A 57,671-nucleotide genomic window follows, 5' to 3' on the forward strand; every position below is an offset into this window, starting at 1 on the left:
TTACCTTTCATAAAGTATGCTAAAGCCCTATTTCTATCCCCTGTATCCTTTTCGCTCAAATAAACATTATGATTTACTTCAATGCTATCATTACTAGTTATCTTCCTGGTAAATTTAAGCACCCTATTAAACTTTTCTTCAGCAGATTCCCCATTGATTAAAGATACTGTTGCGATTGCCCCTGCATTTATCATTGGATTTAATGGTTTCTTTTGCTTATTACTTTCTAAGTTAATAATAGAGTTGAAAGCAGACTCAGTTGGTTCCATACCAATTTTAGAAAATACATATTCTGTTCCATTATCAAGTACAGCTAGCATTAAAATAATAACCTTTGAAATACTTTGTATTGTGAACTTGGTATCATAATCACCAGCGTAGTACTCTTCCCCATCCAAAGTAGTTACACAAATTCCCAGAGCATTCGGATTTGCTTTTGCAAGCTCTGGAATATATGAAGCAACTTCCCCTCGCTTTGACCATTCCCTATTTTTTTCAATGATATTTTCAAGAATTTTTTTCATTATGATACTCTCCAATCTACTATATACATTATAATTACAAAAATATTATATACATATAATATTGATATTTCAACTTTATTAAGTCCTAACCAAATAGTTTTTTCTAAAATTTTCATATAACTATTGAAAGTAGTTTAAATATATGTTATTATATATTTGCTTGCTGATGTGGCGGAATGGCAGACGCAGTGGACTCAAAATCCACCGACCTTAAAATCGTGAGGGTTCGAATCCCTCCATCAGCACCAATAAAAAACACACTTTCATTTGAAAGTGTGTTTTTTATTGAATTAGTTTCTATACTACAATAAACTTGGATACTACATAAGTTCATCTTTTTTATGTTTTTAGGGCAGATTTCAAATATACTAAGTTATCTTCAAAATTCCTTTTTTCTTCAAGAAATAATGAATCAATCTTATAAAATTCCACTTAAAAATATTATAAATTGCTTTCTCAATGATTTACCATATTATATTAAATTAAATTCTTAAAAACTAGTAATAAAACCTCCTTATTTTTCATAGGTTAGTATGGGAAAAGGGGATGATATTTTGAATAAAAAATTTCTAATTGTATTTATTTTAATAATATTTACACTTAATTTTACTGGGTGTAGCTTAGTTAATAAGGCTTTACATAGTGAAAAACCTACTAATTACTTTTATACCAATGGACTTTTAGATTCTTATAACACTGAAAGACCAAAGCTAATTACTTTTTTCTACTCTGATTTATATAAAGAAAAAACTTTAGATAAGAACAACTATGTTGATGTTGATAATTTTTTAAAATCATTGAAAAGCGAATATTTCATAAGTAAACCTTCAACTTTACCTGAAATACCCTTATATAAAATATATATTGAATTCGAAAAAATTAAATATGTATTAAATGTATATAATGAAACCTACGTTTCAATCTATCCTTGGGATGGAAAGTATGATATGGATTTTATAGATATGAGTAAGATTCCAATTAATTATAATATATATGGAGTTTGTAAATATTATCTTCCAGATTAGTGAAATTTAATTTGATTTATTGCTTAGTAAAACCCTTATTAACAATAGAAATGATATCTTTAATTAAAATTTATACAGGAATTTTAATACTAAAGTAATATAAATATGAATTTTTTTAACTACAATAAAATTTGTAGATGTTAATACTTCATTCTTATCACTAAAATTAAAAGGATAGACTAAATGTCTATCCTTTTAACTTGAAAATATATTAATGTTAAACAACCTATTTATTTTATAATTGGTTTTATTTAAAAGCTTTTTAATTTATAACATTAAATATTAAATTTCTAATAAGAAAGCTTCATATGCTCTGCATGCTTCATATATATCTGCTTTACTTGCTATTTCCCATGGTGCATGCATGTTGTGAAGAGCAACTCCTGAGTCAATAACTTCCATTCCATATTCTGCTAAGATGTAAGCTATAGTTCCGCCGCCGCCTTGGTCAACTTTTCCAAGCTCTGATGTTTGCCAAGAAACATTATGCTTCTCCATAATTCTTCTTAACTCAGCTATAAATTCTGGATTTGCATCGTTACATCCGCCTTTTCCTCTAGCTCCAGTGTACTTATTGAATACAACACCCTTACCAAAGAAAGCATTGTTTTGTTTTTCACTTACAGATGGATAATTTGGATCAAAAGCTGCACTTACGTCAGAAGATAACATTTTTGAATTAGCTAATGCTCTTCTAACTTTTAAGTCGCTATAATCTCCCATTAAATTAACAATTTCTGCAACAGTATTTTCAAAGAATCTTGATTGCATACCTGTTGCACCAATACTACCTACTTCTTCTTTATCAACTAAAAGTGTAATACAAGTCTTGTCTGTTTCTTTAAGCTTCATCATAGCTTCAAAAGAAGTATATGCGCAAATTCTATCATCATGTCCATAAGCCATAACCATTGAACTATCTAATCCATAACTTCTTGCTCTTCCTGCTGGAACAACCTCTAATTCAGCTGAGACGAAATCTTCTTCATCTATACCATATTTTTCATTTAATAATCTTAAAACATTTAGTTTTACTCTATTTTTTGCTTCTTTATCTTCTATTGGCATACTTCCAATGCAAACATTTAAGCTTTCGCCTTCTATTCCTTTTGCTAATGTTTTTTGCATTTGGTCAGCTGCAAGATGAATTAGTAAATCGGAAATACCAACTACTGGCTCTTTATCATCTTCACCTATAACCACATTTACAGCAGTTCCATCTTTTCTTATAACTACTCCATGAATTGCTAGTGGAATGGTAACCCATTGATATTTTTTTACTCCGCCATAGTAGTGAGTTTTTAACAGAGCAAAATCAGAATCCTCATATAGTGGGTTTTGTTTAAGGTCTAATCTTGGAGAGTCAACATGAGCTCCTAATATTTTAAATCCTTTTTCTATTGGCTGAGAGCCTATTAAGAATAATGCAAGAGTTTTTCCCATACAATTAGCATATACTTTATCGCCTTGTTGAAGTTTTTTCCCTTCATTGATATAGGAGTTTATATCTTTATAACCTTCTTTTTCAGCAAGAATGATGAATTCGTTTACACATTCTCTCTCAGTTTTACATTTAGACATAAAATCTATATATCTGTCTGATAAGTTAAATACTTTTTCTAAATCTTCTTTATTATACTTGTCCCAAGCTAACTCATATTTTTTTACAAGCTTATTTAAATCTTCCATTTTGAATCCTCCTAAATTGAACTTTATATATTCAATTTTACTAAATAATAGGTTTAATTACAATTAAATTTTCGTGAATTGACAAAGTTTATTATATGTTCTAAAAATTCATTTCATTTATTCTTTTTTCAATTGTATCTACAGGAGTTATATGTGAAGTAGCATGATATCGATAATTTGCTGCTGCGGCTTCAATAATAACTGCAATATTTCTACCAGGTCTAATCGGTAAAAGCATCTTTTCTATATTTAAACCTAATATATCTTCGTATTTTTTATCTATGCCAAGTCTATCAAAATCCTGCTCATCATCCCAATTAACTAAAGATATAACTAAACTTATTTTTTTATTAATTATAATTGAACTACTTCCATAGATTGCTGAAACATCAATAATACCCATTCCTCTAACTTCTAACATTCCTCTAGTTATGTATGGACAAGTTCCGTATATAAACCCATCAATTTCTTTAATATCTACTGCATCATCTGCAATTAATCTATGCCCTCGTTTAATGAGCTCCAAAGCAGCCTCACTTTTACCAATACCACTTTCACCAGTAATAAGTATACCAATGCCATAAACATCAACAAGAACTCCATGCATCCTAATTTCAGGTGCTAATTCACTATCTAAATAATTAGTTATTCTGCTTACAAATCGTGTTGATTTTATATTGCTTCTTAAAATATTGGCATTATATTTTTTCGCAGCTTCAATAAACTCAAGTGGTGGTATTAAATCACGTGTAATAATCACACATGGATTTTCGTAAGAAAAAAACTTATCTAACCGCTGAACTTTAGTGTCAACAGCCAATGATTGAAGATAGCTCCATTCTGTTTTTCCAACAATTTGAACTCTCTTATTATCATAATAATCATAAAATCCTGCAAATTGTAATCCTGGTCTATTTATATCACTTACGGAAATATCTACATTCAAATTTCCTTCAACTAAAACTTCTAAATCAAAATATTTTATTAAATCCTTAACATACACTGTCAATTAGCTCACCTTCATTAATGTATTTTTTTTGGTGGGACTCTTTTTATTCCTTTTAACTGTTCCCTAAAATTTCTCTTTACATTATCTATATATCTTCTTCTAAGCTCTTCCTGCTCACTTTTTTCTTCTTCTGTAAGGCCTTCAGCTTGACTTTTTTTATATAGAAAATTAATTCTTTCAATCATTTCATCTAAATTCATGTTATCACCTTTCTTAATTCAGTTATTTTAATACTTCAATTTATTATTATTAATAAAATTTGTAAACATATATAACTATATACAATAATTTGTGGAAAAAATCAACTGTACGACATCTTTCCCCATTACCATATTATTCCATATGTTGAAACATCAGTTATTCACCGTAAAATTAATTGGTAATTATTGTAAATGCATTAAAGATTTCTTCGAATTTATATATAATTTGTAAAATAATACAATATTTTGACTAAAGAAAATATTTAACTTTTATTTTGTTATTTGTTAAACTTATATTATAAATATAAGTTTAGTGAGGAAAAATTATGATCTTAAAAATTCGTATATTAAAACATAAGATTAATTCCTTTAAAACACTACTTCATTTTTTATTATCTTTTAAAAAGCCTACTGATAGGATAGTTGTACTTTGTTCACAACATTTGGACCAATACATTGTTCAGTATCAAAAGCTACATAAAAAAGATAAAATAGGGGCATAATTAAAAATTTGTAACCAGAAGCTTAAATACTTTTATTATTTATGGAACTCTCTAAGAGAGTTCCATAGGAGTTATAGTTATCTCAGTTCTAATTATCTAAAATTATATCATTTAAATTAAAATTCATTTCACCTTTATAAAATGCTGCAATAAATTGAGTGAACTCATAATTTTCTTTTCTTAATTTATAAGAATCAAACTTATGCTGTAAATTTCGTTCTTCAGAAATTTCTTCCATAATATCCTCTACCTCATCACTGGCCATATCCTTTAAATAAGGTAAATAATATTTTTCATACCAAGTATCATCTTTTTTTTCCCCTTCATACTCTTCATTAGCATAACTTTCTGCACCCTCTAACTCTAAATCCTCGAAGTCATATTTAAATTTTACTATTAGAAGATCCTTATTTTGTTTTACTTCTTCTAAATCATACATTCCATTATTCTCTAATTCATTAAATATTTCTGATTTATTCAACTTTATTCCTCCAATGCTAAATTATAATTTTTATTATACTACATAGAAACTATTATTTCCTCGTATCATAATATTAACACAATCGTTATCATTTTTTGAATATTTTTAATTTACTGTATATTCAAAAACTACTTATAAAATTTACAATTATGTTATATAATTGCTTATCACATAATTACAAAGGAGGATTGCTAAATGAAAATAAACTTTATAGGAGTGCCACTTTTCTATGGTTGTGACAAAAAAGGGGCAAATTTAGGCCCTAACGATTTGCGACACAAAGGTGTAATAGAACTCCTTGAAAAAAATAATCATACCGTTTATGATTTAGGAAACTTACATGTTCCTGAAATTTTAGAATCTGATAAATTTGCTCACCATAATAAAATGAAGTATTTAAATTCTATAACTAAAGTTAATACTAATCTTGCTCATCAAGTTTATAGCAGCTTAGAATCAAAATCTTTCCCTTTAATAATTGGAGGAGATCATTCTTTAGGATTAGGTTCTATCTCTGGTGCTAGTAAATATCATGATAATCTAGCAGTGGTTTGGATAGATGCTCATGGAGATATAAATACCCATGATACTTCACCTAGTGGTAACGTGCATGGTATGCCTCTAGCCGCAGCTATGGGTGTTGGTCATAACTCATTAACTGATATTTATTTTCACGGACAAAAAGTAAAACCTGAAAATGTTTTTATATTGGGTGCTAGAGATTTAGATGAAGGCGAATTAAAATTAATTGATGATTTGAAATTAAATTTATTTACCACAGAAGATATCCGTAACTTAGGTTTGGAAGAAGTAATGAATAGGGTTCAAAAGACCTTAGCAAAAAATAAAATTGAAGCTATACACTTAAGTTATGATATTGATTCTCTTGATTCTGAATTAGTCCCAGGTACAGGTACCCCTGTAGCAGATGGATTAACAGTTGAAGAATGCAAATATATGTTTAAAATCCTATTTGGAACTAGATTAGTTAAATCCATGGATTTTGTTGAGTTAAATACTGAACTTGAAGAAGGTACAAGTACTATAAATGTTTGTATGGAATTAATCGATTATATTGCAAAGTATCTTTAAATTATTAAAACTGCATTTCAATGCATAAATATACTTATCAGTAATTTGTTATTATAAACTATGATGAGATATTATTATCATCTCTAGTGATTAAACTTAACCAATTTATCTATTATTTCATAAAAAAATTCTATTATAAAGTATATTATAATAGAATTTTTCTTTTTTGTCTAATTTTTTTGAATTAACTAAATTATGATATTATTTATAAATACATATTAACAGTGGTTATTTATGCATCTGAAGTAAGTTTTCTACAAAGGATTCAGCTGCTGTGAAGTCATTATCACTTGGAACAAAGTTAAACTTTAACCCATCATCCAACACTTTAAATTTTAGGTCTTTTAATCTAGAATTTAACATAGTAGGACCTTCCCCACTCCATCCATAAGATCCAAATGAACCTGCTATTTTTCCTCTATTTGTAATTGGGCTAACATGAGCTAATAAATTCCATGCTGGTTCTACTGCATCTTGGTTTATCGTTGGTGAACCAATTAATATCCCAGTTGATTTTTCAATAAGATTAATCATAGTTTCCATAGACATTGAAGTTATTTCATGTGCTTCAGCTCTAATTCCCTTTTCCTTGATTGTATTTGCTAAATACTTAGCCATGGCTTCTGTGTTTCCATAAGCTGAAATATAAAATATTTGAATATTTTTATCACTTGGTAACTCTTCTTTAGCCCATTGTCTATAAAGATTAAAATAGTACTCTAAATCATTTACATGAATCGGACCATGGCTTGGCGCTATAATATCTTTTTGTAAGTTTTCAATTTTGTTTAACCCAGCGTTAACAAATTTTTTGAATGGTCCCATAATTACTTCAAAGTAGTATTTCATCTCAGCTTCATAATCACCAGAACAAGAATCTGTTATGCAATTAGTTGGACAATAGTGACATCCCATAACATCACAAGTAAATAAAACATTGTCTTGTTTTACATAAGTAAACATTGTGTCTGGCCAATGAAGATTTGGAGCTGATATAAATTCTAAACTTTTGCTTCCTAAGTTTATTTCACCTTCAGCTAGTATATTATGAAAACTCATGTTTAAAATTGCCCCTAGGTATTTAATCGCTGCCCTAGAACCAATGACCTTTGCCTCAGGATAAACTTCCAATAGCTTACTTAGAGATCCACTATGATCAAGTTCTGTATGTTGAACTACAATGTAATCTACTTTCCTATCACCAATAATACCTTTAATATTCTCTAGATATGTATCAAAAAAACCATCTTTTACTGTATCAATAATAGCTACTTTTTCGTCATCAATTAAATATGAATTATATGTTGTACCTCTTTTTGTTTCCATTATTATATCGAAAACTCTTAACTCAGGATCCTCTACTCCAATCCAATAAATATTATTTTTTAATTCTACTGATTTCATTTATATAACCTCCAATTGAGAAATATTTTTCCAAGTTTCTTAACATTTACATTAATATTATATAATATATTTTACAACAAAGGAATAATAATTATTAATTACTTACTATTCTAATAATTTGCTTATAGAATTTTTGTAAGTTACATACTGAAGATGCAAGGCTCTTGTTAAAGATACATATAATAGCTTTTTATCTAAATCATTATCCTTATAATTTTCTTCGTTGCAGTCATAAATAATTGTAGCATCAAATTCAAGTCCTTTTGTCATATAACTTGGAATAATAAGCTTTTCCATACTTATATTATTTTCATTTTCACTAATTAAAACCCAATTAAATGAAGAACTCTTTCTTAATTGCTTGTGTAATTCCTGGCACTTCGAGTAAGTTTTGCAGATTATAGCCACAGAATGTTTATTGTGCATATGAACTTCATCTACTATTTTATCAATAATTTCTGCATCGCTGCTTTTTGAAGTAATATTTATTACTTCTGGAACCTTACCATGTCTCAATACAGGCACTGCAGGAATTAAATTTAAATTTTGTTTATCTAAAACTTTATTTGCAAACTCTATAATTTCCACTGTAGACCTATAGCTTTGTGAAAGTGCAATGTATGTAGCATCCTCATTAAAAACTTTTTTGATTAGCTTATCCCAAGATTCAATGCCTTTATAATTATATATACCTTGACCTAAATCACCAACTATAGTCATAGATTTATTCTTAGAAATTTCACCCAATAAATAAAGTTGAAAATAACTATAATCTTGAGCTTCATCGATTACGATATGCATATAATTTTCAACATTCATTCCTTCAAATCTAAGTTTTAAATAAGCTAGTGCAGTTAAATCATCGCTATCTATTATCTTTCTTTGTAAATTATTATTCAAATCTTCCTTAATATAATTGGCAAGATTCTCAGGTATCATACCATTTGTAATAACTCTAAAAGTTTCTTTATTGTTAAATAACTCAATATAGCAGGTATATAAATCTATTGTTTCCCACTTATCAAAAAATTCCTTTAATACTTTATTACTTGTGCTTTTTAATGACTTTTTCTTTTCGTCTCTTTCATCATAGGTTTTAATAATTTGTGCTCTTTTCTCTTGTTCATCTATATCCTTCTGAACTTTAATGTCCATTATTTTAAAATTATAATCTCTATCAATTAATCCTTCTATCTCTAATAACTTATCCTTTAGTTTTTGCTTAAAATATTTTTTTATTTCTTCTTTTCTCTTTTTTATAGGAAGATGTGCTAAATCTCTTATATAAAGTCTTTTTATTTCCCTTGCTGTAAAAAGAGAATAATTTTCAATCATTATATCTGTTAATTCAGTATCTTTTGCTTCTATATACTTAATATATCTGTCTAATATCGATTTAAAAAGCAATGAACCTTTTATCTTACTTGTAGCAGTAATATACTTCGTTTTTTCATGTGCTGAATGCTCCATTATTGTGCCTAGTTTTTCATCCTTTGTGATAACCTTATTTTTCATTTTTAGGATTTCTAGACAAAGTTCTTCATAGGTATTTTGCTTCACACTGTAAACCCCTAAGTTGGGTAATACATCAGAAATATAATCTAAAAATAATTTATTTGGTGCAACTACCAATATGTTCTGATTTTCAGCTTCATTGCCATAGGTATAAATGAGATATGCTAATCTATGTAGCGCTACAGTTGTTTTCCCTGAACCGGCGGAACCTTGTATTATTATTGGTTTGTTTTTGTATGCTCTTATTATTTCATTTTGCTCTTTCTGAATAGTAGCAACTACATCTTTAAGTTTTTTACTTATATTTTCCTCTAATGTTACTTTTAAAAACTCATCAACAAGTTCATTTCCTTCTGCAGAGGTTTTAACTATTAATTCATTAACACCCTCATCAAATATATCTACAAGGGTACCATCTTTAATTAGAAATTTTCTCTTAAGTGCGAGCTCTCCTTCTATAATTCCTATAGGTGAGGTATAATAAGCTTGTCCGAAAGTCCCTCCATAATATAAGTTAGCAATGGGTGCTCTCCAATCAATGACTACTTCTTCATTTTTCTCTTCATCATTTAAACCAAACTTTCCTATATAAAAACTATCCAAATCCCTACGTCTTTCTCTGAAATCAATTCTTGCAAAATAAGGTTGATTTTTAGCTTCTTCATATTTATGAAGACTTTTACTTGCAAAATCAAAAATTTTCTCAGTTAAAATCAAATCCTGATTGTAAGTGCCTCCTGAAGCTTTTTTAAAATCCGCTACTTTTTTTTCGTAATCTAAAACTTTGCTTTCAGTTTTATTTAATTCTTTCTTTATCCAGTCTTTAGTCTCAGAAAACTTAGTATGCTCTTTAATTGTATCACTCTGTTCAATAGACATATAAATTCACCTCATTCCAATTTTAGTAATTGTGTTTTATTGCAAGAATATTATAATAATATATTATAACAATAAAGTCTATAAAAAATAAACAATTTAATATTTATTGCCATTTCAAAAGAAAAAAAATGTAACTTTATTGCTATAATACGTATTTTAATTTGGTATAATATTTCTAACTACACATTTTGGTGTAGAATAAGTACTAAGTGAATATTTAGTTAAAGTTAGTATATTAGTAATTTTAAGGAGTTAATATGATAAATATTGAAAGTGACGCACTGAATTATCTACGAAAAAATAACTATGTAGTAGTCTTAAACGTGGTAAATACAAATTTGTGTTGAGGAATTAATCCGAGTAAAACCCCATGGATTGAGGTAAAATCAGCCTTTACTAATGATGGAAATTATCATTTATATGAATATGAAAATATAGTTATTTATGTAAATAAGGCTTTAAGGATTGACAACAATGCAGTAATTAGATTAAATAATAAAAGCTCTATTTTGGGAAACAAGCTCTGTTTTCATGGAATTTATCTAAATAAAAATCTATGATTATCTACAATCAGACCTTATTTCTTTTTGACATCATCATATGCTCTATTTAGTTCTAGATTTAATATCAACTAAATCTAGAACTAAACGAAAAAAATATAATTTTCACTGAATAAAAAAAGAGTAAGGCTACTACAGTAACTGTCCTTACTCTAAAATTATATAAACCTAAGAAAACTTGTTATTTCTAATCCTCATCATCCTCTTCAAGAACTTCATACATAGTTTCAGCTTTAGACATATATAGAACTCCATCTAAATGGTCAATTTCATGACAAAAAGCTCTTGCTAATAGTCCCTTAGCATTATAGGTCACCATTTTACCTTCTTCATTTAGACCTTCAACTACAACTCTTGTAGGTCTAACTACTTCACCTTCATAACCTATGTAACTTAAACATCCCTCGTAATCGCACTCACTACCACTAGTCTCAACAATCTCAGGATTTATAAGTATTATTGCATCTCCACCTACTCTTAAGTCAATTAATATTACCCTCTTTAATATTCCAATTTGTGGTGCTGCTAGACCTATTCCTGTTCCATCATATAATGTATCCTTTAAGTCTTTTATTATATCAAAAACCTCTTGGTTAATTTCTTTTATAGATTCACAGACTGCATTTAATTTGCTATCACCATATTGTAGTATTTCTTTTACTGCCATTGTAACTCCCCCTATTATATTTAATATAGTCTATTAATTTTGTAAAAGTATGATTCAACAAAATTAAACCTTATAAAATAAATTATATTATATTTTTTGTAGAAATAAAACTAATTTATTGTGTTATTGATAAGTTCATTTTATTCAAACTCTTCTAAAAACTTGTAGATTGTTTAAATATAGTATTCTAGAAGTCAAAAAAAGAACTGAGTATATTTACTCAGCTCTCACATTTTGTTTTTCCATCATATCTTTTACTTTCATTAGTCTTGTTAACGCACTTCTTTCATTTTCGTCAAGCTTCATTCTAATATATTTAATAGTTTCGTTTAGCTGTGGAATTGTCATATATTCAAGTGCATTAACTCTTCTTCTTGTCTTCTCAATCTCATCAGCCATTAATTGGCAAGACTTTTCAACTTCTGCAAGTTCTAGAAGCTTAGGTAGTATAGAGTACAGATAATTAATAGAATCATCTAACTCAGAAGAGGTGGTAGCAAAACCATAAGGGTAAATGCTACCTGGATCACTCTCTAATTTTCTTATAAACTTCATTACTGGAACATTAACACTCATGACGTTCTTTGTATCAACCTTAACAAAAATACTTTCTTTAGGATAAGCAATTGCTTCTTCAAGAAATTCAGGTGACATGGCAGCAGAAGCCATAACAAATTCCTTAAATGCTAATTGAAGTTTATCTTCTACATCATTTCTAAGTTTATTGTTATGTTTGATAAGATCTATAAATCTTCTCATAAGCTCATCTTGTTTATCTTTTAATAGTTTATGGCCTCTTGCTGCAGTTACCAACCTCTTTTTGAGCTTTGTAAGCTCCATTCTAGTAGGATTAACATTAAGCCTAGCCATTACTATTCATCCCCTCTTTGAGGTAGATATTTATCTAAATACTCATCTCTAATTCTCTTAAGCTCTGACTTAGGCAGTATAGTTAATAGCTCCCATCCTAGATTTAAAGTCTCTTCAATAGATCTATTTGCATTAAAACCTTGAGCTACATATTTTTTCTCAAATGCTTCTGCAAATTTTGCATATTGTTTATCTGCATCTGAAAGTGCTGATTCACCTAATATTACTGCTAACTCCTTAGCCTGCTTACCTTGTGCATAACCAGCGAATAATTGATTCATTGTATCTGCATGGTCTTCTCTTGTTTTGTTCTTTCCAATACCTTTGTCTTTTAATCTGGAAAGAGAAGGTAATACATCTATTGGAGGCATTATACCTTTTTTATACAATTCTCTGCTTAAGATGATTTGTCCTTCTGTAATATATCCAGTTAAGTCTGGAATTGGGTGAGTTTTATCATCCTCAGGCATAGTTAAAATTGGAATTTGTGTAATAGAGCCTTCAATGTCTTTAATTCTACCAGCTCTTTCATATAAGTTAGCTAGGTCAGTATATAAGTATCCTGGATAACCTCTTCTTCCTGGCACTTCTTTTCTCGCAGCAGAAACCTCACGAAGAGCTTCACAATAATTTGTTATATCTGTCATGATAACAAGTACATGCATACCTTTTTCATAAGCTAGATACTCTGCAGTGGTTAGTGCCATCCTTGGAGTTGCAATTCTTTCAATAGCTGGATCGTTAGCTAAGTTCATAAATAGAACGGTTCTGTCTATAGCTCCAGTTTTAGTAAAGTCATCAACGAAGAATTGTGCTTCTTCAAAAGTAATACCAATAGCAGCAAAAACAACAGCAAATTTTGAATCAGAGTTTAATACTCTCGATTGTCTTGCTATTTGAGCAGCTAGTTCAGCGTGTGGAAGTCCTGCACCTGAAAACACAGGAAGCTTTTGACCTCTAACTAGAGTATTTAGACCATCTATAGCTGAGATTCCTGTTTGAATAAACTCAGATGGATAGTTTCTAGCAACAGGATTTATTGGTTCCCCATTAATATCCATTCTTTTTTCTGGTATTATCTTAGGGCCTCCATCCTTTGGCCTTCCAAGTCCATCAAAAACTCTTCCTAACATATCTTCAGAAACGCCCAATTCAAGAGGTCTTCCAAGGAATGTAGCTTTTGTTCCCTTTAAGTTTATTCCAGATGAACCTTCAAAGAGCTGAACCATAGCCTTGTCTTCAGTTATTTCAAGAACTCTGCCTCTTCTTTTTTCTCCTGTTTGAAGTTCTATTTCAACAAGTTCATCATATTTTACATCCTTTACTTTTTCAACCACCATTAATGGTCCTACAACCTCAGAAACAGTTCTGTACTCTTTAAACATTTGCTACACCTCCCTCTAGAATTAATTTTTGAATTTCATTTTCTAATTCTTTATTTATTTCATCTATTTTATTGATTTCATCTTCTGAAATATATTTTGTTCTAGCAATTTTATCTCTTAGAGGAAGTTTTAATAGTTTATCAAAATAAACACCACTATCTAATGCCTTTGCACCTAACTTGTAGAAATTCACTACTACCTTAAGCATTTTATATTGCTTTTGAAGAGATGCATAAGTATCTATTTCGTGGAAAGCATTCTGCTGAAGGTAATCTTCTCTAATAGATTTTGCGGCTTCCAATTTAAGTCTATCTCCTTCTGAAAGTGCATCAATACCAACTAGACGAACTATTTCTTCAAGGCTTGATTCTTCTTGCAACAGTGTCATCGCTTCAATTCTTAAGTCATTCCAATCCTCAGCAACATTTTCATTCATCCACGAACCTATCTTATCTAAATATAATGAATATGAATTTAACCAATTAATTGCTGGAAAGTGTCTTCTATATGCTAAATTTGCATCCAATCCCCAAAACACCTTGGTTACTTTTTGTGTAGCTTGAGTAACTGGCTCAGAAAGGTCTCCTCCTGGTGGAGAAACTGCTCCAATAACTGTAAGTGCACCCTCTCTTTCATCTTCTCCTAAACATACTACTTTTCCGGCTCTTTCATAGAAGTCCGCAGCTCTTGATCCTAGGTATGCAGGATATCCTTCATCACCAGGCATTTCTTCAAGTCTTCCTGACATTTCTCTTAAAGCTTCCGCCCATCTTGAGGTTGAGTCAGCCATTATTGCTATAGAGTATCCCATATCTCTAAAAAACTCAGCTATGGTTATCCCAGTATAAATAGACGCCTCTCTTGCTGCAACAGGCATATTGGATGTATTAGCAATAAGTACAGTTCTCTTCATAAGAGACTCTCCAGTTTTAGGGTCTTTCAGTTCTGGAAACTCATTAAGTACATCTGTCATTTCATTGCCACGTTCGCCACAGCCAACATAAACAACTATTTCAGCATCTCCCCATTTAGCTAGCTGGTGCTGAACTACTGTCTTACCACTTCCAAATGGACCAGGTACACATGCTGTTCCACCCTTTGTTACAGGGAAAAATGTATCAATTACTCTTTGCCCAGTAGTAAGTGGTTCTGCTGGATTTAACTTTTGTTTATAAGGTCTTCCTTTTCTAACTGGCCATTTCTGCATTAAGGTTAACTCTTTTACTCCGTTAGACGTTTCAATTTCACAAACTACAGAATCAACTGTAAAGTCTCCAGATTTAATTTCTTTTACTGTTCCTTCTACACCAAAAGGAACCATTATCTTCTGGGTGATAATTGAAGTTTCCTTAACAGTTCCTATTGTGTAACCAGTTGATACCTTATCTCCAATAGCTACTGTAGGTACAAAACTCCATATTTTTTCTCTATCTAAAGGAAATACACTTACACCTTTAGTTAAGAAGTTGCCTGCCTTATCTTTAATGGCATTCAATGGTCTCTGAATCCCATCAAACATAGCTTCCATTAATCCTGGTCCAAGTTCAACACTTAATGGTTCTCCAGTAGTTACTACTGGATCTCCAGGTCCCAGTCCTGTGGTTTCTTCATAAACTTGAATTGAGGCTCTATCTCCCCTCATTTCAATTATTTCACCAATAAGACCTTTATCTCCAACTTTAACTACGTCATATATATTAGCTTCATCCATGTCCTTAGCTACAACTAAAGGACCCGAAACTTTTACTATTTTACCAATCTTCAAGCTTCTTACCTGCCTTTCTATAAGATATTAACTCCTACAGCCTTTTCAACATTATCACTAATTCTTTGTTTTCCAATATTTAAGCTTCCTTGATTGCTTGGTATTAAAATAATGGCTGGAATCATCTTTGTATTATATCTTTGTATTGTTTCTTCTAAATGCTGAGCTAGTTGTTCTGTTACAAATATAACTGCATAATTTTCAAAGGCCATTTTATCTATTGTTTTTCTTGATTCCTCAACATCAACCACAGGATAAACATCTATGCCTAGCGCTTTAAAGGCCAAAATGGAGTCCTTGTCGCCAACTACACCTATTTTATGCATATATTTCACGCAACCTTCCTTTAATTATTTCTGTTGGAACTTTATTTATTTTTCCAACTAAAATAATTCTAACGATTTTAATTTCATTTTCTTTTGCAATTATAAATGCAATAAGTGGCTCCGGTCCAAAATTTACTCTTTTAGCACTCTTTGCCTTATCTATAATATAATTGTCAAAAATAACTTCTATAGGGGAAAAGTTTCCCGTTCTGTTATAGTCTTCTAATATAGATGTCAATGCTTTAGTATACGATGATTTAGATACACTATTTATAAAGCTTTCTAAAGATTCATTAAGTCCATAAATAAATGTATTATTATTTATAGTTCCGCCTTCTATTAAGATATCTTCAAGGAATCTAGCATCTTTATTTTGCTTCTTAACTCTTAACATAGTTTTAATATTTGTAATATCAATAGATATCTTCACATACTCAATAATAAATTCTATTTCTGTGGCTAAAGCCCTCTGAAGCATATCTTTATACATATATTTATCTAATATGATATCAATATTTTGAGGATCTCTATCCATCGAAAAAATCGATTCAACTTTAGTCACAGCTTCTCTCATAAGGGGATTCAAAGCTTTGAATTCCCCTGAAAGTATAATTGTTTTTAAAGTATCTTCAGGAATAGTGCCAATAGGTATAAGAAGATTAGATAAGTCTTTGTCCCCACTCTTCCCCTTTTCAAGCACTTTGATATTATGGTAATCATATTTTAAACTCATAATATCAATTACTGATTTTTCAGGGGTAAGTTTATACATGGTTTCATACAAGTCTTTTAATTCTTGTCTTAGCATATTCTCATAGATATGAATATCTTTTACATTACTAATTTTTTCCCCATATTGAGTTTCTTGTAAAACTTTAAGAACTTCCTCTGGGGTTTCGCATTCTAATAGTCTTTCAATCTTAACTTTATCAAGGAGTCTTTTTTCAATAACTCTTAATCGAGCTACAGCATGGGTAAAATCCATTCTGTCCATTCGCGTTAACCTCCTTAGTTCTCATTAAATAATACGTTATTAACCCCATACTCAAGTTCATCTTTTAGTGAGGAAATCATAGATTTAAAGGAGTTATTTATTTCAATTCCACCTTTGGTTAAAATATACCCACCATTGATATTTCTAAGTTCGTTACTAAAACTTATGTTTCCTTTCTTTCCTAAAGTGATAAGTTGGTTATTTAAGTCAGTAAGAAAATCCTTTGGTAATTTAGCTTTGTCATCAATAGACATTATAATTTCTTCATCACCTTCAATATCAAGATTTAAAATAGAGTTTCTAACAAATTTTTGGAAAGTATCTAAATTCATTTTTGAAAGTTTTTCTTGGGCCTTATCAAAAACTTTTTCTATTATTTCTTGCTTTGCTGAAAGTTTTTCATTTCTAACTTCTAATTCAGCCTTAGAGAGCATACGATCTATAATGACCTTTGTTTCAACTATGGCGTTTTCAACCATATTTGAAGCCATTTTATTAGCAACTTCAATCTTTTTATTTATTATTTCAGTTTCTTTGATTTTGGCTTCATTTATTATATTTTCAGCTTTTACTTCTGCATCTTTTATAATTTTAGAAGTTAAGTTTTCTATGTTAGACATGTATCTCACATCCTTAATTAAAAGTTAGCACCTGTTACTAGTAGTAGGGACATAACGAACCCTAAAAGTGCATAAGTTTCTACCATTACTGTTAATATAATACCTTTTGTATTATGCTCTGGTCTTTTTGCAAGGATTTGTACTGCTGATGATGCGGTTCTAGCCTGAGAAATAGCTGATCTCCAGCATGCAATTGTTACAGGTAAGCAAGCTGCTAATAAATATAAACCATTAGCAAGTGATATGTCAGCAGTTAACTGAAGTGAAATTAATAATGCAATAACGAAACCGTAAAGACCTTGAGTACCAGGTAGTAATTGAAGAATTAACGCTTTTCCAAACTTTTCTGGTTCCTCAGTCAATAATCCTGATGCCGCTTCTCCTACCATACCAACACCTTTTGCCGATCCAATACCTGGTAAGGCTGCAGCTAGAGCTGCCCCTAGTGCTCCAAAAATAATACCACCATTTTGATTTAAAAATTCCATCATAATTTATTCCTCCCTATTTCCTGTTTTTAATATTTTATAGTATTGTGAATTAAATTTAAGTGGATTGAAAGCTTTTCCTCCACCTTCATAAAACTTTCCAAAGTATTCAAGGTATTGTAATCTGCATGTATGAACATAAGCACCTAAGGCATTAATAAGTAAATTAAATATATGTCCAAAAGCAAATACTACACCAGCAAAAACTATAGTAAACACTGATTTTCCTAACATTTCTACCATTATATTAAAAGCTGCCCCAATAAACCCAGTTGCAAGCCCTAAAGCAGCAAGCCTTGTATAGGATACTAAATCACCTACATAGCCAGTTATTCCATATAATGAGTAGATTCCAGTACCAAGTTTTGCACCAATTGTCTTTTCACCTCTGCCATGAGTAAGCACAATGAACACCATACCAATGATAGTTGCTATTCCTGCTACTTTAACGATTACAGGGCTAAGTCCAATAGCTTCTCCAGCTCCAAGAGCATCTACAGCCCAAAGAATTGAGCCAGTTAAAGTAATATACCAAAGTCCTACATCCCATAATGCTGAAAGTGGTTCCCCATCTCTTATTAAAATATAACCCTTTATTCCTAGGCCCACGAAGATTTGTATTAAGCCCATTGCAATAGACACTAACATAAGCAAACTTACATCACTATCAGGGGTCATCCAAAGTGGTGGTATTAGTACCATACCAAAGTAACTTCCAAAGAGTACTCCCCATATTACTGTGGATATGCTCAAGTAAAAGAACATTCTTACAGTTTTTCTCATTTCATCATCTAAATTGAAAGCTTTTAATGCAATGCCTGTAGCTAATAAAATAAGTAGTCCATACCCTGCATCTGATAACATCATTCCGAAGAACACAAGATAAAATGGTACAAATAATGGAGTTGGATCAATCTCTTTGTATCTAGGTGTGCTATACATTGCTGTTATAGGCTCAAAGGAAGATACAAATGTATTATTTTTAAGTAATGTTGGAACACCGTCTCCATCAGCTTCTGAGAACTCAATATAATATTCATTACCTAAGCTTTCTTTTAAAACTTCCATTAGTCCTTCATGATTTTCTGAAGGATAGAACCCACTCATTGCAACAACATTTTCACTTTTCAGAAAATTTTGTATAGTACTTATCCGATTTAGTTTATTTACATAATGTTCATAGGTAATTTTGAATTGATCTAGGTAAACAACATAACTCTTCATTTCATTAAGAATACTCTCAATGGTTCCTTTTAATCTAGATATCTCATCAGTATATTCACTTATAACTTTTCTTGGAATTTCCTCATAATTTAGATTTATTTTACTAAAGGAATACTTTTTTAATAGTTGGTTAGCCTCGTCTTCATCATCTTTATGAAAAACCATGAAAACATTTGCTTCTCTCGATGTATCACTAATAACCTCAAAATAGTAACCTTTAAAATTATTTTGTAATTCTACTTTTAAGGAATCCATAAATACCTGTGGTAAAACCCCTAAAAGATTTACAGTGCTTTTTAAGTTGTTAGCCTCAGAAATTGAAATATCTAAATTACTCCAAGGAGTTAATTCTTCAATATTACTGGAAAGTTTTGATATTGCATTTTTCAATTTTGCAATTTCATTATCCTTATCTTTCAGTCTCCCATAAATTTCTTTCCAATTCCACTGCTCATTAATACCTTCGATGGTTTCGTAATTCAATGATTTTTTTCCTTGTTTTAAACTCTTTAACATGCCTATTTTGTCACTATAGTTACTTAAAAGCTCTATTGCAAATTTAACTTTTGTAATTTCACCTTCGATTTCTGTTATTTCATTGCTTTCATTGTCCCTTTTAAGTTCATTGAATTCTTTTTCATTATCTTCTGAAAGGTCTGAAAATTCAACGTTTGCAAAGGCTTGTAATTTTTTAAGCAAAGAATGTTTTTGAGATTCAAAGGCTAAAAGTGTAAACTTATTCATTTTAACTATTGCCATTGAAGTTCACTATCCTCTCAATTACTAAATTTACAGCCAAATCTATTTTTTCTTCAGGTATATTGATTATTTTTTCAACAACTTCCTTGCCCATATTCAAAATAGGTTCAGCTTTAGTCTTCCCTTCAATTAAAGCTCTTTCTTTAATTTCCTTAATTTTTACTGTGGTCTGTTGTAAAATTTCCTTATACTGATCTTCTGCCTGAATTTCAGCTTGTTTAATAATTTCTTTGCTATTTGTAATAGCTTTTTCAATAATCTCATTAGCTTTTTTTTCTGTTTCTTTGATTTTATTGATTGCTTCTGATGCCAAAGTATCACCACCTTCATTTTGTGTTTGTAATATACTTACATTAAGTGGTGTATAGTACCACTTAATGTAAAATAATTAACTCCTTAAATTGTTGTATTACATCTATTATATCAAAGTTTTAAATTAATGCAATACTGTTAATTTTTCCACCTTGCGTTAATAATCCGTTTTCATTGTTAACACTATGTTCATCTATGTTGAATTTCATAATGTAGATACGTAAAAATTTAACTATTTTAATTTTTACATTTCTTTTTTCGTTTATTGAAAATGTCTATGTAATTCATAGTTTTTCAGACGTGTTCAACTTTCTGTAGGATATTCTACATAAATAATTACATCACATAAAGAAACAGAACTTTATCTGTTTAAAATCTCATTAAAAGCATAAACTCACTTATAGATAAATTTCACTATAGAGTAAGAATCTTTTAAAATAAACATTATTTCATTACGGTAACCTATGTTACCAAAGGAACATAATAGATCTTTTACTAATTCTATACAAATATATATTTATCCTCTTTATTAAAGAAACCAATGTAATTATTTTCCTCTCGAATCATCCCTTCACAGATTAATTCTTTAATTTTAAAATTAAATTTATGAATTGTTATATCACTTGTATTTCCAATTAAATTCTTTCCTAACATCTCTTCTTTAATCATTCTTTCTTCCTTTTTATCTATTTCATTATGAAGAAATAAAGGAAGTCCTTTTTTCTTATTAAATCTCAAATAGTCAAATTTAATAATATCTTTTAATAGTAATAAATCATCAAAGTTATTTTTCTCTGCAAACTCTATAAAAATCTCATAATAATCTACAAAAGAAATATTTCTTTTAAAATATCCCTTTTCTTCATACAGCTTTGATAATTGAAGATAAAAGTCAAATGGTGTCTCAAAACAATCTTTAGTTAGAAAATACTCAAGTATATTATTAAACTTTCCACTATTTAAATATTTATCTACCATATGTTCAATTTTTCTCAAAATAGTCAGTTCATCATAAGATATATCCTTAGTCTTTATAATTTCATATGGTGGATAGGGTGAACAAATCATTCCCCACAACGCTGCTTCTTCCTTCATAGTAGTTCCCTTTATAATCTTTAAAAACCCTAATTGAAGTTCATCTGGGTTTATTTCATAGACTTCATTGAAAGAACGTTTAAAAGACTCAAAGTTTTCACCTGGAAGCCCTGCAATTAAATCTAGGTGTTGTTTCACAGTTTTAATTCTATTTAATTCCTCTACATTCTTCTTAATGTCTGAAAATCCTATTACTCTATTAATGCTTTTAAGTACTTCTTTATTTGTGCTTTGCACTCCAATTTCGAACTGTATGCTATTCGGTTTAGCCTTTGACAGGATATCAAAAGCTTCTCTAGTAAGTAAATCTGCTGAAATTTCGAAGTGAAAGCTACTATCCCCACCTTGTTCAACTAAATAACTCCATATATCATTAGCAAAATCTCTATTACAATTAAAGGTTCTATCTACGAATTTTACAAGATTTACACCTTTTTTCACTAGGAATGAAATTTCTTCTTTAACTCTGGTTGGATTCAAAAATCTTACCCCATTAGTTGTTGAAGACAAGCAATATTTACAGTTAAAAGGGCACCCCCTAGATGCCTCATAATACACAATTTTATTATTCAAATCATCATCATCAGTATAAGGAAATACAATATCATTCATATTCATTAATGGTCTTTTTCCACCATAAATTATATGATTCTCATCTTTTGAGTACAGTCCTTTTATTAATCCATAACTTACATCCTCGTTATGTACAGTTTCTTTTATTTTTCCTTGGATAAATTCCCTATAGGTTTCCTCTCCTTCACCTTCTATAACGTATTCACCTAAATTATTTTTTAGAAATTCTGGTGCGTCAAAGCTAGATTCTGGTCCTCCATATAATATTTCAATATCTGGATCAATTAATTTAATCAAGGTACTAACTCTTTTAATAAATTCAATATTCCATATATAACATGAAAAACCTAGTATACTAGGTTTTTCAGCTATAATATCATCAACCACTCTTTCTGGCCTATCATTAATTGAGAATTCCATAAGGTGACATAGGTAATCTAAATCTTTCGTAAAAGCCTTCAAATATCTTATAGGCAAATTACTATGAACAAATTTAGAATTTATCCCTACTAAAACTACTTTCATATTTTAACTTCCTCTCTTTTTGCAAACTATACTAAAAATATCATCTGAATGCTTCGCATCTAAAACTTCAAAGGAATCTTTTAATATATTCATTATTTTTTCTTTTGAATTATTTGTAAATGGATTACTACAATTTATTTTTAAATTCTTTAGAGACTTATCTGGTAATGATACTTTTACGTTTGTTTTCAGGGATTTTAAAGGTTTCTTATCAACATCCCATATATACATGTACCCATTTTCTCTTAAACACTGATTAATATTCTTTAGTAACTTTTTCTTTTTGTTTAAATTAAAAATATTATGCAGTGAAAAAAACAATACACAAGCATCGTAGTACTCACTCTTCAAGATTTCATTATCTTCTTTTCCTTCTAAATAGTCAACATCTAAATCTTCGTCATAATATTTATAAACATTATAAATTATCCCACTATTATCCAATCCTACATCTAACACATTTCCTCTGAAAATTTCTTTCTCTAAACTTATAAAAACATTATTCATCTTCTCACCTCTTGGAATATATTACCAATTATTTCTACAAAGAGATGGAAATTCCTTCCTAATTATATAAATTTTGAATTTTTTTATAAAACATTAGAAGATACCCGGCCGTGGTTTGGTTAGCTCTTAAAAGTATTTTTTCAGTTATTCTAGCAAACCGTTCTTCTTTATTTTTTAAGTTTTGAAATTTTTTTTCAGTAGTAACCGCATACTTTGTATTTTCTAGAATAAAATCCTCTGGTTTATCAAACTCTATTATCCCATGCTTTATCTTATGTTTATAACCAGATGTAACTTCACTAATAACATAACTTTCAAATCCTTTATGATTTCTCAGCTTTCTTTTTGCGTGAGCTGGTACAGTGGCATCTTGAATAAGATGGCAGGATGCTCCTAAAAAAAATAGAGACTTTTCATATTCTTGATTTTTTGCGTAGCATATAGCTGTTTTATAATATTTTACACATTCTGCAGAAGCATTAGAAAATCCGTAAAGGCCATCTCCTTCTTCATGATGATAAAAATGATTTGTGCTTTTAAAATCAGAATCTGCCCATACTACACCTTTATTTAATGATTCAGCGTATTTTTTAAAAAATTCATATTCTTTATAATAACCATCATTTTTGAGTATATCTAACGCTTCTAAGTTAATAAATTTATGAACTAAACAATCCGTTCTTTTAACTTTCTTCTTGATAGGGTTAACCATGTACAAAAATACCTTCATTGTATTACTATAAGTATGCTCTATTCTATTTCTCATAATTTCACCTTCGTTTTTTTATTTTATTTTTGTTACGTTATATTCTTCAGTATATTTCTACAATTTTAAGCTACTTATTTTTTGAATATATTGTAGGCTGCAATTAATATTTATCATTAATTTAACTTCCATTCAAGATTATTGAACAATTTGTAGAAATAACTACTAACTATTCAATTATTTACTCTGTTTCTTTAAAAGTAGCAATATTATAGAAATTATAAACGTGATTGTCAAAACCAACAAACTAATATATAGATTGTTTCTCATATAGCTTGAAGTATCTCCATCTTTGAAACTTGCACTATATAATATACCTTCATTATTCTCTAATATAATTAATTGATCATTTACCATTTTCATGGATGCAATATTACTTTTCTCTCCTAAGTCGATAAAATCCTTTGAGGTTTCTTTTATTGTATAACTTAAAATCTTATTATTATTTTTATCATAAAAATATATCTTATCCTTATTTCCTAATATTCCTTTAGAATCTATACATAACGGTCCCAATGTTGAAACATCATCATGTTGATAAACTGGTGCTGGCGGATTATTCGTAGGATGTTTCTCTAGCAAAAAAGAATTAGTATCGTTTTTTGCATCAGCAAACCGTGGCGAAGTTACTGGGTCCCCACCAGAAAAGTCTGGAAATCCATGCCAAACTTCTTTTTTTATATCGTATATATAGTCACTATCATTTAATACTGGTCTAAATCCTCTATTTTCTATTCCACCAACTGTAGCATAAAGTTTTCCCTCGCTAGAAAAATCTAGTCCATTAATGTTCCTAATTCCCCATGCGAAGGTTTCATAAGCCTTTGTGTTTAGATTATATATAATAACACTTGAGGTTCCTATTTTATTTCCTTCAATTGTTTGACCTTTAATATTTGAAGTATTGTTAGGTACAAAAGCTCCAGTATTGCTTGGACCGAAATTTATACCCTGTAAGGTAATCTTCTTAGGTGTAACATCATGGTGGTTAGGATAATCTTTTAACCAAGTATTATCTTCTCCAACTATGCCTGAATTTGTAGCTGCCCCCACGGTAATAAAGAGATATTCCCCTCTAGCCCTAATAAGAGTTTTGGTGTAATCCCCATAATTTGGAATACCACTCATACATTCTATTTGTTCTTTACTATTTATATTATAAGCAATTATCTTATCCTTAGTTGCAATATATAAATTATTATTAAAGTACTCTAAACTTCCAATATTAAAATCATTATCTTGAAGCAATACATAACTTTTTCCATTCTCTTCAATAACAACTATTTTGTCCTTAAAGGCAATATAATAATTGTTTTTTTCATCTTTTATAAAATCAACAGCACTTTCTAAACCTTTATACTTTAATTCAACTTTTACATCTTTATCATTGCAAGTGATACTGTATTGTTTATTATTTTTATTTGTAAAAAAAATTATAGATATTGAAAAAAATATTAATATTATCCATCCAATCGCTCTTTTCATAACTTCCTCCATTTATATTTTTCTTATTTTATATATATTTAAAACAAATAAAATATAGAATTACTACTTTAATTTATTCTCTTTAAAACAAAACTTCTAGGGATGTTATTCTATATAAGAAAGTTATTATTAGTTAAAATAATAGTTAAATAAAGTAAAATATTGTTAAAATAATTAAAAATTTCTAAACTTATTTTAATATTATTTACCAAAATGAAATAACCTGATATTATATTCTCAAGGATACATATACTAATAGTAGTTTCATAACTTATAATAACTTCTATGCAGATTTCATAATCTGCAAGAGTATTGTAAAAGTTTAGTTTACTGCTATAGAGCTTAACATGTTCTATATAGCTTTGTAAATTTTACATGTTACATATATTATTTAAAATTAACATTAATATTGAAGGAGGAATTATTTTGAAAGATCCAAGAATCATAACATTAGCAAAAAATTTAATTAATTATTCCTGCAGCTTAAAGAAAGGTGAAAAGGTTCTCATTGAAGCGATAGGTCTTGAAACCCCTTTAGTTACTGAACTGGTGAAACAAGCTTATGAAGTAGGTGCAATTCCTTTTGTTACTATTAAGGACAAAGAAGTTGATAGAGCGCTTCTTATGGGCTGTACTCAAGAACAAATGGAAATGATGGCAAAATATGAAGCAGCAAGAATGTCTGATATGGATGCTTATATTGGTATCAGAGCTGGTAACAACATAACTGAACATGCAGATGTTCCTTCAGAAAACATGTCTACATATTCTAAATATCTTTGGGCTCCAGTACACGGTGGTATTAGAGTACCAAAAACAAGATGGGTTGTTTTAAGATATCCTAACTACGCTATGGCTCAGTCTGCAAATATGAGTACTGAAGGTTTTGAAGATTTTTATTTTAATGTATGTAATTTAGACTATAGCAAAATGTCAAAAGCTATGGATAGCTTAGTTAATCTAATGGAAAGAACAGATAAGGTACAGATTAAGGGAGAAGGTACAGACTTAACTTTTTCTATTAAAGGTATAAATGCTATAAAATGTGCAGGTGAGCTAAATATTCCTGATGGTGAAGTATATACTGCTCCTGTTAAAGATTCTGTAAATGGTCATATTAGTTATAATGCACCAGCTGTATACCAAGGTTATACTTATGAAAACATAAGACTTGAATTTGAATCAGGTAAAATCATCAATGCAACAGCAAATAATACAGAAAAGATTAATAGCATATTTAACACCGATGACGGTGCAAGATATGTTGGTGAATTTGCAATCGGAGTAAACCCATATATCTTAACTCCAATGAAAGACACATTATTTGATGAAAAAATCGCAGGCTCTATTCACTTTACTCCAGGTAGTTCTTATGATGATGCTTTTAATGGCAACAAATCTGCTGTACACTGGGACTTAGTATACATTCAAAGACCTGAATACGGTGGCGGAGAAATTTACTTCGATGATGTATTAATAAGAAAAGATGGATTATTCGTTATTGACGAGCTAAAATGCCTAAACCCTGAAAACTTAAAATAGTAGAATAATAGTTAAAACCCTCACATAAGTATTAATATATTACTTTTGTGGGGGTTTTTATGGGTAAAGATACTTTTTATAGAGATACCTTAGTGCTGACCATATCTAATTTAGCAATGGGTATTTTACGTTTTATGTTTTCTATTATTTTATCTAGGCAACTTGGACCTGAAGGTGTGGGGTTATATGGCTTAATCATGCCTATTTTTGATTTATTCACTTGTCTCGTTTGCGGCGGACTTGTAGCAGCTTTATCAAAGGAAACTTCATCTTATTATGGGACAAACCACTATGGAAACTTGAATAAAAGTGTTCATGCAACATTTATGTTTACCCTTATATGGTCTGTATTAATTACTATTATTATATTTTTAATTTCACCATTAGTTAGTAATTATATAATTAGAGATAATCGCTCACTTTATTCTCTATGGATAATATGTCCTGCACTAATATTTATTGCACTTTCTTCTGTTTATAAGGGATATTTTTATGGAGTTTCAGAGGTGATCACACCATCTGTAATTGACATCGTAGAAAAAGCTGTAAGGATGTTTATAATGGTTGGAGTAATTAATTATTTTGCATTTAAGGATATTAAATCTACTGTGGCTGCTACATACTTCTCTTTTACTATAGGAGAAATTATTAGTTTTACGTTTCTATATATTTTTTACAAAAGAAGCAAAAGGAAGTTTAAACCCTCTGGAGAAAAGTGCGAGAATAACCCTCAATTACTATTTAATGTACTTATTATGGCATTGCCTTTGGCGGTTAATGGATTGCTTTCTACTGCAATTTATAGTGTGTCAACCTTATTAGTTCCAGTGAGATTAGTAGCAGCTGGTTTTGATCATGCTACCGCCTTAGAACTTATAGGGAAGTTTAATGGGATGGCCTTAGCGATTATTTTCTTTCCAATTGTTGTAGTAGCTTCAATGTCCACTGTGTTAATACCTGATATATCAAAAAGTATAACTCAAAAGGATTATAAAAATGTTGAAATTAGAGTAAGTGAAGTAATAAAGATGTGTTTTCTATTAGGTGTTTCTACATTGCTTATTTGTTATATTATTCCGAATTCTCTAGGAGAATTATTCTTTAATCGTACAGATTTAGGAGAATATATCAAAATTGCTGCTATATGTGCACCTTTTTTATATGCTACCTCATGTACCTATGGAATATTAAATGGGCTTGGAAAACAAAAGGTTATACTTATAAATTCAATAGTTATATCTCTTATCCAGCTAGCATTGATATTTGTTTTGATTGGTATCCCTAGTATCAACATAATGGGTTATGGTATATCTATGGCCGTATCTGGCCTTATTGGACTCGTTATGAACTTATATGAAATCTCCAAAGTGGTTTCTTTAAGATTTCCCTTAGGAGAATTTTTAATAATGTCTCTTCTCACAGCATTAATTGGAATATCAATAAGTGTATTAAATGTATTCATTCCTAATAACATCTTCCTTCTAAAGAACATTATAATAATTTCAGTAGGTTTCTCTTTATTTATAATATCCACTTTTTTAGTAAGAAAGTCTTCATAATCAGTTAGTTAGTATATCACCTTTAAAATTCTATAAAAAAATAAATCACCGCACACCAATTGAATTTAGGTGTGCGGTCTAGCAAATAACAGCGCTCTTTAAAATGTATAGTTATTGGGCTCAGTTCATATTTAAAAAGTCATTTACTTTAATTTTAATATTAAATTTCCCGGAATAAATCTAACGATTTTCCTTGGAAGAGAATCTAAATCAGCTTTTCTTATGCCCCCAATAGTTATTAGTGTTACAATATAAATAACTACTGCTACAGGTATTGCGAAAAGTGTGGAAAGAGCGTTTAAAATATATCCGCTTAGAACTATAGAAAACAGAAAACTAGATATAGTATAGGTTAACATTGTAACCATAGCCATTATAATACTTGCAAATACTGGCTTAATACACGGTCTAACTAACCTAATTTTAAGTTTTAGTGTTTTATTTATTAGTGTTTGACTTAAAAGCGTCATTATTAAGAATGCAACTCCATTTCCTAAAACTGCTCCAAGTATGTTTATAGTAGGAATAGCTACAAAAATATAATTTACCAGTATCTTACCTAGTAATCCTAATAATGAGTAAACGGTAACCATATTTACCTTGCCTAATCCTTGTAAAATTGAGGTTTGAACCAGGGAAATTGCAGTGAGGATAAGTACAAAAGCTCCATAAACTAATAGTCTTGCAGCTTCTACATCATACCCAATAAGAGTTAGTATTTGGCTACTGAGAGCTGCTAAGCCAAAAGCGCATGGTGCTGCTATAATATAAGTAACTCTATAGGTAGAATTCACACTTACCTTTAACGATTTCTTATCTGCCACTGCGTTATGTCTAGATATTATAGGTAAAATGGAAATTGATAAAGATCCAATAAGAGCCATTGGTACAGATACCAAGGTATTATATTGGCTCAATATTCCCCATAGTGTATCTACTGCATTAGTATCTAATCCGGAAAATAGTAATCTCTCCTTTACTATTTTTAAATCCACAATCATTCCTGCATTTTGAAGAGCAACTCCTATTGTCATTGGTATTGCATAGGCAAGAATCATATTTGCAATTACCTTTGTTGGTACTCTTTTTACTACTGTCTCATTGCTAGTCTTAGGAAAATCGATAGTTTTGCCTTTTTTATATATAAATATTAAATATACTGCAGCAACCAAGGCACCTAATGATGTACCTATAGTTCCACCAGCAGCTCCATATCTATCACCAAAAGATATTAGCAGCAATGCAAATAATAAACTAAATATTATATTAAATATTTGCTCCAACACTTGAGAAACCGCTGTTGGAGTCATATTACTTCTGCCTTGAAAATATCCTTTATACGCACATAGAATTGTAGTTATAAATATTGTTGGAGATAAAGCCTTAATAGCTAATACTGATTCAGTACTTTCTAACATTTTAGATAAAGGAGTGGCAAACACATACATAAAGATAGAAATAACTGCTCCGAACCCAATTAGCATGGTTCTTGCAATTTTAAAAGTTTTAACTGCATCCTTATAGTTTTCTACGGCCACAAACTCAGCTACCATTTTAGAAATAGCAACGGGTATTCCAGCATTTGCGAGAATATAAACATAGGCGAAGATTGAATAGGCAGAGTAATATACACCTAATCCAACCTCCCCCAAGATTTTCCTTAATACTGGTACATATAAAAGTGATAAAACCTTCACCAAAACCATAGAAACTGTAAGTACAGCGAACCCCTTCACAACAGATTGCTGTTTTAATTTTGAATCATCGCCCATAAAAATCCTCCATTAATAATTAACAATTAACAAATTGATTAATATCAACCACTTTTAAAAAGAAGTTTATCTTCTATGTAAACATAATGGGGTAATTAACATATTAATACGTGGTTAAAACTTAAAAACATCATTCTTAATCTTCTTCAATACTGGAGGTAATGATTCAGCTATAGTTTTATTTTCCATATAAGCTAACTCTTCTGGAGTATCTTTAAACACAAGTTTAAAGGCATATAGATACTGATAGTCTAAACTATATTTATTTATAAAGAAGTTATTAATACTCTTATCCCCATATTTAGGATCTCCTACAATGGGATTTCCTAAGTGAGCTAGATGAGCTCTTAACTGATGACTTCTTCCAGTTATTAAGTCTATTTGAATTAATGAAAATGTGCCGCAACTTTGGATTGTGCTTACTTCCATAGCTATTTTTTTCGTTCCACTAACTTCATGGTCATAAACTTTAGATATATTACTATCTTCATTTTTCAAAATGTAACCTTCATAAATTCCATCTTTTATACGTCCTTTTACAAGGGACATATAGTATTTTTTAATTCTTCGTTCTCTTATCATTTCATTTAACAATCTTAGAGAAGAGAAATTTTTTCCATATATCACTACACCTGAAGTATTTCTATCTAGTCTATTACAAGGAGCTGGAGTAAATGTAGTTTCTTTTTCTGGCTCATAATCTCCCTTATCATACAAATATGATAGCACATAATCTGTTAGGGTGCTTTCACCGTCTTTTGTGTCACTATGTACTAATACGCCTGGCCATTTTTCTACCATTAATATATTTTCATCTTCAAAAGTAATCTTCAGCTTATTTTCGATTCTTTCGAAAGTTTTCTTCTTAGTGCTACTCTCGATTTGTCTAATTTCCACTACATCTCCCTCTACAAGGGAATACTTTTCTTTAACTTTCTTTCCATTTACCTTTACATCACCTTTTCTGAAAGTCTTATAAATAGCACTTAACGGCACATCTTTTAAAAGCTTTCTAACAAATTTGTCACATCTTTGACCTGCTTCGTTTATTCCTATATCTATTCTCATCTTTTCCTCCAATTTGTTATATCTATTTAGTCTTTATTTAAAAAATCAAAAGCTGTAGCGCAATGTAGAGCTACTCCAATTGGAATACAATCTTCATCAATATCAAACATACTACTGTGAGCTGGATGAACAATTCCTTTTTCCTTATTCCCACAACCTAGCCAATAAAACATAGATGGCTTCTTCAAAGAAAAATACGCAAAACTTTCAACCCCCATTGTGGGTTCCTTAACTAAAGTTACTTTTTCTTGTCCTAATGTAGAAATTGCCACTTTCTCAAAAAACTTATACATTTCATCATCGTTATAAAGACAAGGATAACTTTCATCAATTTGTATCTCACAACTTCCTCTAAAGGTTGTAACTATACCTTGCACTATTTCCCTCAATCTATTTTTAAAGTATTCTCTATCCTCTAATTTCATTGTACGAATAATTCCACTTATAGAAACCTCTTCTGGAATTATGTTTTGAGCAGTACCTCCATTAAAGGTACCAATTGTGATTACCGCTGGAGAAGTAGGGTTTACCTCTCTACTTACTAATGTTTGTAATGCCATTATCACATTACTCCCAATTACTATTGGATCTATAGCTTTGTGCGGACTAGCCCCGTGAGCTCCCTTACCATATATTTTTATTGTAAAGGGATTAGAAGCTGCATAGGCCACACCAGGCTTTATGCCAATGGTACCTACGGGTAATCCTTCATCTACATGGCATCCAATTATTGCATCAACTGTCGGTTCTTCAAGCACTCCCTGTTCTATCATTAGTCTTGCTCCACCCACAGTCTCCTCTGCAGGTTCAAAGAAAAGTTTTACATTTCCTTTAAGCTGACTTTTAGCAGCGTTAAGTATTTTAGCAGCCCCTAAAATCATGGTAGTATGGGCATCATGACCACAAGCATGCATTTTTCCAATACTTTTTGAACTGTATAATGTGTTTTTTTTGTCAAGAAGTGGCAAAGCGTCCATATCTCCTCTTATAGCTATGGTTTTTGTATTAGAAGAAAACATTTCACCTCTTATAATTGCCACAATTCCAGTTTCAGCAACAATCCTATATTCAATTCCTTCTCTTTCCAAGAATTCCTTAACCTTTTGAGAAGTTCTAGTGAGTTCAAACCCTAATTCTGGATTTCTATGAAAATCTCTTCTTAATCCAATAAGTTCACCTTTTATTTCTTGTGCTTTCACTAAAAAATTCATATTATACCCCCATAAAAAAATAATAGACATCTATATGTCTATTATAGTCTTATTTCGATGTTCTTATTATTATGAACACAAAAATATTATTCTAATTATATACCATATTTAAGCATTGTTCAACAAAGTTATTTCTAGATTAGAATTTCCTAATCAATTTTTTCCATGAGATTATTATCTACGAGAACTTTAAAATCAAATCTTCTTTCTAATCCATTTTTAAAAGTAATAGCAATAGTACCCTCTTCAATGTCCTTCACGATCCCTGTTCCATAGCTTTTATGTATTATGTTAGAACCTTTTACTATATCAGTATTATTTATATTCTCTTGCAGAAAATTACACTCATTTAAAAACCGAGATGGTTTTCTTGTCTTTCCTTGAACCACACTGGGAAGCATAAGATTAAGATTATTTATAGCTCTTGTTACCGCTACATAAAAAAGTCTTCTTTCTTCTTCTAGGTTTATATCTAAATTGTGTTCATGGGGAATAATTCCCTCCACTAGATTTATTATATAAACATCACTAAACTCCATGCCTTTTACTCCATGAATAGTGCTTAATAAAACTACATCTTCATCCTTAGACTTATTTTTACTTTTTATAAGCTCTTCATTAACTACTTCAACATGAGCTAAAAAATTAATAATTGTTTTATACTCTTGAAGAGAATCTTTAAATTCTTCAATAATATTTTCTAAGTCAGAAATGTGAATCTTGTATTTATTGCAGTATTCAACTAAATAATCATGATACCCTAAATCTTGTATTATAAAACTTATGGCACCATGCAAAGACATCTTATTTAGATTCTGTATATCCTTTTTTAGTTTATCTAAAACTTTCAGTTGAAATATTGGAATTGAATCAATTGCTTTTAGCTTCTCAAAACAATCTATACATTCTAAATTCTTCTTAATTGCTTCCAAGTTTATTTTACTTATATACCTATAAGGTTTATTTATAATTCTTGTAAAACTATCTATATCCCAATTATCTATGCTTAATTTTAAGTAAGCTAAAAGATCTTTGCAAATAAAATGATCGTAGAAATTAAATTCTTTATCTAAAAGTTTAAATGGAATCTTTTTTCTAATTAGTCCATCAATTATACTTCTACTTTCTATATTCGTTCTATATAAAATAGCAAAGGCCTTATAGTTCTTATCCGTGCTTCCAACCATCTTATCAATATCATTAGCAATAAAATCGCCTTGCAAATTTTCTGTTTGACACTTAGATAGTGCAATATTACCTTGAGATTTTTTGTTTGCAACTATAATTTTTTCACTTCTTAATTTATTATTCTTTATGGAACTCATTGAAAGGTCTACTATATTTACTACGGATCTATAATTAGTTGTGAGATACAACTTTTTTCCATTATTAAAAATATTATTAAAGTTTACCATAAAATCAGGTCTAGAACCTCTAAAACTGTAAATACATTGATCCTCATCCCCTACAGCAAAAACATTATTATCTCCTTTTAAAAGCTTTAAAATATCAAGTTGCAAAGCATCACAGTCCTGAAATTCATCTACTAATATATGCCTAAATAGATTTCTGTAAGATTCTAATAATCTAGTATTTTTAATAAAGAGATTTTTGCACATTATTTGGAGATCTTCAAAGTCTACAAGATTTCTTTCTTTTTTATATCTTTCATAAATTTCGTAACAGTTTTTAAAGATATCCTTATCTAAATCTGTTTTAAACTCTTCCAGAGATAAACTCGAGGATTTAAAAACAGAAATTCCATTAATAAATTCTTTTATTCTGTCTTCACTTACTTCCTCCATATATGTTATTAAGAAACTTTTTACTAATTTAAAGGTTTCATTACTTTCTATAATTTGTATTTTGCCATAGTATGAAGTTAGTATTTTATAAAAAAGACCATGAAAGGTACCAAAAAAAGGAACCAATGTGTTATTACTCATTGCTATATATCTAACCTTCATGTTATTAGCTGCAGCTTTAGTAAAAGTAATAACAATAATATTTTTAGGATTAATTCTTTTATTATTTATAAGATGATAAACTCGATTAATAATTACCACAGTTTTACCACTGCCTGGCCCTGCAGTAACTAAAATATTATCATCATCACAAAGCACCGCATTTTTTTGTTCTTCACTTAAATTCTTAAAATCTTTATATATCATTTATATCCCTTTTCTTAAATTAAGGTATCTTAAAAAAATTAATTTGTTAAGCTGTTCTACGTATTTACGTATGTTAACAACGTCTATTTATAGGACCAATTATTTTATTGTGTGTCTCAAAATATTCATTATATCCTTAACTTACTAAATTATTTCTGATTCCTAAATTTTGATTCTAATCAAATAATATTACCATAATAATTATTATTATACTATAGTAAACAAAGTACCAATATGATAATATATAGTGGATAAAACGGTAAAATTTATCAACAATTATTTGAAAGTAAGGGGACGAACTATGGGTAAAATTACTGAATTTGATCTGAAGAACCAAAGAAATCTAACCATGCTAGTAGACTTTTATGAGCTAACGATGGCTAACGGCTATTTAAATAAAAATGTACAAGATACTATTGCATATTTTGATATGTTTTTCAGAAGGATACCAGATGGTGGAGGATATTGTATAATGGCTGGAGTTGAACAGCTAATTGAGTATCTTTCAAATCTAAAGTTCACAGAAAAAGATATAGAATATCTAAGAGGAAAAAACTTATTTAGAGAAGAATTCTTACAATATTTACTTAATTTCAAATTCACTTGTGATGTTTGGGCTATTCCAGAAGGGTCACCTGTGTTTCCAAATGAGCCTTTAGTAACTGTTAGGGGTCCGATTATGGAGGCGCAATTTATTGAAACAATGATTTTATTAACAATAAATCACCAAACCTTAATTGCAACAAAAGCTGCTAGAATTTGTGAAGCAGCAAATGGCCGCGCAGTTATGGAGTTTGGTTCAAGAAGAGCTCAAGGTTATGACGGTGCTATTTATGGTGCAAGAGCTTCAGTTATTGGTGGTTGTAACTCTACCGCATGTACTATTGCAGACGAGATGTTTAACATTCCTGCTATAGGTACAATGGCTCATTCTTGGGTTCAACTATTTGATAACGAATATGAGGCCTTTAAGTCTTGGGCTGAAACCTATCCAGATAATACAGTATTATTAGTTGATACTTACAATGTACTTAAATCAGGAATACCAAATGCCATTAAAGCTTTTGATGAAGTTTTAAAACCATTAGGTAAAAGACCTAAAGCTATAAGGATCGATAGCGGCGACATTACTTATTTATCTAAAGAAGTAAGAGTTATGCTTGACAAAGCTGGTTATGAAGATGTAAAAATAACAGTATCAAACTCCCTTGATGAATTCATAATAAAAGGAGTACTCGAAAATGGTGCAAAAATAGATAGCTTTGGAGTAGGCGAAAGATTGATAACTGCGAGAAGCGAACCTGTTTTTGGCGGTGTATATAAATTAGTAGCTATTGAAAAGAATGATAAGATTATCCCCAAAATAAAAATTAGTGAAAATGTAGAAAAAATAACTAATCCTGCATTTAAAAAACTTTATAGAATCTATGATAGAAACTCAAATAAAGCAATTGCAGATTTAATAGCTTTACATGATGAAGTCATTGATGAAAACATGCCTTTAGAGCTTTTCCATCCAGATTACACTTGGAAAAGAAAGAAAATAAAAGATTATTATTTGAAGGAACTCATGGTGAAATTATTTGATAAAGGTAATGTGGTGTACACGAGTCCATCAGTTATGGAAATAAGGGCCTATAGCTTAAATGAAAGAAGTAAATTATGGCCAGAGGTTTTGAGACTACAAAATCCACACAACTATTATGTAGACCTATCCCATAAACTTTGGGAATTAAAAGAAGTTCTTCTTCATGAGTACTCTTCAGTATTTGAAGAAAATTAAATAAAAATGAAAGTAGATAATTATGCATAAAATTAAAATTAAAATCTCAAATAACGCATATACCGATCTAATAAATTTATTAAAGTTCCATGATGAATATAATTGTGTAAAACTAAAATATGATGATGGGTGTTGCAAATCCTCAAAAGTTCAACTAATTTTAGACAAATTAAATCCAAAGGATAACCAAGAAAAGATTGAAGATTTAGTAATATCCTATGATGATGAAATCCTGGATAAGATTGAAGAAGTCATAGTTATTTTAGAAAATGGCTCTTATTTAATCAAATCTAAGGTTAATGATAATGGTAGCAGTAGTAATTGTAAAAATTGTTCTAAATCATGTAGTGGCCATTGTAACCACAATAAAAGCACAACCTAAGGTTGTGCTTTTATTGTGGTTTTATTTTAAGCTAATTACCATTCATAATAAAAATAAGAATTATGATTTTAAGATTATTAAAAGTCAAATAACTTTAAACATAATTTTCACTATATAAAATACTTATTGGCGATGATTTATCATCTCTAAACAAATCGTAATCGTAAATATTCTTTTTCACTACAGACTTGAAATTTTTAAGTTCTACAAATGGACATTTATTTTCGTTTTCGTTCCACTTATATAGTGAACACTCTTTAAAGCACTCTATTTCCTCTTCATATGTAGTCAAAAAAGGACACTTTGCCATTGTAACACCCCAATCCCACTCATAAACTATTACTACAATTATAGAATATAACTCCAATAAAATGAAGGACTTTTTTGAAAATTCTATATGTTTTCTATAGTTTATTGTAATTAATTTCACAAACTTAAATTACATTATAAATTGGAATGATATTTTGGAAAAAGAAAGTAAAATTCATGAAATTTTGATAAATAACGACATATCAATTATTCAATATTCTATAAATCTAACTAAAAACCCAAGTCCTCTCCTACAATAACAATACTTATGTCACTTCTCATAGGTTTTTGTTTAATTATTGAGTATATCCTACAAATTCTTTTATCACCTTTACAATCCATACAGGTTCCAGTTTTAGTACATGGATTTTTTAAATTTAATCTTTTATTATTTTCAGGTGAAGCAATAAATTTCAATCGTTCAAGAGCTGCACTCTCATCTTTAACAATTTTATTTACCCCAGCGATAATTATTATCTTTTTAGGCCCAAAGGTCATAGCTGCAATTCTATTACCTGCGCCATCAACATTTATAAGATGGCCTTCCAAGGTAATAGCATTAGTACTACACAGATAAACATCACTTGATAGTGCTTTTCTCATAATTTCATATTGTTCTTCCTCATTTTTCACTTCGCTATGATCTAAAATAGTGGCACCTTTTTCAACAATATTATGATGTATATTCAAATCTTTTATTGTTACAGATCCTCCAATACCAACTTGAGTCCCAGTGTTCACATGATACATTACAAAATTAACCGCTTCTTCTCTGGATTCTACATAAATAGAATGAAATCCATTATTTCCAAGTGCCTTAACAACCCTCTGAGCTAATACTTCCCTATGCCACTTTCCTGTATTCTCCACAAAACCACCCCGCATATTAAATAAAATACTTAATAAATTATATGAAAAAATATGTAAACCTATTTCCCTTTTATAAAATTTAAATTCTTAATGAAGTAAAGAACATAGTCTTAATTATTTTCCTTGTTAAGAATGTCCACAAAGGATTTAATAACTTGTGCTGTAAATCCCCAAATAACATATTCCCCGTATTCATAAAAATATTCTCTTAATATTCCTCTTCTAAATTTATAGTTTTTCCCACCGTTAACTAAGTGAAATGGAAACCCTTCTTGGTTAGTTGGTCCAATTTCCATTTTAAATAATAGTGGGTCATGATTTACAAAGAATTCTAAAGGCACAGTAAAAATATGATCAACTTCATATTCACTGGGGTTTATCACTTCTTTTTTTGTTTTGGCAATAAATGGGTACATAAACATTCCATAGGGACTTATAAAGTAATCCATCTCTCCAATATATTGAATCTCATCCTCTTGTAAATTTAATTCTTCCATTGCCTCTCTTACAGCAGTTTCCTTTGGGGTTTCACCTTCTTCAATCATTCCACCTGGTAAACAAACATCTCCAGGTTGATGAGTTAATTTGTTGGATCTCACCTCAAAAACTACATGATATTCATCATTTATCTCCTGCAATAATATAATTACTGCACTATTTCTATAATCACCAATTGGTTTGGCTGTTCTAGATGTAAAAATTTTTTCTATTTTATTAATCATGTTATTCATCCTTTCCAAACTAGTACGTAATCATAGTATACCAAAGTTTTTGCAAGTTTTATAACACTATATGCTATAATTATACCAAATATTGTTAGATTTGTCCTCTTGTTCTAAATTATTCATAATGGTATACTATTTTTATGTCTAAACAATAAAGCAAATGGAGAGATGTGAAGTGATTAAGAAAAAAGTAGTATCTTTAGCTTTGGCTTTTAGCCTATTGTTCTCTTCTACTGCATTAGCTGCACCAGCTCCTGATTTATTAGGAACTTCTGCCATTGCCGTGGATTTGAAGACTAAAGAAATTATCTATGCTAAAAATATTGATGAAAAAAGACAGCCAGCAAGCATAACTAAGCTTATGACTGCATTAATTTTTGCAGAAAACAAAAAACCTGATGATAATATAGTTTATCCACAGGGCGCTAAAACGCAACCTGATTATTCTTATGGTTTAAATGTTCATCCAGTGCAAGTTGGAGAAACTTTCACCGGCTCAGATGCTATGGATATTCTCCTTTTATATTCTGGAAATGATATAGCCTATATGATTTCTGAAAGTGTTAGTGGAAGTGTAGCAAACTTTAGTAAACTAATGAATGACAAAGCTAAAGAGTTAAATATGACCAATACTAACTTTGTTACCCCTAATGGTCTCGATGACAATACAAATGATCATTATACTTCAGCTTATGATTTAACCTTATTAGGTGGAGCTATTTATAATAATCAATGGGTAAAAGACACTATTGCTAAAAAGACTTCTGAAGTTAATTCCTCTAATGGTCCTGTAGCAATTGTAGAGAATAGAAATAAGCTATTAGGTATCAACGGTAATATAGGTGGAAAAACTGGATATACCGATAAATCTGGCCGCTGTTTATTTTCGATTTACGAGAGAAATGGGCGTGCTATTGCTACAGTGGTTTTAAACTCAGAATACGATTATCCTGCAGATACAAAAGTATTTGCTGATATGGAAAAACTTGCAGATTACAGTTTTGCTGCAGAAAAAGAAGTATTTTTAGAAAAAAATAAGGAAGTTAAATCTATAACCTTAAAATATAAGGCTATACCTTTCATTGGACCTTCTAGAACAATGAAAGTTCCAGTGACCTTACATAAAGATATAACTTTATATAATAATGGATTAGAACCTGAACTTAATTACACTGTTGATGATGTAAATCCATGGAGTCTTAATGTTAATAAACCTGTTGGAAAAGTTGAGGTAAAGGTTAGAGACTTTACAGATACTTATGAACTTTTCCCAAATGTATCGAAATGGCAAATTGTTAAAGATAATATAATATATTATGTATTAGCTCTTTTAGTATTAATTATAGCTATATCATCTTTAGTTATTATAAGATTGAAATTAAAAAGAAAGAAAAGAAGAAGAAGATCTCTTTTTAAATAGTAAAAAAGCCTATAAAGTTTAATCTTTATAGGCTTTTGTTAATCCATTCATAGTCAATTATTCCATAATTGATTAAATCATATCTTGTTTTGTCTCTAAGTATAAACTCTCTAAAGACACCTTCCTTTACAAACCCCAAGCTTTCATAGAGACCAATGGCAGCAGTATTATACTGAAGTACCGTTAGTTGAAGTTTATGTAAATTTAATTCGTTAAAGGCATAATCTATTGTAAGTGACATTGCTTCTTTTCCTATGCCCTTTCCTCTGTACCCATTTTCACCTATTCCTATAAATATGGTGGCAACTCTATTATTCCATTGAATATTTTCAAAGCCTGTAACCCCAATAAGTTTATCATCATCTAAACTTCTTATTGCAAATATATATTCATCATTTGCATTATTCATTTCCTTTATTAAATTCCCTATATATGCACAATCTCTTGGAACTGCTATCAACTTATCAAAATGTCTTAAAAAATTCATATCATTATACCACTTTTCAATTGCAGGAATATCTTCATCTCTTAAAGTTGTTAATTTTACTTGGTTACCTTTAAATAAATTCATTATACTCATAATTACCTCACTTATAAAATATCTAAGATAGTATATTTTTTCTCTAATTTAACTGGCCCATAGGACATTTTTGCTATTCGTAATCCCGAAAGTCCCATATCATCTTCTCTGTTAATGTATGGAATTTCACTGTAAAGAAGTTCTGTAGATTTTTGATTTATAAATGCAAATATACCTGGATAAGTCTTATCACCTTTCTCAAAATGTATAATTGCCATATTATTATTAACAATTTCACCTATGCTGAATCCTGCTATATTATTATCCACATAAACAGCTAAGCCTTTCAGTTCCAGCTTTTCTATGTTATCCAACACTTCTAGTATGGCTTCTAATTCAAAATCTGTTAACTTATCGTATTCCCCATAGCTCTCGTGCCAAATTTTAGCTACTATTTTACAGTCCTCTTTTGTCTCTTTGTCATCTATTTCCTTTAAGCTATAGTTATTATTTTTTTCAAACTTGTTGTAATGATTTCTTTTTTTATGTAATATCTTACCCTTCATGGTTATAAGGCTATTGCTATCATAAATATAATCAAAGTTATCTCTATCTTCTTCATAGATAACATTATCCCCATAAAGATTAATTAAATCCTCTACAAAATCCCATTCCACTTCCTTAAATAGATAACTAATATTGCTCTTTTTCTTTTCTTCTTTTAATGCTTCCACCACTTGTTCTAAAGATTCATCTTTGTATCCCAACAATTGAACAAAGTGGGTTTTACCATGATAATCTTTTTTCTTGATGATAAGTACATTTTCATGTATTGTATATTCAACATCACATGCTTTTCTCCAAATTAATAATGTAGAAAATGAAAATTCACAGGTGCTAAATTTATATGGAGTTATAAACGACTTAATAATGTCCTTATCTTCAATAGTTAATTTCTTAAAACTAAACATAACTTCCTCCAAAACCACTAGTTAAAATCTATAACAATATTGTCATTTTCAATTTTCAAACAAGCATTAAATCTATTTCCTTTTTTGGATATAAAACCCTGAACCATGCTCGTTTTTCCAGTATTAATAAGCTGTCTAATGTAATTTGGAGATATTTCAACTCCGCATATCTCTCCTAAAAAAAATTTACACCCGCTTTTCCAATTTGTACATCCATAACCTTTTGGATTTTTAACAATATGACCAACATGGCAAATAGGACATATACCTAGAACTTCATCTAAGTTTGATCTATCAAGTGTACTATCTCCATTTGTACTTAAACTGTCTATCAAATTACTAAAGTCAATAACCGTATTATTTTTCAAAACCCTCTTTACATTATCTTTAATATAATTCTCCAATTTATCCATAAATTCATCTTGATTTATTTCTTTGTCAGTAACCATCTTAAGACCCTTTTCCCAGCTTGCGGTAAGCTTGGGGTTTAACAATGAGGGGATTGAGTTTTTTATGGTTTCATATATAAGTTCACCTTTTACTGTGGGATGAAGCACTTGGCTCTTTTTATTTGTGCTTATATATTCGATTCTTTCTAGTTTTTTAAGAATCTCTGCTCTTGTAGCACTTGTTCCAATGCCAGCACCTTTTATATGTTCTCTTAATTCCTCATCTTCAATGAGTTTCCCTGCATTCTCCATAGCTAATATTATAGATCCTGAAGTGTAATATTTAGGCGGACTAGTTTCTCCTTCCTTAAGGTTAAACTCATCTACCTCAACAGAAGAAGATTTTTTTATTTTGCTCAAGTTACTCTCCTCTTGAGTTTGCTTTTCTTCTTTTTCATTAAGAACTTGTAAATACCCCTTCTTCACACAAACCTTTTCATTAGCATAAAAATATTCATCCTTAACGCTAATTTCTATAGATATTTTGCTATATTCCGCAGGTGGATAAAAAATTGCCAAAAATCTTCTAAGTATAATATCAAACACTGATTTTTCTAGAGATTTTAACTTGTTTAAACCATCAATTCCTTCTCCAGTTGGAATTATAGCATAGTGATCTGTTATCTTACTATCATCTACATACTTAGATTTTGAAATATTACTGTAGGTTTTTGTATCTATGATTTCTTTTACATATCCATAAAGCTCTTCATTTTCTTTAAATTTTAACAGTTTATTAAGAGTTTTATCTATTTCTTTTGCTACTGCTGAAGATAATACTCTTGCATCAGTTCTCGGATAAGTTAAAATTTTCTTTTCATAGAGACCTTGAACTATGGTTAATGTTTCATCTGGATTTATTTTAAATCTTTTTGAACATTCATTTTGTAATTCCGCCAAGTTAAAAAGCAAAGGAGCATTTTTCTTTTCTTTGGTTTTATTAATATTTATAATTTCTGCAGTGTTTTTATTTGCTTCTAAAAACTTTAATAGCTCTTCTGCGTACTCACTTTTAGAAAATCCATTATCACTATACAATTTTGCATTATTATAATAACTAGATTTTTCTTGAACCTTCCACTCTCCAGTAAAGAAACCATCAGGAGTGCTAAATTTACCTTGCACCTTATAAAAAGTAGTTTTTTGAAAATTTTTAATTTCCCTTTCTCTATCTACTATCATTGCTAGGACGCAAGACATTACCCTGCCCACAGCTACTACAACTTGTTTTTCCTTCAAAAGTTTCGATAGACTTCTTCCATAAATTAATGTTAAAAGTCTTGAGAAATTTATACCTTGCAGATAATCTTCCTTAGCCCTAAGATATGCTGAATCCGCAAGGGAATCATAGAATGATAAATCCTTAGCTTCCTTAATTCCTCTTTTAATTTCCTCTTCAGTTTGAGAGTCTATCCAAATTCTCTTTTTACTTTTATTATTAACCCCTACCATCTTGTCAACTAATCTATAAATATACTCCCCTTCTCTTCCAGAGTCAGTACAAACATATATGGTATCAACATCTTCTCGAAGAAGTAAATCTCTAACTGTATTAAATTGCTTTTTTACTGGAGGTATAACTTCATATTTATACTCATTAGGTAAAAAGGGTAAGGTTGCTAAAGTCCATTGCTTTAGTGTCTCATCATATGCCTCAGGATAACTCATAGTAACCATATGACCTACACACCAAGTAAATATAGCTTTTTCACACTCAATATACCCATCTTTTTTTACACCCTTCAGTTTTAATAAATTAACATAATCCATTGCCACTGAAGGCTTTTCTGTTACAAACAAAGCTCTTTTCATCTTAAGTCCTCTTTTTTGCCAATCGTTTTTATAAAAAATCAATTTGTTAATTACTTAATAATATCATTAGGGTTTAAGTCAAACAAGTAACTAATATCAATTACTTAACACTAAATTAATTTATTTATATTGTTCATTATAGCATAAATTACCTGAATATATTTTCATGTTGGATTAAATAATCTATAATATACCTATATAACATTAAATTGGAGGATTAGCATATGAATAAATTTATAGATTTAAGAAGTGATACTGTAACTCAACCAACGGATAAGATGAGAGAAGCAATGTTTAATGCTATGGTAGGAGACGACGTTTATGATGATGACCCTACCATTAAAGAACTTGAAAAATATGCTGCAGAATTAGTTGGAAAGGAAGCAGCGTTATTTATTCCAAGTGGGACCTTTGGAAACCAATTAGCTTTATTAACATATTGCAATCGTGGAGATGAAGTTATACTCGGAGATGACTGTCATATTGTAGCTCACGAAGTTGGAGCTGCATCAGTAATAGCCGGAGTGCAATTGAGAACTGTTCAAAGTGATCATGGAACTTTAAATCCAAATGAAATAAAAAAAAGAATAAGAAAAGAAGAAGATATTCATTACCCTAAAACTTCATTGATTTGTCTTGAAAATGCTCATTCAAGTGGTAGAGTAGTATCCTTAGAAGTTATGGATGAAATTCATAAGGTTGCAAGTGAGTATAATCTTCCTATTCATCTTGATGGTGCAAGACTATTTAACGCAGCTACATACCTAGACGTAGATGTTAAAGAAATTACTTCTCGTGTGGAATCTGTTATGTTTTGTTTATCCAAGGGCCTATGCGCTCCAGTTGGTTCCATACTAGCTGGAAGAAAAGATTTTATTGCTAAGGCTAAAAAGAACAGAAAACTAATGGGTGGTGGCTTAAGACAAGCTGGTTTTTTAGCTGCTGCTGGTCTTGTAGCATTAAAGGATATGAGAGAGAATTTAAAAAAAGATCACGAAAAGGCAATATTACTAGCTAAAGAGTTATTAAAAATTCCTGGAATAAAAGTTAATCTTGATGATATTCATTTGAATATGGTGTTCTTTGACATGACAGAAACTGGTATTTCCAGTGATTATATGGTGGGAAAGTTCTTAGAAAATGGAATTAAAATTAGTGGTGAAGAAGATGGTGTAATGAGGTTTGTTACTCATTATTGGATTACAGAAGAAGATATCCATTTTGCAGTGGATTTATTAAAATCTCTAATCAATGAGAAGTAATTTAATAAATTTATGAATCATAAATATTATTAAATGCTTTAAGAAATTCTATTGTTTCTTTTTGCATATATGGGCTAAGTGATATTTTCATTATTCAATGTTTTACAGAAAATTCATAATATGTATTTTAAAAGTGGTAATCCTATTTACTAGGATGAGATTTTAAAAGGATTAAGCTTTACTCACTTGAAGTTTAAAACATCACTTCATAGAGTTGCTTAGCTAGGTTTAATGCTCACATATACTATGTATTTACTATTGTATTAAACTACTTTTAATTCTCAACAAACCCCTAGGGTAAAGGCAGGCATGTATTGCCTGTCTTTTATTTTTATTTTATAAAAGTTCTATTATAATTTTTCCTTTTTAAAGTTCACCTATATATTAATCCACTGTTTACCTAATATCTTGTATAATATTTATGATTTCTTCAATGCTATCCACCATAAAATCCGGATTATGAATTAAGAGATTCTCTATAGGTATTGCAGTATATTTTACTAAACAAGTTTTTGATCCTGCATTTATACCGCATAAGATATCATTATGGCTATCTCCTACCATGATAACTTCTTCTGGATTAAGTTCAAGAAGTTCACAGGCTTTTAGTACTGGTTCCCCATGAGGTTTATGTTTTAATGTATCCTCTGGTGAGATTAGTACATCAAAATACTTTTCTAAATTAAAGAGTCTTAATCCCCTCAATGCCGTATTTCTTCTTTTTGAGGTTACTACTGCCAACTTATATCCACATTTCTTTAGCTTAATTAGTCCTTCTTCAACTCCCTTAAACCCCTCTGTAAATTCATCATGAATAGCTAAAGAGTACTCTATATACTTATTTACTAAAATCTCAACTTCATTATTAGTATATTTAGCCATAGTATAACTGAGAGGTTCGCCAAAATATTGGATTATTTCACTATTCTCTACTTCTAAATTCAAATGCTCCTTAAATACATACTTAAAAGACTTAATAATTAAATTATTAGTATTAATTAAGGTTCCATCTAAATCAAATAATATTCCTTTAATCATTTATTAACTTCTCCCATCCTTACATAAATTAATTATAGGTACATACCACTTTGTATACCTTTTCCCATCCTTATCTTGATATCTTCCTCTTATATCTAAAACCATTACTGTTGCACGCTTTGTGATATTAGTTACTAAACCTTTATACTCTTTGTTTTTGTGCTCAAAAATCACTTTATCTCCAATGCTAATGCTAGGCTTTTTATCTTTATATTTTAGAGTACTTCTGCTAGGTATTTCATGATAAATACTTTTATGTCCAAATATTTCTGAACTCATCTTTTTAAACCGCAACCCCTTGCAACTTGAAATTCCATAGTTATGAAACTCCAAAACATGGCATATCTCATGTTCAAGTATAATTTGTAACGCTTCTATATCACTAGAAACTACAAGACCAGAAACTTTTTTTTCATTAGAATTTAGATAAAAGTTATTTAAAACTACCAAGCTTATTCTAATTTCATATTCTTTTCCTGTAGAAGTCTTTTTATAAATTGTTTTTCCACCTGCAGAAGTCATTCTTGTAGACACAGAAAACTTTATAGTTTTATCTAAGCACAATCGAAGTTGTCCATAAAAAAAATACTTATCATAGAGATAAAATAATTTTTCCACATCCATACTTTGTAGGGTTACAACTTCAGTATCCACTCCCATGGATTTAACACATATTTTTGAAAATTCTTCTTTAATAATTCTTCTCTTATTTCCAATTTCATCATTTCTATTGCTCTTAAAGTTAATCATTAAGATCCTTTCTATTTACCAATATTAATCCCTTATTTAAACTTTTATAAGAAGAATAAAGTAACACTGGATTTCTCATTTGGTTTCTTTCTTAAAGTATATCTCTATGATAACAATTAATCATAGATTACTTCAAGAAAAAAAGTGGTATTTCAAAACTAATTTTTTATACAAAATGTTTTGAAAAAACTCTTAATTTATTTAAGTTTTATAGTTGTATTAATAGGCTTACTTTGTAAAATATAAATTTATTCTAAATAAAACAAATGGAGCTACTCAAAATACGTATTTATACATTTTGAGACAGCCCCAATTGAATATTATTTAGTTTTTAAAATAGTTTTATCAATTAAAGTGTTTAAAGTGTCCTGACCTTCCATATTACTTTCAATAAAGTAAATAAACTCTTCCTCAATTTTCTCACTATCTATGTCTTTATTATTTAATAATTCTTGTAATTCTTTAGATTTATTAATGAAAACTTCACGATTTTCCGACTTAATTATGCCTTTATTTAATGCAGTTTTTAAAGTCAGATATAAGAATGGAATAATAGCATCGTCATTATTTATTTCTTCCTGTGCATTTTCCATAATATAACCTAAAGCCTTACCTAAGAGGTTTTTGTATATGTTTATGTCCTCTTTACCTAATGTGAAGGCAAGAATACCCTTTATTGTAGAAATAAACTTTGTGTATTTCTCTTCTTCATAAGAATTAGCAAAAGCACCATTAGCAAGCTGTTGAGTTGCTAAGATTCTTAAGAGTTCTTCCCTTTTTTCTAAGCTTAGAATTTCTTCTGTGAAAGACACTCCATTTGATGAGTGATTATAATAGAAGCTTGGAGTTGCTTCAGCATCATCTTCTTCTACATCATTTACTTTTATAGGTAAGAACTTTCTCATAGCTATACCTAAAACTGGTTCATATAACTCTTCTAACAATATAAAGGAAGTCTCAGTACTAATTATTCCTACTTTTGTTGATAGCTCAACTATTTTATTTTTCATAGAATTATAAACTTCCCCACGCTCATATACAATTCTATTTTCTATGGATTCTAATCTCTTTTTGTGCCATACCTTATCTATTAAATTTGCATTAACTTCTAAATCTAAGTTAGTTAAACTTATTCTTCTTTGAATTCGTCTATTCCCTACTTTACCTCTTAAAGTTACTACACCTTCAAGTTGGCCTTCTACCTTTGCAAAAATTGAGAAAGGTTCTTCATCATACATATATTCTATAGTTCTTGGATAGGTTTTCTCAACTTTCATATTTCCCCAATCCAGCTCAATATCAGTAACTTGAAGTCCTCTGATTCTATTAAATTGCTTTAACACAGAGTCCTCAATTCTTCGTTTTCCATTAATGAATTCTGCTTTACCATAAGTTATTCTTGCAAGTTTATTTATAAAATAAGTATTAACTGATGCATCTATACCAAAAGGAAAAATTCTACTTTCCCTGCAAACTTCATCTACATAATCTAAAATTTCCTTTTCATCATCTACAATATCATCTGTAAACAATAAAATAGTATTTTCTTCGCCTTCAGCTTCATTTTCAAAGGCATATTTTATACCATCAAAAATAACTGCATCTTCCTCAGATTGCAAGTTATCAATCCAAGTGGAAGCATTTCTTAGACTTTCTTCATTGAATCTTACTTTTCTTTCCACAGAAAAATAATGAAGTTTATCTCCCATTGCAACAATATTGAAAGTGTCAAATTCTGTTAGATTTCTCAAACATAATTGAAGAGCTCTTTTTGCAGCTTTAAACTTATCTCCCTTCATTGATTCTGAGATATCTATTAAGTAAATATAATCACCGTACTTTTTATTTGTAATTCCTTGAATGTCAGGAATAAATCTCAAATATAAAATACCATTTTTATCTTTATAATTTTCATATACCATTCCTGTAGTTTCTTGAAGAACTTTTTCTTCTAAATATATCAACATATCCTCATTTAACTTTTGTTCAACGTCAGCAACAGTTACTTTGTATACATTGTTTTCCCCACCTTCAACTTCGATGTGGTGAGATGGGCATGTAATCTTAATTTCCTCAAAGGATTCTACTAATAAGTTCAAGTTTAACTTATAGTTGTGATTACTTTTTATTGCAGTTAAAGGCTTCTTACTGTTTGAGTAAGCTTTAATTGGCGGAACAACTTTTGGTATGGTCAACTTAAGCTTATTATTATCATAAATTAATTCTTCAATATAAGATATTTTAATATTTATAGTTTCTCCAGATAAAATCTTTGCAATGGATATTCTAAAGTTATTTTCATTGAATTCTTCTAAAAGAAAATTGCTATTACCTTGTTCTACTACATTGTTTAAAATCTTCTCGATTTCATCTTTTCCTTCTACTTTACCTTTGATGGTTCTACCACCAATATTAGCTTCAAATCCTGATAACACTGCAGTTTCCGGAATTGGGAAATTATATACTGCTTCTACATCACCTTTTCCTTTATTTTCGTAAACATGATTAATTGTAAATTCAACAAACTCACCACATACATTTCCTTCAATATCAACCTTTTTTAATTCAATTGCATTTTGTGATGGTTTATATACGATTTTTGGATACTTCATATTATCTCCCCTTCTTTAATAACAGAAAATATTATCTGTACTTATATTTTAACAGAAAACACACTGTAATAGTTACAAAATATTGAAACTTTTAAGAAAATTAATAAAAAAGCAAAGTTTCAATTTCTTTGCTTTTTTATTATTATACTGATTTAATTTACTAGATATACTTATTTCATAACATCTTTTATAACTCTCATGGCATTTTTATAAAATATTTTCTCAATATAATCCTCACTAAAGCCAATTTTGGAAAGTTCAAAGGATAACTTATGAATATCGCCGATATTATCTATTTCAGTTCCCTTTGAATTTATACCATCAAAATCTGTGCCTAGTGAAATTACGTCAATACCACCAATGTTATATATGTGTTTTATATGTCTAATCATATCTTCAACAGTACTTTTCCCATTTGTGTTTAAAAAACTTCTTTCAAAATTTATACCAGTTATTCCACCCTTTTCACTTAAAATCTTAATCATTTCATCAGTTAAGTTTCTTTTATGATCACAAATAGCTCTTGCATTAGAGTGAGATGCTACAAATGGATTCTTTGAATATTTAACTACATCATAAAATCCACCATCTGAAAGATGGGATACATCAATTACCATCCCTAAATCATTCATCTCATGTACAAGTTCTATCCCAAAATCCTTTAATCCTTTGTTCACATACTCAGGCACACAATTAGGATAACCTATTTCGTTTTCATAATTCCAAGTTAAAGTAATGAGCCTTACTCCAAGTCTATGAAAGTTCCTTAGATTCGATAATTTTCCCTTAAGGGCTCCTCCTTCTTCGATAGTTAAGAAGGCTGAAATCTTACCCTCATCATTATTTTTCAATAGTTCTTCATAGTTAGTGGCAAGTTTTATAAATTCATCATTATCTTTAAGCTCCACATGAATTCTGTCAGCCATATCCATACAAAACTCAAAGAGATCATCCACATAATCTTTTTCTAGAAAAAGTGCGAAAAACTGTGCCATGGAATTTGATTTTCTAAGTTTTTCAATATCTACTGAAAAATCGTTTTTTCTTAAACTAACCTTATCTTTATGATACATAAGTTTCATCACTGTGTCGCAATGCAAATCTATTACTCTCATTAGTAGCCCCCCTAATTTACTTTATGACTGCAGGTAATCCCCTGGAATTTTTCAACTTCTCGTACATTAACAGTACAAAAAATTCCCCTCTTTACTAATATATGTTTCTTTCCCTTTAAATTTCACCTTGGCAAATCCATTTATAAAGTTTTCAGCTTCATCATATTTAGGTTCTATTACAGTATTCCCGTTTATATCTACATAACCCCATAACTCATTAACTTCTACAGAAAATAATCCTTCATTATAATCAAATACATTATCATATATCGGTTCTATTACTATTTCACCATTTTTATTTATAAAGCCATATTTATCATCAGCACTGACAACCCCGTATTCACCGCTAAAATTATCTACCCATTGGAACTTAGGTTCAATAACTATTTTTCCCTCTCTATTAATGAATCCCCAGGCATCTTCTATAGAAATTGGTGCTAAACCCTCATTGAAGTTTCCAATAAAATCAAAGTTACTTTCTATAATCTTATTTCCTGTTTCATCGATGTAGAAATAATCTTGGCCGATAGCAACTGCTGCTAACCCTTCAGAAAAATCATTTGCAAAGTCAAATGTAAACTCTATTACCACTAATCCTGCGGTATTTATATATCCAAACTTTTCTCCTTTTTTCACAAGAGCTAACCCATTCTCTTCAAATTCATTGGCTTCATCAAATTGCGGCTTAATCACCATTTCACCTTTTGAGTTTATGTATCCATACTTTCCTAAAATTTTCACAGCAGCTAGGCCTTGATTGAAGCCTTTAGCGTCTTCATATTTTATATTAATAACTTCATTTCCATTAATGTCTATATACCCATATTTATGATCTATTTCCACCACAGCCATGTGTTCATTAAAATAATTTATATCATCATATTTCGGTTGAATTAGAAATTCACCCTTTATATTTATGAAACCACATAAATTATCCACCTCAACAAAAGCCATATTATTTTCAAATACATCAGCAAAGTCAAATTCAAAGGGAATTACAACTTCCCCCATTATATTAACATAGCCGTATTTATCATCTTTCTCTATAGGATATAAATTAACCTTCATTTTATTCCTCCTGTAATGTAAAATTAAATTGCCTTTTAGTAAATCCAAATCATATTCCATAGATACCTTAGATACCTTTTATTACTACACTTATCAAGAATATATTCACTAAATAACTATTTAATAAAGCATATTAGTTTAAGCTTTAAATGGAAATACTAATTCGACTCCTACTTTTAAGTAAAACAACTTTAAAAGTTTTTATTATATATTATACTATAATTTTACAAAATTTATCTTTCTTAATTTTATATTTTATTATAATGTAATATAGGATAATATATTTTTAACCAATAATGGATAATAATATTTATAGTTGCAATTGTTACATATCGCAATTTATATTATAATAAAAAAGTCTAAAGATTTTATAAAGGAGTGCAAATAACATGAGAAATTGTATAGTAGCTCAATCTGGAGGTCCTACTTCAGTAATAAATGCTAGTGCTATAGGAATATTTGAAAAGAATGAAGAACTTAAATATTATGATAAAGTTTACGCTGGTTTAAATGGTATAGAGGGCATCTTAAAGGAAAATATAATTAACCTTTGTGAAATAGATCAAGATTCTGTAAGAGGACTTAAATATACTCCTTCTTCAGGTTTAGGATCTTGCAGATATAAGTTAAAGTCTTATGAACAAAGCAAGGAAGAGTACATAAAGCTATTTGAAATTCTAGAAAAAAATGAAATTAAAGCATTTTTCTATATTGGTGGAAATGATTCTATGGATACAGTGCATAAGTTAAGCAACTATGCAAAAGAACACGATATAGATATGAAATTCATAGGGGTACCAAAAACTATAGATAACGATTTACCAGTAATGGATCACACTCCTGGCTTTGGTAGTGCTGCAAAGGTTATTGCAACATTAGCTTTAGAAAACAGCTTAGATGCCAGTGTATATGAGGCTAAAAACGTATTTATTCTTGAGGCTATGGGAAGAGATACGGGATGGCTTGCAGCAAGTTCTTGTGTTGCAACCTTAAATGGAGAGCCTGTGGTGGACTTAATTTATTTACCTGAAATTCCTTTTGATGAAAATAAGTTCTTAAAAGATGTAGAAATCAAATTAAAAGAAAAAAACAGGGTAATTATTGTAGTTTCTGAAGGTGTGAGAACAGCTGAAGGTGTATTCCTTGGAGAAGCAAAAGTTAAGGCTGGTTATGACAAATTCGGTCATGCTCAATTAGGTGGCGTTTGTAATAATTTAAAAAGTCTAATTATTGAAAGTGGAGTTTGTAATAAAGTAAGATCTGTAGAGCTTTCTACAATTCAACGTAGTGCAATGCATTTCGCTTCTCAAACTGATATAGATGAAGCTTACAATAGTGGTGCTTTTGCACTAGAGTACTCCCTTAATGGTGAAAGCGGAAATATGATTGGGATAAAGAGAGTGCAAAATTCTCCTTATAAATCTGAACCTTTTGCAGTTCATACTTCAAAAGTTGCAAACTCAATAAAATACTTCCCTAAAGAATGGATAAATGCAGAGGGAAATAACGTTACTAAAGAAGCTTACAACTATACTCTTCCTCTTATAATAGGTGAACCAAAAATTCAATATGAGAATGGCTTACCTAAATATGTATATTTAAGAGAAAGAAATAAATAGGAAATAACGGGAGTGAATTAAATGAAAAGAATTAGAACAAGATATGCACCAAGCCCTACAGGGAAAATGCACGTTGGAAATCTTAGAACTGCTCTATATGCATACCTAATTGCAAAACATGAAGATGGTGACTTTATTCTAAGAATTGAAGACACAGATCAAGAGAGATTTGTTGAAGGTGCTGTAGATATAATTTACAATACTTTAAAACTTACTGGACTAAACCATGATGAAGGTCCAGATGTAGGAGGACCGGTTGGTCCTTATGTTCAAAGTGAAAGAAAACCTCTTTATATTGAATATGCTAAAGAGCTCGTAAATAAAGGAGAAGCTTACTACTGTTTCTGTACAAAAGAAAGATTAGACACTTTAAGAAGTGAAACTGAAGCAAAAGGCGAAACTTTTAGATATGATAAGCACTGCGCTCATCTATCAAAGGAAGAGTTAGAAAAGAACCTTGCTGAAGGCCATCCTTATGTAATAAGACAAAATAACCCTACAGAAGGCTTCACTACCTTTGAAGATGAAATCTATGGTGTAATTTCAGTACCAAATAATGAATTAGATGACATGGTACTTATAAAATCTGATGGACTACCAACTTATAACTTTGCAAATGTTGTAGATGATCATCTAATGGGAATAACCCATGTAGTTAGAGGTAATGAATATCTATCCTCTTCTCCAAAATATAATAGATTATATGAAGCTTTTGGCTGGGAAGTGCCAGTATACGTTCACTGTCCATTAATCACTAATGAAGAGCACCAAAAGCTAAGTAAAAGAAGTGGCCATTCCTCCTTTGAAGATTTATACGAGCAAGGATATTTAATAGATACTATTATAAACTTTGTATCTCTTTTAGGCTGGAATCCTGGTACTAATGAGGAAATGTTTAAACTAGATGAGTTAGTTAAAATTTTTGACTATAGAAAAATCAATAAGTCTCCAGCAGTGTTCGATATGCAAAAACTAAAATGGATGAACAGTGAATATATTAAAAAGCAATCTCCAGAAGAGTTTTTCAACATGGCACAGCCATACATCAAAACTGTAGTTAAAAATCCAAACATTGATTTATTTAAAATTAGTAACTTAGTTCAAAGCAGAGCGGAAGTTTTAACAGATATTCCTGAAAGAATAGACTTTATAGATGAACTTCCTGAATATAGTAATGAACTTTATGTTCATAAAAAAATGAAAACAACTGAAGAAAACTCACTAGAAAGCTTGAAGGCAGCATTACCAATCCTTGAAAACATTAGTGATTGGACTACTGAGACTATTCATGAAGAAATGATGAAGCTAGTTGCAGACATGGGAATTAAAAATGGTCAAATGCTTTGGCCAATAAGAACTGCTATCTCTGGAAAAGCTGCAACCCCAGGCGGCGCTTTTGAAATAGCTGAGATTCTTGGAAAAGAAGAAACATTAAAGAGAATTAAGATTGGAATGGAAAAGCTTACAAAATAAAAATTAAGGCTATATTACAAAGATTTAATTTATCTTCGTAATATAGCCTAAACTTTTCTTAAGGATTATATTTAATTGCTTTAGAAACATATGATTTTATCATTAAATAATTTACCAAATAAAGTTCTTCTTAATTAATACTTATTGTACATTAGGCATATCCTTAACTATAATCTTAAGGGTTCCCACTATGGAATCACTCACTTTAATATCTATGGTGTACTCTCCTGCTTGAGTAGAAAGAATTTTTTGTTTAACTAACACATTAGCATCAACATTACTTAAATTAACCACTTCAGCACCACCATTAATTTTCACATTAAAACTATTTGAGATAAAGTTTACGGCCAGACTACCACTCGTCTTAAAAAGTGCCCCTATCTCATACCCAATATTTTTAGCTATGGTTACCTCATACATATTATTACCACTAGTATTACCATGGAGTATTTTAGGATTATTATGAAGATATAAACCCGCTTTTTTAAGCTCAGATTTTTTTTGTAAATCAATTATAAGTTCAGGGAAAAGCATCATAGGATCCTGATCTATCTTAATTCCCGCATCTTTAAAGATATATTTAACTTCTTTTGTTAATTTCATAGGTACTGTTACTATCATTGGTGTCACTTTATACATTCCATTATTTAAAGTACACTTTAACGATGGTAAAGGTATTTTGTTATTGTTATAAGGAACTACGTTTCCATCCAATTTTACATTTGTATTAGTTATTGCTACATCAGAAGGTTGCTCACCCTGAAATATGAAATTTTTCAGATTAACTTCCATGTAAGAAGGTAAGTTAATTGAAAGGTTAAGTTTAGTATATAAATTTTGAAAATTATGCTTATCCCCTTTAAGGCTACTAACTATTAACCTTGATTTATCATAGTTAGGAACTTTATTTAATGCACTTTGAAAGTACTTTGTTGTACCGTTATTGCTATCCAAGTCGATTAACTGAAAAATCATATCAGTGCTGTTGATTGAAGCTGCTACTTCTCCTAGCTTATTAATCTGACTATCAGATTTTTTTAGTCCTTGGTCCTTTCCAACCACAATTACAAACTTTCTTTTATCAGAGGTATCTGCTTTTAATAATTCATAAGCTTTTTTAGCTGCATCTCCTGCTAAGTAAGGATTACTTGAGGTACTATTATTAAAGTATCCACTTAAAGCTTTAGTTCTAAAATTAGCATAATCCATGGCATCGCTAATTGTAGTTGTTGTTGCACCAGCTGTTATTACCTTAATATTATTTAGCAATCCGCTATTTGCTACTAAATCAAAAGCATGTATTACATTATTTACAAACTTATCTCTATTTGTTGTAGAAAGATAAGAATCTGTATTTTGAACAACAAATATTACATTTGAATCATATAAGTAATCTGGAAAAATCAAACTAGGATGAATATCTCTTGGACTAATAGTATATTTCATGTTAAAGTCTGTATTAACTTTAATTTCACTTATAGGAATAGTTGTATCTTTCCTTAAATCCATCCTTATCTTGTTATACTGATTCTCTTGAAATATTACATCAAGTTCATTGAAATACGCAGGTTTGTTAAGGCTGATACTTGAAGTCCCACTAAGCAAATCAGCAACTGTGACTAAGCTATTGCCATAAGGGAAGTTTACTTCTTTATTTGCCTCACTATTACTAATAAAGGATACAGAAAACTTAATCTCATTACCTTCATATACATTTTCAGTATTAACACTTAAATTAATATTAGGTAATGCCCCACTGATTTTTAAGCCATCACTACTTGGAGAAATTTGAATGCCACTACTTTTTACAAAGCTTACATCACTAGGTAGAATTTCATTAAAATTAATATTCTTTAATGTTAACGTGTTTCCAGGTAATGTAACGTTGCTATTATTTACTGCGTTAAAGTAAACCGTACTTTGTTTAAAGTAGCCGAAAAACTTATCTTCCAAATCAGTAATAGTATTTACTTGCATTAAAGCTACATCCGCCCCAGGATGTGTTGGATTGTAGACATCTTTAAGCAGTAGTTTATATACATTATCAGTCCAACTTTGATTCGGCCATTTTTCTTGCGAATCTGAAACTAGGAAATTTAAAAAGTAATTTGGATCCATTCTTTTTATAGCATTTGATAATCCACCATATACATCAGCATTTGGTACCGAAGTAGCTTCAGACTCCATACTTGTTAAAACAAATATACTTTTATTTTTATACTTGTCATTTGCTGAGTTTTCCAAAACATCAACAGCTTTATTTAAGCCATTGACAATCTTAAAGTATTTCCCTACATTTCTATAAGACTTTAGCATGAATTCATCTACACTATTATATAAAATTGTATCATCTGAAGAATTATTAATACTGCTCGCTGTTATAATTCTCACTCTGTTATTGGTTGATTTTGAAATGAAATTTATTAACTCTTTAACGTAAGAGTACTGATCTGGAGGAATAGTGATACCATTATCAACCACAAATACAATGTCATTACCTTCAGTTATTAATGAATTTAAGTTATCTACCTTATTGACATATGGTTTGAAAGAATAATTCACTGTAAATTCGTTATTTATCAAAGCACCGGTACCACTCAAAGTCCTTGAGGCTATGAAATTAATGTTATCAACACTGAAGGAAGTAGGTGTCAAATATTTCTTAAACTCTTTACTACCATCTATATTTTTAAATGTTAAACTTGATGAAATTAACTTACTTGGTATTGATAAAACACCTTGAGTTTTCGGTGTTAATGCTATGATGAAATTTTGTTCCTCGCCAGTATAAACTCCCTCAGAATTTATTATAAAGTTAATATCACTAAGATATCCCTCTACTTTATTTCCTTCAATTACAACGGAATTTAAGTTACTTGAATTTGCAGTAAAGCTTTCACCATAGTTTTCGGAAAACTTAACATTTTT

General features: G+C 29.9%; 47 protein-coding genes and 1 tRNA gene (2 of these 48 cut by a window edge). 11 read left to right on the forward strand and 37 right to left on the reverse strand.

The window, feature by feature from the left end:
* On the reverse strand, positions 1-524 hold the 5' portion of the coding sequence (gene glsA, locus RR409_RS08300) for a glutaminase A (RefSeq protein ID WP_332557274.1). The gene continues 391 nt to the left of window position 1, outside the view; only the first 524 of its 915 coding nucleotides appear in the window; the start codon lies at positions 522-524; its stop codon lies off the left edge, out of view.
* Positions 525-686: 162 nt separating this feature from the next.
* On the opposite strand from glsA, the gene RR409_RS08305 reads away from it, so the two are divergent.
* A tRNA-Leu gene (locus tag RR409_RS08305) sits at positions 687-772 on the forward strand.
* Positions 773-1,078: 306 nt separating this feature from the next.
* Positions 1,079-1,549, forward strand: a complete 471-nt coding sequence (locus RR409_RS08310; RefSeq protein WP_332557275.1) for a DUF4883 family protein — start codon at positions 1,079-1,081, stop codon at positions 1,547-1,549.
* 282 nt (positions 1,550-1,831) lie between these two features.
* Here the strand turns inward: RR409_RS08310 and RR409_RS08315 are convergent, their stop codons facing one another.
* The 4 genes from RR409_RS08315 to RR409_RS08330 all read right to left on the reverse strand — a co-directional run bounded on the left by RR409_RS08315 (position 1,832) and on the right by RR409_RS08330 (position 5,431).
* A complete protein-coding gene (locus RR409_RS08315) occupies positions 1,832-3,238 on the reverse strand; it encodes an aminopeptidase (RefSeq protein WP_332557276.1) in 1,407 nt (468 codons plus the stop codon).
* Positions 3,239-3,338: 100 nt separating this feature from the next.
* Complete coding sequence (gene hprK / locus RR409_RS08320) at positions 3,339-4,247, reverse strand: HPr(Ser) kinase/phosphatase (protein ID WP_332557277.1); 909 nt, start codon at positions 4,245-4,247, stop codon at positions 3,339-3,341.
* Positions 4,248-4,261: 14 nt separating this feature from the next.
* Positions 4,262-4,447, reverse strand: coding sequence for a DUF896 domain-containing protein (locus RR409_RS08325; RefSeq protein ID WP_332557278.1), 186 nt, complete (start codon positions 4,445-4,447; stop codon positions 4,262-4,264).
* Positions 4,448-5,038: 591 nt separating this feature from the next.
* Entirely contained in the window at positions 5,039-5,431 is a 393-nt protein-coding gene (locus RR409_RS08330) for a hypothetical protein (protein WP_332557279.1), read from the reverse strand.
* A gap of 195 nt (positions 5,432-5,626) precedes the next feature.
* Here RR409_RS08330 and rocF point away from each other — a divergent pair, with 195 nt between their 5' ends.
* Entirely contained in the window at positions 5,627-6,523 is an 897-nt protein-coding gene (rocF, locus tag RR409_RS08335) for an arginase (protein WP_332557280.1), read from the forward strand.
* Positions 6,524-6,751: 228 nt separating this feature from the next.
* Here the strand turns inward: rocF and RR409_RS08340 are convergent, their stop codons facing one another.
* The 16 genes from RR409_RS08340 to RR409_RS08415 form a co-directional block, all read right to left on the reverse strand.
* Entirely contained in the window at positions 6,752-7,927 is a 1,176-nt protein-coding gene (locus RR409_RS08340; RefSeq protein ID WP_332557281.1) for an FprA family A-type flavoprotein, read from the reverse strand.
* Between the two features lie 105 nt (positions 7,928-8,032).
* Positions 8,033-10,321, reverse strand: coding sequence for an RNA polymerase recycling motor HelD (helD, locus tag RR409_RS08345; RefSeq protein ID WP_332557282.1), 2,289 nt, complete (start codon positions 10,319-10,321; stop codon positions 8,033-8,035).
* A gap of 747 nt (positions 10,322-11,068) precedes the next feature.
* Positions 11,069-11,548: a peptide deformylase gene (gene def / locus RR409_RS08350; protein WP_332557283.1), complete on the reverse strand. Its 480-nt coding sequence runs from the start codon at positions 11,546-11,548 to the stop codon at positions 11,069-11,071.
* A gap of 216 nt (positions 11,549-11,764) precedes the next feature.
* Positions 11,765-12,418, reverse strand: a complete 654-nt coding sequence (locus RR409_RS08355; RefSeq protein ID WP_332557284.1) for a V-type ATP synthase subunit D — start codon at positions 12,416-12,418, stop codon at positions 11,765-11,767.
* A 2-nt stretch (positions 12,419-12,420) separates the two neighbouring features.
* The gene (locus RR409_RS08360) at positions 12,421-13,803 is read right to left on the reverse strand and encodes a V-type ATP synthase subunit B (RefSeq protein ID WP_332557285.1); all 1,383 of its coding nucleotides are present in this window, start codon (positions 13,801-13,803) and stop codon (positions 12,421-12,423) included.
* Positions 13,796-15,568 carry a V-type ATP synthase subunit A gene (locus RR409_RS08365; protein ID WP_332557286.1) on the reverse strand — a complete coding sequence of 591 codons (1,773 nt, stop codon included), beginning with the start codon at positions 15,566-15,568 and terminating at the stop codon, positions 13,796-13,798. Before RR409_RS08365 ends, RR409_RS08360 begins: the two co-directional genes overlap by 8 nt.
* A 17-nt stretch (positions 15,569-15,585) precedes the next feature.
* Positions 15,586-15,894, reverse strand: coding sequence for a V-type ATP synthase subunit F (locus tag RR409_RS08370; RefSeq protein WP_332557332.1), 309 nt, complete (start codon positions 15,892-15,894; stop codon positions 15,586-15,588).
* Positions 15,887-16,888 carry a V-type ATP synthase subunit C gene (locus tag RR409_RS08375; protein WP_332557287.1) on the reverse strand — a complete coding sequence of 334 codons (1,002 nt, stop codon included), beginning with the start codon at positions 16,886-16,888 and terminating at the stop codon, positions 15,887-15,889. The genes RR409_RS08370 and RR409_RS08375 overlap by 8 nt, the downstream gene beginning before the upstream one ends.
* Before the next feature lie 14 nt (positions 16,889-16,902).
* Entirely contained in the window at positions 16,903-17,508 is a 606-nt protein-coding gene (locus RR409_RS08380; protein WP_332557288.1) for a V-type ATP synthase subunit E, read from the reverse strand.
* Positions 17,509-17,525: 17 nt separating this feature from the next.
* A complete protein-coding gene (locus RR409_RS08385) occupies positions 17,526-17,999 on the reverse strand; it encodes a V-type ATP synthase subunit K (protein ID WP_332557289.1) in 474 nt (157 codons plus the stop codon).
* Between the two features lie 3 nt (positions 18,000-18,002).
* Complete coding sequence (locus RR409_RS08390; protein ID WP_332557290.1) at positions 18,003-19,979, reverse strand: V-type ATP synthase subunit I; 1,977 nt, start codon at positions 19,977-19,979, stop codon at positions 18,003-18,005.
* Positions 19,966-20,292 (reverse strand): ATPase, encoded by a 327-nt coding sequence (locus tag RR409_RS08395; protein ID WP_332557291.1) that lies wholly within the window; start codon positions 20,290-20,292, stop codon positions 19,966-19,968. Before RR409_RS08395 ends, RR409_RS08390 begins: the two co-directional genes overlap by 14 nt.
* A gap of 500 nt (positions 20,293-20,792) precedes the next feature.
* The gene (locus RR409_RS08400; protein ID WP_332557292.1) at positions 20,793-22,484 is read right to left on the reverse strand and encodes a DUF4080 domain-containing protein; all 1,692 of its coding nucleotides are present in this window, start codon (positions 22,482-22,484) and stop codon (positions 20,793-20,795) included.
* Positions 22,485-22,487: 3 nt separating this feature from the next.
* On the reverse strand, positions 22,488-22,991 hold the full coding sequence (locus RR409_RS08405; RefSeq protein WP_332557293.1) for a class I SAM-dependent methyltransferase: 504 nt from the start codon (positions 22,989-22,991) through the stop codon (positions 22,488-22,490).
* Positions 22,992-23,049: 58 nt separating this feature from the next.
* Positions 23,050-23,757 carry a zinc dependent phospholipase C family protein gene (locus RR409_RS08410; protein WP_332557294.1) on the reverse strand — a complete coding sequence of 236 codons (708 nt, stop codon included), beginning with the start codon at positions 23,755-23,757 and terminating at the stop codon, positions 23,050-23,052.
* A gap of 177 nt (positions 23,758-23,934) precedes the next feature.
* Positions 23,935-25,242 carry a hypothetical protein gene (locus RR409_RS08415; protein ID WP_332557295.1) on the reverse strand — a complete coding sequence of 436 codons (1,308 nt, stop codon included), beginning with the start codon at positions 25,240-25,242 and terminating at the stop codon, positions 23,935-23,937.
* A 426-nt stretch (positions 25,243-25,668) separates the two neighbouring features.
* On the opposite strand from RR409_RS08415, the gene RR409_RS08420 reads away from it, so the two are divergent.
* On the forward strand, positions 25,669-26,784 hold the full coding sequence (locus tag RR409_RS08420; RefSeq protein WP_332557296.1) for an aminopeptidase: 1,116 nt from the start codon (positions 25,669-25,671) through the stop codon (positions 26,782-26,784).
* Positions 26,785-26,843: 59 nt separating this feature from the next.
* A complete protein-coding gene (gene spoVB / locus RR409_RS08425) occupies positions 26,844-28,343 on the forward strand; it encodes a stage V sporulation protein B (RefSeq protein ID WP_332557297.1) in 1,500 nt (499 codons plus the stop codon).
* A 143-nt stretch (positions 28,344-28,486) separates the two neighbouring features.
* Here spoVB and RR409_RS08430 read toward each other — a convergent pair whose 3' ends face one another.
* The 4 genes from RR409_RS08430 to RR409_RS08445 form a co-directional block, all read right to left on the reverse strand.
* Positions 28,487-30,115: a polysaccharide biosynthesis protein gene (locus tag RR409_RS08430; RefSeq protein ID WP_332557298.1), complete on the reverse strand. Its 1,629-nt coding sequence runs from the start codon at positions 30,113-30,115 to the stop codon at positions 28,487-28,489.
* A 114-nt stretch (positions 30,116-30,229) separates the two neighbouring features.
* On the reverse strand, positions 30,230-31,183 hold the full coding sequence (locus RR409_RS08435) for an RluA family pseudouridine synthase (protein ID WP_332557299.1): 954 nt from the start codon (positions 31,181-31,183) through the stop codon (positions 30,230-30,232).
* Positions 31,184-31,209: 26 nt separating this feature from the next.
* Positions 31,210-32,394, reverse strand: coding sequence for a M20 family metallopeptidase (locus RR409_RS08440; protein ID WP_332557300.1), 1,185 nt, complete (start codon positions 32,392-32,394; stop codon positions 31,210-31,212).
* Positions 32,395-32,543: 149 nt separating this feature from the next.
* On the reverse strand, positions 32,544-34,565 hold the full coding sequence (locus tag RR409_RS08445) for an ATP-dependent helicase (protein ID WP_332557301.1): 2,022 nt from the start codon (positions 34,563-34,565) through the stop codon (positions 32,544-32,546).
* A gap of 301 nt (positions 34,566-34,866) precedes the next feature.
* Here RR409_RS08445 and RR409_RS08450 point away from each other — a divergent pair, with 301 nt between their 5' ends.
* Together RR409_RS08450 and RR409_RS08455 are read left to right on the forward strand one after the other, a co-directional pair.
* Complete coding sequence (locus tag RR409_RS08450; protein ID WP_332557302.1) at positions 34,867-36,348, forward strand: nicotinate phosphoribosyltransferase; 1,482 nt, start codon at positions 34,867-34,869, stop codon at positions 36,346-36,348.
* A 22-nt stretch (positions 36,349-36,370) separates the two neighbouring features.
* Positions 36,371-36,730, forward strand: coding sequence for a hypothetical protein (locus RR409_RS08455; RefSeq protein WP_332557303.1), 360 nt, complete (start codon positions 36,371-36,373; stop codon positions 36,728-36,730).
* A gap of 94 nt (positions 36,731-36,824) precedes the next feature.
* Here the strand turns inward: RR409_RS08455 and RR409_RS08460 are convergent, their stop codons facing one another.
* From RR409_RS08460 to RR409_RS08470, 3 genes are all read right to left on the reverse strand, one after another.
* Positions 36,825-37,040: a hypothetical protein gene (locus RR409_RS08460; RefSeq protein WP_332557304.1), complete on the reverse strand. Its 216-nt coding sequence runs from the start codon at positions 37,038-37,040 to the stop codon at positions 36,825-36,827.
* Positions 37,041-37,270: 230 nt separating this feature from the next.
* Positions 37,271-37,909, reverse strand: a complete 639-nt coding sequence (locus tag RR409_RS08465) for a lactate utilization protein (RefSeq protein WP_332557305.1) — start codon at positions 37,907-37,909, stop codon at positions 37,271-37,273.
* A 110-nt stretch (positions 37,910-38,019) separates the two neighbouring features.
* A complete protein-coding gene (locus RR409_RS08470; protein WP_332557306.1) occupies positions 38,020-38,631 on the reverse strand; it encodes a CoA pyrophosphatase in 612 nt (203 codons plus the stop codon).
* Positions 38,632-38,809: 178 nt separating this feature from the next.
* Between RR409_RS08470 and RR409_RS08475 the strand changes: the two genes are divergently transcribed.
* Positions 38,810-40,054 carry a D-alanyl-D-alanine carboxypeptidase family protein gene (locus RR409_RS08475; protein ID WP_332557307.1) on the forward strand — a complete coding sequence of 415 codons (1,245 nt, stop codon included), beginning with the start codon at positions 38,810-38,812 and terminating at the stop codon, positions 40,052-40,054.
* Positions 40,055-40,079: 25 nt separating this feature from the next.
* Here RR409_RS08475 and RR409_RS08480 read toward each other — a convergent pair whose 3' ends face one another.
* Genes RR409_RS08480 through RR409_RS08490 form a run of 3 tightly spaced genes read right to left on the reverse strand, consistent with a single transcriptional unit; the run spans position 40,080 to position 43,806 of the window.
* A complete protein-coding gene (locus RR409_RS08480) occupies positions 40,080-40,634 on the reverse strand; it encodes a GNAT family protein (protein ID WP_332557308.1) in 555 nt (184 codons plus the stop codon).
* Between the two features lie 11 nt (positions 40,635-40,645).
* A complete protein-coding gene (locus RR409_RS08485) occupies positions 40,646-41,545 on the reverse strand; it encodes a phosphatidylglycerol lysyltransferase domain-containing protein (RefSeq protein ID WP_332557309.1) in 900 nt (299 codons plus the stop codon).
* Positions 41,546-41,562: 17 nt separating this feature from the next.
* A complete protein-coding gene (locus tag RR409_RS08490; RefSeq protein ID WP_332557310.1) occupies positions 41,563-43,806 on the reverse strand; it encodes a DNA topoisomerase in 2,244 nt (747 codons plus the stop codon).
* A 224-nt stretch (positions 43,807-44,030) separates the two neighbouring features.
* Here RR409_RS08490 and RR409_RS08495 point away from each other — a divergent pair, with 224 nt between their 5' ends.
* Positions 44,031-45,068: a GntG family PLP-dependent aldolase gene (locus tag RR409_RS08495; protein ID WP_332557311.1), complete on the forward strand. Its 1,038-nt coding sequence runs from the start codon at positions 44,031-44,033 to the stop codon at positions 45,066-45,068.
* 396 nt (positions 45,069-45,464) lie between these two features.
* Here RR409_RS08495 and ppaX read toward each other — a convergent pair whose 3' ends face one another.
* From ppaX to RR409_RS08520, 5 genes are all read right to left on the reverse strand, one after another.
* Complete coding sequence (gene ppaX / locus RR409_RS08500) at positions 45,465-46,106, reverse strand: pyrophosphatase PpaX (RefSeq protein WP_332557312.1); 642 nt, start codon at positions 46,104-46,106, stop codon at positions 45,465-45,467.
* Positions 46,107-46,109: 3 nt separating this feature from the next.
* Positions 46,110-46,856, reverse strand: a complete 747-nt coding sequence (locus tag RR409_RS08505; protein WP_332557313.1) for a SprT-like domain-containing protein — start codon at positions 46,854-46,856, stop codon at positions 46,110-46,112.
* A 320-nt stretch (positions 46,857-47,176) separates the two neighbouring features.
* Entirely contained in the window at positions 47,177-49,468 is a 2,292-nt protein-coding gene (locus tag RR409_RS08510; protein ID WP_332557314.1) for a VIT and VWA domain-containing protein, read from the reverse strand.
* Between the two features lie 170 nt (positions 49,469-49,638).
* Positions 49,639-50,583: a dipeptidase gene (locus RR409_RS08515; protein WP_332557315.1), complete on the reverse strand. Its 945-nt coding sequence runs from the start codon at positions 50,581-50,583 to the stop codon at positions 49,639-49,641.
* Between the two features lie 66 nt (positions 50,584-50,649).
* Positions 50,650-51,651: a WG repeat-containing protein gene (locus RR409_RS08520; protein ID WP_332557316.1), complete on the reverse strand. Its 1,002-nt coding sequence runs from the start codon at positions 51,649-51,651 to the stop codon at positions 50,650-50,652.
* Between the two features lie 389 nt (positions 51,652-52,040).
* Here RR409_RS08520 and RR409_RS08525 point away from each other — a divergent pair, with 389 nt between their 5' ends.
* Complete coding sequence (locus RR409_RS08525) at positions 52,041-53,270, forward strand: 6-phosphofructokinase (protein ID WP_332557317.1); 1,230 nt, start codon at positions 52,041-52,043, stop codon at positions 53,268-53,270.
* 21 nt (positions 53,271-53,291) lie between these two features.
* Complete coding sequence (gene gltX, locus RR409_RS08530; RefSeq protein WP_332557318.1) at positions 53,292-54,743, forward strand: glutamate--tRNA ligase; 1,452 nt, start codon at positions 53,292-53,294, stop codon at positions 54,741-54,743.
* 141 nt (positions 54,744-54,884) lie between these two features.
* Here gltX and RR409_RS08535 read toward each other — a convergent pair whose 3' ends face one another.
* Positions 54,885-57,671 carry the 3' portion of a hypothetical protein gene (locus RR409_RS08535; RefSeq protein ID WP_332557319.1) on the reverse strand. Its footprint extends 963 nt past the window's final position, so only the last 2,787 of its 3,750 coding nucleotides appear in the window; its start codon lies off the right edge, out of view; the stop codon is at positions 54,885-54,887.

The sequence above is a fragment of the Clostridium sp. genome, assembly GCF_036642255.1.
Taxonomy (GTDB): domain Bacteria; phylum Bacillota; class Clostridia; order Clostridiales; family Clostridiaceae; genus Clostridium_J.

Coding starts and splice junctions, on each gene's coding strand:
- RR409_RS08325 (WP_332557278.1), bottom strand. CDS start 4,447: ATGAATTTAGATGAAATGATTGAAAGAATTAATTTTCTATATAAAAAA.
- RR409_RS08505 (WP_332557313.1), bottom strand. CDS start 46,856: ATGATTAACTTTAAGAGCAATAGAAATGATGAAATTGGAAATAAGAGA.
- RR409_RS08415 (WP_332557295.1), bottom strand. CDS start 25,242: ATGAAAAGAGCGATTGGATGGATAATATTAATATTTTTTTCAATATCT.
- RR409_RS08510 (WP_332557314.1), bottom strand. CDS start 49,468: ATGAAGTATCCAAAAATCGTATATAAACCATCACAAAATGCAATTGAA.
- RR409_RS08455 (WP_332557303.1), top strand. CDS start 36,371: ATGCATAAAATTAAAATTAAAATCTCAAATAACGCATATACCGATCTA.
- RR409_RS08370 (WP_332557332.1), bottom strand. CDS start 15,894: ATGCATAAAATAGGTGTAGTTGGCGACAAGGACTCCATTTTGGCCTTT.
- RR409_RS08460 (WP_332557304.1), bottom strand. CDS start 37,040: ATGGCAAAGTGTCCTTTTTTGACTACATATGAAGAGGAAATAGAGTGC.
- RR409_RS08405 (WP_332557293.1), bottom strand. CDS start 22,991: ATGAATAATGTTTTTATAAGTTTAGAGAAAGAAATTTTCAGAGGAAAT.
- RR409_RS08380 (WP_332557288.1), bottom strand. CDS start 17,508: ATGTCTAACATAGAAAACTTAACTTCTAAAATTATAAAAGATGCAGAA.
- RR409_RS08375 (WP_332557287.1), bottom strand. CDS start 16,888: ATGGACAGAATGGATTTTACCCATGCTGTAGCTCGATTAAGAGTTATT.
- spoVB (WP_332557297.1), top strand. CDS start 26,844: ATGGGTAAAGATACTTTTTATAGAGATACCTTAGTGCTGACCATATCT.
- RR409_RS08410 (WP_332557294.1), bottom strand. CDS start 23,757: ATGAGAAATAGAATAGAGCATACTTATAGTAATACAATGAAGGTATTT.
- RR409_RS08485 (WP_332557309.1), bottom strand. CDS start 41,545: ATGTTTAGTTTTAAGAAATTAACTATTGAAGATAAGGACATTATTAAG.
- RR409_RS08360 (WP_332557285.1), bottom strand. CDS start 13,803: ATGTTTAAAGAGTACAGAACTGTTTCTGAGGTTGTAGGACCATTAATG.
- rocF (WP_332557280.1), top strand. CDS start 5,627: ATGAAAATAAACTTTATAGGAGTGCCACTTTTCTATGGTTGTGACAAA.
- RR409_RS08430 (WP_332557298.1), bottom strand. CDS start 30,115: ATGGGCGATGATTCAAAATTAAAACAGCAATCTGTTGTGAAGGGGTTC.
- def (WP_332557283.1), bottom strand. CDS start 11,548: ATGGCAGTAAAAGAAATACTACAATATGGTGATAGCAAATTAAATGCA.
- RR409_RS08355 (WP_332557284.1), bottom strand. CDS start 12,418: ATGGCTAGGCTTAATGTTAATCCTACTAGAATGGAGCTTACAAAGCTC.
- RR409_RS08480 (WP_332557308.1), bottom strand. CDS start 40,634: ATGAGTATAATGAATTTATTTAAAGGTAACCAAGTAAAATTAACAACT.
- RR409_RS08385 (WP_332557289.1), bottom strand. CDS start 17,999: ATGATGGAATTTTTAAATCAAAATGGTGGTATTATTTTTGGAGCACTA.
- RR409_RS08435 (WP_332557299.1), bottom strand. CDS start 31,183: ATGAGAATAGATATAGGAATAAACGAAGCAGGTCAAAGATGTGACAAA.
- RR409_RS08490 (WP_332557310.1), bottom strand. CDS start 43,806: ATGAAAAGAGCTTTGTTTGTAACAGAAAAGCCTTCAGTGGCAATGGAT.
- ppaX (WP_332557312.1), bottom strand. CDS start 46,106: ATGATTAAAGGAATATTATTTGATTTAGATGGAACCTTAATTAATACT.
- RR409_RS08445 (WP_332557301.1), bottom strand. CDS start 34,565: ATGATATATAAAGATTTTAAGAATTTAAGTGAAGAACAAAAAAATGCG.
- RR409_RS08515 (WP_332557315.1), bottom strand. CDS start 50,583: ATGAGAGTAATAGATTTGCATTGCGACACAGTGATGAAACTTATGTAT.
- helD (WP_332557282.1), bottom strand. CDS start 10,321: ATGTCTATTGAACAGAGTGATACAATTAAAGAGCATACTAAGTTTTCT.
- RR409_RS08400 (WP_332557292.1), bottom strand. CDS start 22,484: ATGAAAGTAGTTTTAGTAGGGATAAATTCTAAATTTGTTCATAGTAAT.
- RR409_RS08440 (WP_332557300.1), bottom strand. CDS start 32,394: ATGAATTTTTTAGTGAAAGCACAAGAAATAAAAGGTGAACTTATTGGA.
- RR409_RS08470 (WP_332557306.1), bottom strand. CDS start 38,631: ATGATTAATAAAATAGAAAAAATTTTTACATCTAGAACAGCCAAACCA.
- gltX (WP_332557318.1), top strand. CDS start 53,292: ATGAAAAGAATTAGAACAAGATATGCACCAAGCCCTACAGGGAAAATG.
- RR409_RS08340 (WP_332557281.1), bottom strand. CDS start 7,927: ATGAAATCAGTAGAATTAAAAAATAATATTTATTGGATTGGAGTAGAG.
- RR409_RS08390 (WP_332557290.1), bottom strand. CDS start 19,979: ATGGCAATAGTTAAAATGAATAAGTTTACACTTTTAGCCTTTGAATCT.
- RR409_RS08520 (WP_332557316.1), bottom strand. CDS start 51,651: ATGAAGGTTAATTTATATCCTATAGAGAAAGATGATAAATACGGCTAT.
- RR409_RS08495 (WP_332557311.1), top strand. CDS start 44,031: ATGAATAAATTTATAGATTTAAGAAGTGATACTGTAACTCAACCAACG.
- RR409_RS08525 (WP_332557317.1), top strand. CDS start 52,041: ATGAGAAATTGTATAGTAGCTCAATCTGGAGGTCCTACTTCAGTAATA.
- RR409_RS08315 (WP_332557276.1), bottom strand. CDS start 3,238: ATGGAAGATTTAAATAAGCTTGTAAAAAAATATGAGTTAGCTTGGGAC.
- RR409_RS08450 (WP_332557302.1), top strand. CDS start 34,867: ATGGGTAAAATTACTGAATTTGATCTGAAGAACCAAAGAAATCTAACC.